Source organism: Saccharopolyspora hattusasensis (assembly GCF_050972075.1).
GTDB classification, from domain to species: Bacteria; Actinomycetota; Actinomycetes; order Mycobacteriales; family Pseudonocardiaceae; genus Saccharopolyspora; species Saccharopolyspora hattusasensis.
Window position 1 is genome coordinate 4,550,541 of sequence record NZ_JBPCDC010000001.1, and the last position, 57,671, is coordinate 4,608,211.

General features: G+C 69.7%; 44 protein-coding genes, 1 tRNA gene and 2 pseudogenes (1 of these 47 only partly in view). 34 read left to right on the top strand and 13 right to left on the bottom strand.

The genetic code is table 11. From position 1 onward, the window contains the following. The first annotated feature begins 47 nt into the window (after positions 1 to 47). Positions 48 to 1,820 carry an IS1182 family transposase gene (locus ACRXBZ_RS21505; protein ID WP_433877452.1) on the top strand — a complete coding sequence of 591 codons (1,773 nt, stop codon included), beginning with the start codon at positions 48 to 50 and terminating at the stop codon, positions 1,818 to 1,820. Between the two features lie 72 nt (positions 1,821 to 1,892). Here ACRXBZ_RS21505 and murQ read toward each other — a convergent pair whose 3' ends face one another. The 4 genes from murQ to ACRXBZ_RS21525 all read right to left on the bottom strand — a co-directional run bounded on the left by murQ (position 1,893) and on the right by ACRXBZ_RS21525 (position 5,271). Next, positions 1,893 to 2,804 (bottom strand): N-acetylmuramic acid 6-phosphate etherase, encoded by a 912-nt coding sequence (gene murQ / locus ACRXBZ_RS21510; RefSeq protein ID WP_433880617.1) that lies wholly within the window; start codon positions 2,802 to 2,804, stop codon positions 1,893 to 1,895. A gap of 58 nt (positions 2,805 to 2,862) precedes the next feature. Next, on the bottom strand, positions 2,863 to 3,783 hold the full coding sequence (locus ACRXBZ_RS21515) for a MurR/RpiR family transcriptional regulator (protein WP_168586188.1): 921 nt from the start codon (positions 3,781 to 3,783) through the stop codon (positions 2,863 to 2,865). A 593-nt stretch (positions 3,784 to 4,376) separates the two neighbouring features. Continuing rightward, a complete protein-coding gene (locus tag ACRXBZ_RS21520; RefSeq protein ID WP_433880618.1) occupies positions 4,377 to 4,769 on the bottom strand; it encodes a PPOX class F420-dependent oxidoreductase in 393 nt (130 codons plus the stop codon). Positions 4,770 to 4,869: 100 nt separating this feature from the next. Then, on the bottom strand, positions 4,870 to 5,271 hold the full coding sequence (locus ACRXBZ_RS21525; RefSeq protein WP_433880619.1) for a MarR family winged helix-turn-helix transcriptional regulator: 402 nt from the start codon (positions 5,269 to 5,271) through the stop codon (positions 4,870 to 4,872). Between the two features lie 77 nt (positions 5,272 to 5,348). Here ACRXBZ_RS21525 and ACRXBZ_RS21530 point away from each other — a divergent pair, with 77 nt between their 5' ends. Continuing rightward, positions 5,349 to 6,200, top strand: a complete 852-nt coding sequence (locus ACRXBZ_RS21530; RefSeq protein ID WP_433880620.1) for an MBL fold metallo-hydrolase — start codon at positions 5,349 to 5,351, stop codon at positions 6,198 to 6,200. A 138-nt stretch (positions 6,201 to 6,338) separates the two neighbouring features. Here ACRXBZ_RS21530 and ACRXBZ_RS21535 read toward each other — a convergent pair whose 3' ends face one another. From ACRXBZ_RS21535 to ACRXBZ_RS21550, 4 genes are all read right to left on the bottom strand, one after another. Continuing rightward, positions 6,339 to 8,075 (bottom strand): serine hydrolase domain-containing protein, encoded by a 1,737-nt coding sequence (locus ACRXBZ_RS21535; protein ID WP_433880621.1) that lies wholly within the window; start codon positions 8,073 to 8,075, stop codon positions 6,339 to 6,341. A 10-nt stretch (positions 8,076 to 8,085) separates the two neighbouring features. Then, positions 8,086 to 9,336 (bottom strand): exo-beta-N-acetylmuramidase NamZ family protein, encoded by a 1,251-nt coding sequence (locus tag ACRXBZ_RS21540; protein WP_433880622.1) that lies wholly within the window; start codon positions 9,334 to 9,336, stop codon positions 8,086 to 8,088. A 72-nt stretch (positions 9,337 to 9,408) separates the two neighbouring features. Beyond that, positions 9,409 to 11,184, bottom strand: coding sequence for a glycoside hydrolase family 3 protein (locus tag ACRXBZ_RS21545; protein WP_433880623.1), 1,776 nt, complete (start codon positions 11,182 to 11,184; stop codon positions 9,409 to 9,411). Positions 11,185 to 11,790: 606 nt separating this feature from the next. Continuing rightward, positions 11,791 to 12,630 carry an HAD-IB family hydrolase gene (locus ACRXBZ_RS21550; RefSeq protein ID WP_433883937.1) on the bottom strand — a complete coding sequence of 280 codons (840 nt, stop codon included), beginning with the start codon at positions 12,628 to 12,630 and terminating at the stop codon, positions 11,791 to 11,793. Between the two features lie 696 nt (positions 12,631 to 13,326). Here ACRXBZ_RS21550 and ssd point away from each other — a divergent pair. The 8 genes from ssd to ACRXBZ_RS21590 all read left to right on the top strand — a co-directional run bounded on the left by ssd (position 13,327) and on the right by ACRXBZ_RS21590 (position 19,309). After that, the gene (ssd, locus tag ACRXBZ_RS21555; RefSeq protein WP_433880624.1) at positions 13,327 to 14,403 is read left to right on the top strand and encodes a septum site-determining protein Ssd; all 1,077 of its coding nucleotides are present in this window, start codon (positions 13,327 to 13,329) and stop codon (positions 14,401 to 14,403) included. 262 nt (positions 14,404 to 14,665) lie between these two features. Further along, entirely contained in the window at positions 14,666 to 15,835 is a 1,170-nt protein-coding gene (locus tag ACRXBZ_RS21560) for a TadA family conjugal transfer-associated ATPase (RefSeq protein WP_433883938.1), read from the top strand. Further along, the gene (locus ACRXBZ_RS21565) at positions 15,829 to 16,629 is read left to right on the top strand and encodes a type II secretion system F family protein (protein ID WP_433880625.1); all 801 of its coding nucleotides are present in this window, start codon (positions 15,829 to 15,831) and stop codon (positions 16,627 to 16,629) included. The genes ACRXBZ_RS21560 and ACRXBZ_RS21565 overlap by 7 nt, the downstream gene beginning before the upstream one ends. Next, positions 16,626 to 17,327, top strand: a complete 702-nt coding sequence (locus tag ACRXBZ_RS21570; protein ID WP_433880626.1) for a type II secretion system F family protein — start codon at positions 16,626 to 16,628, stop codon at positions 17,325 to 17,327. The genes ACRXBZ_RS21565 and ACRXBZ_RS21570 overlap by 4 nt, the downstream gene beginning before the upstream one ends. 37 nt (positions 17,328 to 17,364) lie before the next feature. Next, positions 17,365 to 17,574: a DUF4244 domain-containing protein gene (locus ACRXBZ_RS21575; RefSeq protein WP_433880627.1), complete on the top strand. Its 210-nt coding sequence runs from the start codon at positions 17,365 to 17,367 to the stop codon at positions 17,572 to 17,574. Beyond that, the gene (locus ACRXBZ_RS21580; RefSeq protein WP_433880628.1) at positions 17,574 to 17,975 is read left to right on the top strand and encodes a TadE family type IV pilus minor pilin; all 402 of its coding nucleotides are present in this window, start codon (positions 17,574 to 17,576) and stop codon (positions 17,973 to 17,975) included. The genes ACRXBZ_RS21575 and ACRXBZ_RS21580 overlap by 1 nt, the downstream gene beginning before the upstream one ends. Further along, the gene (locus ACRXBZ_RS21585) at positions 17,972 to 18,319 is read left to right on the top strand and encodes an Rv3654c family TadE-like protein (protein ID WP_433880629.1); all 348 of its coding nucleotides are present in this window, start codon (positions 17,972 to 17,974) and stop codon (positions 18,317 to 18,319) included. Before ACRXBZ_RS21580 ends, ACRXBZ_RS21585 begins: the two co-directional genes overlap by 4 nt. A gap of 195 nt (positions 18,320 to 18,514) precedes the next feature. Continuing rightward, complete coding sequence (locus ACRXBZ_RS21590) at positions 18,515 to 19,309, top strand: bifunctional DNA primase/polymerase (RefSeq protein ID WP_433880630.1); 795 nt, start codon at positions 18,515 to 18,517, stop codon at positions 19,307 to 19,309. A gap of 99 nt (positions 19,310 to 19,408) precedes the next feature. Here the strand turns inward: ACRXBZ_RS21590 and ACRXBZ_RS21595 are convergent, their stop codons facing one another. After that, on the bottom strand, positions 19,409 to 21,790 hold the full coding sequence (locus tag ACRXBZ_RS21595; RefSeq protein WP_433880631.1) for a DEAD/DEAH box helicase: 2,382 nt from the start codon (positions 21,788 to 21,790) through the stop codon (positions 19,409 to 19,411). 511 nt (positions 21,791 to 22,301) lie between these two features. Between ACRXBZ_RS21595 and ACRXBZ_RS21600 the strand changes: the two genes are divergently transcribed. The 7 genes from ACRXBZ_RS21600 (at position 22,302) to ACRXBZ_RS21630 (ending at position 32,294) form a co-directional block, all read left to right on the top strand. Next, positions 22,302 to 24,608: a sodium-translocating pyrophosphatase gene (locus ACRXBZ_RS21600; protein ID WP_433883939.1), complete on the top strand. Its 2,307-nt coding sequence runs from the start codon at positions 22,302 to 22,304 to the stop codon at positions 24,606 to 24,608. A 161-nt stretch (positions 24,609 to 24,769) separates the two neighbouring features. Then, entirely contained in the window at positions 24,770 to 25,360 is a 591-nt protein-coding gene (locus ACRXBZ_RS21605) for a hypothetical protein (RefSeq protein WP_433880632.1), read from the top strand. 204 nt (positions 25,361 to 25,564) lie between these two features. Then, complete coding sequence (locus tag ACRXBZ_RS21610; RefSeq protein WP_210435555.1) at positions 25,565 to 26,158, top strand: hypothetical protein; 594 nt, start codon at positions 25,565 to 25,567, stop codon at positions 26,156 to 26,158. A 212-nt stretch (positions 26,159 to 26,370) separates the two neighbouring features. Beyond that, positions 26,371 to 29,271: a type I DNA topoisomerase gene (gene topA / locus ACRXBZ_RS21615; protein ID WP_433880633.1), complete on the top strand. Its 2,901-nt coding sequence runs from the start codon at positions 26,371 to 26,373 to the stop codon at positions 29,269 to 29,271. A gap of 156 nt (positions 29,272 to 29,427) precedes the next feature. Further along, positions 29,428 to 30,651, top strand: coding sequence for a DNA polymerase III subunit delta' (locus tag ACRXBZ_RS21620; RefSeq protein WP_433880634.1), 1,224 nt, complete (start codon positions 29,428 to 29,430; stop codon positions 30,649 to 30,651). Positions 30,652 to 31,267: 616 nt separating this feature from the next. After that, a tRNA-Thr gene (locus ACRXBZ_RS21625) sits at positions 31,268 to 31,341 on the top strand. A gap of 629 nt (positions 31,342 to 31,970) precedes the next feature. Next, entirely contained in the window at positions 31,971 to 32,294 is a 324-nt protein-coding gene (locus ACRXBZ_RS21630; protein ID WP_433880635.1) for a hypothetical protein, read from the top strand. Between the two features lie 25 nt (positions 32,295 to 32,319). Here the strand turns inward: ACRXBZ_RS21630 and ACRXBZ_RS21635 are convergent, their stop codons facing one another. Then, the gene (locus ACRXBZ_RS21635; RefSeq protein ID WP_433880636.1) at positions 32,320 to 33,177 is read right to left on the bottom strand and encodes a helix-turn-helix transcriptional regulator; all 858 of its coding nucleotides are present in this window, start codon (positions 33,175 to 33,177) and stop codon (positions 32,320 to 32,322) included. A 101-nt stretch (positions 33,178 to 33,278) separates the two neighbouring features. On the opposite strand from ACRXBZ_RS21635, the gene ACRXBZ_RS21640 reads away from it, so the two are divergent. The 4 genes from ACRXBZ_RS21640 to ACRXBZ_RS21655 all read left to right on the top strand — a co-directional run bounded on the left by ACRXBZ_RS21640 (position 33,279) and on the right by ACRXBZ_RS21655 (position 37,063). Further along, entirely contained in the window at positions 33,279 to 33,821 is a 543-nt protein-coding gene (locus tag ACRXBZ_RS21640; protein ID WP_168586208.1) for a YceI family protein, read from the top strand. Positions 33,822 to 34,456: 635 nt separating this feature from the next. After that, positions 34,457 to 35,044 carry a M23 family metallopeptidase gene (locus tag ACRXBZ_RS21645; protein ID WP_433880637.1) on the top strand — a complete coding sequence of 196 codons (588 nt, stop codon included), beginning with the start codon at positions 34,457 to 34,459 and terminating at the stop codon, positions 35,042 to 35,044. Between the two features lie 301 nt (positions 35,045 to 35,345). Next, positions 35,346 to 36,158: an SLATT domain-containing protein gene (locus ACRXBZ_RS21650; protein WP_433880638.1), complete on the top strand. Its 813-nt coding sequence runs from the start codon at positions 35,346 to 35,348 to the stop codon at positions 36,156 to 36,158. A 164-nt stretch (positions 36,159 to 36,322) separates the two neighbouring features. Continuing rightward, positions 36,323 to 37,063, top strand: a complete 741-nt coding sequence (locus tag ACRXBZ_RS21655; protein WP_433880639.1) for a hypothetical protein — start codon at positions 36,323 to 36,325, stop codon at positions 37,061 to 37,063. Positions 37,064 to 37,750: 687 nt separating this feature from the next. Here the strand turns inward: ACRXBZ_RS21655 and ACRXBZ_RS21660 are convergent. Continuing rightward, positions 37,751 to 40,363, bottom strand: a complete 2,613-nt coding sequence (locus ACRXBZ_RS21660; RefSeq protein WP_433880640.1) for a PEP/pyruvate-binding domain-containing protein — start codon at positions 40,361 to 40,363, stop codon at positions 37,751 to 37,753. Between the two features lie 156 nt (positions 40,364 to 40,519). On the opposite strand from ACRXBZ_RS21660, the gene ACRXBZ_RS21665 reads away from it, so the two are divergent. Next, complete coding sequence (locus ACRXBZ_RS21665; RefSeq protein ID WP_433880641.1) at positions 40,520 to 40,780, top strand: hypothetical protein; 261 nt, start codon at positions 40,520 to 40,522, stop codon at positions 40,778 to 40,780. Between the two features lie 171 nt (positions 40,781 to 40,951). Further along, positions 40,952 to 42,571 carry an MDR family MFS transporter gene (locus ACRXBZ_RS21670; RefSeq protein ID WP_433880642.1) on the top strand — a complete coding sequence of 540 codons (1,620 nt, stop codon included), beginning with the start codon at positions 40,952 to 40,954 and terminating at the stop codon, positions 42,569 to 42,571. A 184-nt stretch (positions 42,572 to 42,755) separates the two neighbouring features. Here the strand turns inward: ACRXBZ_RS21670 and ACRXBZ_RS21675 are convergent, their stop codons facing one another. Beyond that, positions 42,756 to 43,244 carry an inorganic diphosphatase gene (locus tag ACRXBZ_RS21675; RefSeq protein ID WP_168586214.1) on the bottom strand — a complete coding sequence of 163 codons (489 nt, stop codon included), beginning with the start codon at positions 43,242 to 43,244 and terminating at the stop codon, positions 42,756 to 42,758. 146 nt (positions 43,245 to 43,390) lie between these two features. On the opposite strand from ACRXBZ_RS21675, the gene dacB reads away from it, so the two are divergent. From dacB to folK, 10 genes and pseudogenes are all read left to right on the top strand, one after another. Then, positions 43,391 to 47,326 carry a D-alanyl-D-alanine carboxypeptidase/D-alanyl-D-alanine endopeptidase gene (gene dacB, locus ACRXBZ_RS21680; RefSeq protein WP_433880643.1) on the top strand — a complete coding sequence of 1,312 codons (3,936 nt, stop codon included), beginning with the start codon at positions 43,391 to 43,393 and terminating at the stop codon, positions 47,324 to 47,326. 166 nt (positions 47,327 to 47,492) lie between these two features. Next, positions 47,493 to 48,617 carry a zinc-dependent metalloprotease gene (locus tag ACRXBZ_RS21685; RefSeq protein WP_433880644.1) on the top strand — a complete coding sequence of 375 codons (1,125 nt, stop codon included), beginning with the start codon at positions 47,493 to 47,495 and terminating at the stop codon, positions 48,615 to 48,617. Positions 48,618 to 48,763: 146 nt separating this feature from the next. After that, positions 48,764 to 49,771: a tRNA lysidine(34) synthetase TilS gene (tilS, locus tag ACRXBZ_RS21690; RefSeq protein ID WP_433880645.1), complete on the top strand. Its 1,008-nt coding sequence runs from the start codon at positions 48,764 to 48,766 to the stop codon at positions 49,769 to 49,771. 89 nt (positions 49,772 to 49,860) lie between these two features. After that, positions 49,861 to 50,415: a hypoxanthine phosphoribosyltransferase gene (gene hpt, locus ACRXBZ_RS21695; protein ID WP_190824265.1), complete on the top strand. Its 555-nt coding sequence runs from the start codon at positions 49,861 to 49,863 to the stop codon at positions 50,413 to 50,415. Between the two features lie 226 nt (positions 50,416 to 50,641). Further along, complete coding sequence (gene ftsH, locus ACRXBZ_RS21700) at positions 50,642 to 53,005, top strand: ATP-dependent zinc metalloprotease FtsH (protein WP_433880646.1); 2,364 nt, start codon at positions 50,642 to 50,644, stop codon at positions 53,003 to 53,005. A gap of 79 nt (positions 53,006 to 53,084) precedes the next feature. Beyond that, positions 53,085 to 53,360: pseudogene (locus tag ACRXBZ_RS21705) on the top strand (GTP cyclohydrolase I); the annotation flags it as partial. 969 nt (positions 53,361 to 54,329) lie between these two features. Then, positions 54,330 to 54,671, top strand: a pseudogene (gene folE / locus ACRXBZ_RS21710) (GTP cyclohydrolase I); the annotation flags it as partial. Next, complete coding sequence (gene folP, locus ACRXBZ_RS21715) at positions 54,668 to 55,519, top strand: dihydropteroate synthase (RefSeq protein WP_433880647.1); 852 nt, start codon at positions 54,668 to 54,670, stop codon at positions 55,517 to 55,519. The pseudogene folE and the gene folP, both read left to right, overlap by 4 nt. Continuing rightward, positions 55,512 to 55,901, top strand: a complete 390-nt coding sequence (gene folB, locus ACRXBZ_RS21720; RefSeq protein WP_433880648.1) for a dihydroneopterin aldolase — start codon at positions 55,512 to 55,514, stop codon at positions 55,899 to 55,901. The genes folP and folB overlap by 8 nt, the downstream gene beginning before the upstream one ends. Positions 55,902 to 56,031: 130 nt before the next feature. Next, complete coding sequence (gene folK, locus ACRXBZ_RS21725) at positions 56,032 to 56,526, top strand: 2-amino-4-hydroxy-6-hydroxymethyldihydropteridine diphosphokinase (RefSeq protein ID WP_168586220.1); 495 nt, start codon at positions 56,032 to 56,034, stop codon at positions 56,524 to 56,526. A gap of 98 nt (positions 56,527 to 56,624) precedes the next feature. Here the strand turns inward: folK and ACRXBZ_RS21730 are convergent, their stop codons facing one another. Next, positions 56,625 to 57,560: a MerR family transcriptional regulator gene (locus ACRXBZ_RS21730; RefSeq protein ID WP_433880649.1), complete on the bottom strand. Its 936-nt coding sequence runs from the start codon at positions 57,558 to 57,560 to the stop codon at positions 56,625 to 56,627. Positions 57,561 to 57,651: 91 nt separating this feature from the next. Here ACRXBZ_RS21730 and ACRXBZ_RS21735 point away from each other — a divergent pair, with 91 nt between their 5' ends. Further along, a protein-coding gene (locus ACRXBZ_RS21735) for a DUF3180 domain-containing protein (RefSeq protein ID WP_433880650.1) crosses the window boundary here: on the top strand, positions 57,652 to 57,671 show its 5' portion. It continues 469 nt past the right edge of the window; the window shows 20 of its 489 coding nt (coding positions 1–20); the start codon lies at positions 57,652 to 57,654; its stop codon lies off the right edge, out of view.

Below are 57,671 nucleotides of genomic sequence, written 5' to 3' on the forward strand. Positions count from 1 at the left end.
GGGTGTGTTGGGTAGGCCCGGGATGATGATCTTGCGGCAGTCTTGTGGTGTCTGGCCGCAGGATGGAGATCGTGGTGTCGGTGCAGCCGCAGCCCTGGCCGGAGCCGGTCCCGGAGATCGCCGCGGCGATCCGGGCGATGTACAGCGGGCGACGTGAGGTGCCGTTGGCTGTGCAGGTCCGTGATCAGCTCGGTGAGCTGTTCGCGGACGCTGAGTTCGCCACGGCGTTCGGGGCTCGTGGCAAGCCCGGCTGGTCGCCGGGCATGCTCGCCATGATCACGGTGCTGCAGAAGGCGGAGGATCTGACCGACCGACAGGCCGCCGACGCGGTGCGCACCAACCTCGCCTGGAAATACGCGCTGGGGCTGGAGTTGACCGACCCCGGTTTCGACCACACGGTGCTCAGCGAGTTCCGTGCCCGCGTTGTCCAGCACCGGCTGGAGGAGAAGGCCCTGGACCTGCTGCTGGCGGTGTTGCGGGACAAGGGCTTGGTCACCGCTGGTGGCAAGCAACGCACGGACTCCACGCATGTGATCGCCGCGGTGCGGGACCTCAACCGGCTGGAGTTGGCGGGTGAGGCGGTGCGGGCTTGTCTGGAAGCCCTGTCCGCCGCGGCCCCGCATTGGGTGGCCGAGGTGCTCGACGTTCCGGGCTGGAGCCGGCGTTACCAGCAGCGGATCGACACCTGGCGCTTGCCGGCCTCGCAGACCAAGAAGGACGAACTCGCCCTGTCCTACGGCAAAGACGGCTTCACGTTACTGGCAGCCGTCTACGCGCCCGCCTCGCCGACGTGGCTGCGTGAACTCCCGGCCGTGGAGATCCTGCGCGTGGTGCTGGTCCAGAACTACACGCGCACCGTGGCCAGGAATGGACGAGAGGTGATCAAGCGGCGGGGGAATGACATCGATAAGGATGGTGGTCTCCCGCCCGGCTGTCGGCGCTTGACCTCACCCTACGACACCGACGCCCGTTGGGGCGTCAAGCGGGATATGTTCTGGAACGGCTTCAAGGTCCACATCAGTGAGACCTGTGCGGCTCCCGCCCCGACGGAACCCGCCGAGGATGCCGGCTGTCGCTGTCCTGCCGCGCAGAAGCCGAATCTGATCACGAACGTCGCCACGACCGACGCCACCGTCTCTGACAGCACGATGCTCGAACCGATCCATCAGGCTCTGCGGAAACGGGATCTGCTGCCCGACGAGCACTACCTTGATTCCGGTTACCCGTCCGCCGAACTGATCGTGGGGTCCCTGGAGAACTTCGGCATCGCGCTGATCACCCCTGTGCTGCTGGACCGCTCCCGCCAGGCCAAGGCCCACGAGGGATTCGCCGCGTCGGACTTCGCCGTCGACTGGCAGGCCCAACGGGTGACCTGCCCGGCTGGACAACTCAGCTCGTCGTGGACTCCTTGTGTCCAAGACGGGGTCCCCAAGACGGTGGTCACGTTCTCCAAGACGGTCTGTGGCTCCTGCCCACATCGGGCGCAGTGCACCACCGCGAAAAGCGGACGCCGACAGATCTCCTTACATCCCAGGGAGATGACCGAGGCACTGCGACGGGCCCGCGCCGAGCAGGAGACCCAGGACTGGCAGAAGGACTACGCCCTCCGCGCGGGCGTCGAAGGCACGATCCGCCAGGCCACGGCCGTCACCGGACTACGCCGTGCCCGCTACCGAGGCCTGGCCAAGACCCACCTCGACCACGTCTACTCAGCCGCCGCACTGAACCTGATCAGACTCGACGCTTGGTGGAACGGCCACCCGCTCGACCGGACCCGCACCAGCCACCTCTCCCGCCTCGAACTCAGCCTGGCAGCCTGAACCAATTAACCACCAGGATCCGATAGCCCCGGAAAACACTCACGGACCCCGACCGCAAGCGCGCGGTGCCGGTCAGCCTTCGACGGCTCGGAGCGCGTCGCGGACGTGGCCGTCGGAGACCGCCAGCGCCGCCGTCGCTCGCTCGATGTCGACGCCGGTGAGCAGGTGCACCAGCGCGATCTTGAGGTCGCCGTCCGCCGCTGTAAGCGCTGCCGCACACACCTCTTCGGAAGCCCCGGTCGCTTCCTGCAGGATGCTGATCGTGCGGCCGCGCAGCTTCGCGTTGGTGGCGAGCATGCTGACCATCAGGTTCGAGTAGGTCCGGCCCATCCGGATCATCACCGCGGTGGAGAACGAGGTGAGCACCAGCTTCTGCGCGGTGCCCGCCTTCATCCGCGTCGACCCGCTGATCGGCTCCGGCCCGGTGTCCACCGCGATCACCACGTCGGCGGGCACTTTCCCGACGTTCGGGTTCGACGTCACCAGCGCGGTCCGCGCCCCGAGCTCCTGCGCGGCCTCCAACGCGCCGAGCACGTACGGCGTCCGCCCGGACGCCGCCAGCCCCAGGACGAAGTCGAGCCCGCTCGCGCCCTCGCGGATTGCGGCGGCACCGGATTCGACATCGTCCTCGGCGTTCTCCACGGCGTGCCGGAAGGCGTCGGGGCCGCCGGCCTGGTGCGCGATGACCCAGTTCGGCGGCACATTGAAGGTCGGGATCAGTTCGGCGGCGTCCAGCACCGCGAGCCGCCCGGAGGTACCCGCGCCGACGTAGTGCACCCGGCCGCCCGCGCGCAGCGCCGCGACGGCCATGTCCACCGCGCGGGCCAGCTCGGGCAGCACCCGGCCGACCGCAACCGGCACCGTCCGGTCCTCGCCGTTGAGGACGTGCAGGACGTCCAGGGTCGGCAGCAGGTCGATGTCCCTGGTTCTGGGGTTGTTTCGTTCGGTGGGAGCGTCGACGCGGACCGCGCGATCCCGGCTCATCGCGCCTCCTGCGGCCATTGCGGGAACACCCGGTCGGGGTGCGGGTGGGGGGCGCGCATCACGTCTCCTTCTGCCGCCGCCGGTCCGGCCGGCTGCCGAGGCGGTGGCCGGCCACCGCTTCGTAGGTGGCTTCCAGCGCTGCCTTCGCCTGGTCCAGGTGGCGTTGCGCGACGCCGATGAACAGGCAGTCGATCACGGTCAGCTGCCCGATGCGGCTGGCCATGGCGCCGGAGCGGTAGGTGGTCTCGCGCACCGCAGTGGTCAGCACGTGGTCGGCGACCTCGGTGATGGGCGAGCGGGCGAAGTTGGTCAGGGCGGCGGTGGTGGCTCCGCGCCGCCGCGCCTCGCGGAGCGCCTCGACCGTCTCGGTGGTGGCGCCGGTGTGCGAGATGCCGACGGCGACATCGCCTTCCCGCAGCACTGCCGCCGAGGTCAGCGCGTTGTGCGTGTCGGCCCAGGCGAAGCAGGTCAGGCCGATACGGTGCAGCTTCTGCTGCAGGTCGAGCGCGACGAAGGCGCTGGCGCCGACGCCATAGACGTCGATGCGGCGGGCCGTGGCGACGTCGTCGACGAGCCGCCCCAGGATCGCGGCGTCCAGCTGATCCGCGGTCTCCTCGACCGCCTTGGCGTCGGCGTAACCGACCTTCTCGATGATCTGCCCGAGGTCGTCGTCCGGGGCGATGTCGCTGCCCAGCTCGCGGTCCCGGGTGGAGGTACGCGCCGTGTCGGCGGCGAGCGCGATGCGCAGGTCCGGGTAGCCGCCGACGCCGATCGCCTTGCAGAACCGGGTGACAGTGGTTTCGCTGGTGCCCGCGGCCTCGGCGACCTCGGTGATGCTGCGCCGGGCGATCGAAGCCGGGTCGGCGAGCACGATGTTGGCCACGCGCTGTTCGGCTCGGGCGAGGCCGGGCAGCAGGGAGCGAATCTTGACGAGCGGGCTTGACTCGCCCGATTCGCGGAACGTGTCGTCAGTGGCCATGTGGGAAACTTACTAACCGCTGCTTGCGCAGGTCAATGGGCCTCTTCTGGGTTTCCGCTCGGAGGACGCGGCAAACTCATACCCAGGTTGCATCCGAACCCAACTACTCCGAAAGGGGTAATTGCAGGTCCGTGCGGTGACGATGCGATTCACACCCGGTGTCATACGCCCAGAAACACCTGCCGTCCTTGATCGAAACATTTCTGCCCAAGCGATCCGCAGAAGGGCAGGCGGTGCGGGAGACGCTGGAGGACTACACCCTCCGGTTCGCCCCGCCCAGCTATCATCGGTAGAAGCCCGGAGTGGTGGCGACGACCGCGCTGGGCGGCATCGCCTACCTGATCACGACGCGGATCGTGGTGCCGCTGGTCATCTATGGCATGGACGGCGCTGAGCAAGCTCTAGAGGTGTGGACGACGCCGCTGATGGCGGTCGTCGGGCGGGGCCGCTACTTACCTGCGGCGCCACCGACCGCACCGGCACCCAGGTCCTCCCCGCGACGTCAACGAGGTGAAAGACACCTCCCGCCGAGTGGCTTGGCCGCCGAGTGGCTTGGCAGGAGGTGCCCTTCGCGCATCGCCGGATCGCGGCGGTCACTGCCTCGTCGAGTGCTCCGGTTCGACGTAGACCACCACGCGCTCCTCGCCGGGCTGGGGCCACGGGTACTCGTTCTCGTCGAGGTACTTCTTCGCCATCTTGTTGAGGAACGCGTTGCCCGGGTCGTCCTCGATCTTGGTCACCTTGCCGCGCACCTCCACGTACCGGTAGGGCTCGTCCGGGTCGTGCACGGAGACGGAGATGCGCGGCTCCCGCTTGAGGTTCCGGTACTTCTGCCGCGTCTTGGTCTGGCTGAACTTCAGGTACTGGCCGTCCCAGTCGATCCACACCGGGCTCGACTGGGGTTCGCCGTGCGGCCCGATGGTGGCCACGTGGCCGAAGGCACGCTTGTTCAGAATGTCCTGGCGGTCCTGCGGAATCGCCGACACTTCGACTCCCCTCCAACGGTTGCGGCTAGCGGTTCGACACTGCCCGCCCACGACCCGCCACGCGACTCGAACGGTTCCCGAACGGAGCGGCCGGTCGGGATCAGCCGTCGGCGAGGGCTCTCTGGAGCAGGCCGTGCAGGGCTTGCTGTTCCGCTTGGGTGAGTCCGGCCAGCGGGGTGTTCACCGATAAGCGCTCGATGATCTGCGCGCGCTGCCGCTCGCCTTCGGCGGTCAGGGCGAGTCGTTTGGCGCGGCGGTCGCGCGGGTGCGGCTGCCGGATGACCAGGCCGTTCTTCTCCAGCCGGTCCACCACGAAGGTCACGTTCGATGTCGCGCAGTGCATCCGGTCGGCGAGTTCGCGCATGGTCAGCGGTTCGCTCAGCTCGCGCAGCGCGATCGCCTGGGGCGCGGTGAGGTTGGTGTCGGCGACGCAGCCGCGCACGTGTTCGTCGATGTTGTGCGCGAGCTCGCTGATCAGGCTGCAGAGTTCGCGCGCGGCCATCGGCTCGTCCATGTGGCGAGTCTAGCAAGTTAGAAATGTTGAAATTTTAATAGTTCAAGTTGTAAATTTAAATGGTCATGAACGATGCACAGCGCTGGAACTCGGTGGCCGGAATTCGCTCGATCGAACTCGGTGACCTGCGGGTCAGCTACGTCCCGGACGGCGTCGTGGGACTCAAGCCGCGCGGCTGGTTCCCGGAGACGACCGACGACGACTGGCGCGAAAACGCGCAGCACCTCGACGAGGCCGGGCAGCTGGTGGCCAGCATCGGCGGTCTGCTGGTCGAGCGCGGTTCGCGGGCGATGCTGATCGACGCGGGCTACGGCCCGTCGGGCTCCCCGGACGATCCGGAGAACCCGGCTATCGGCGCCATCCACGGCCGCGACCTGCCGGAAAACCTCGCGAAGCTCAGCCGCAGGCCCGACGAGATCGAAGCCATCGCGATCACCCACCTGCACACCGACCACATCGGGTGGGCGCTCCAGGACGACTTCCAGGCGGCGCGAGTGCTGCTGTCGGAGCGCGAGTGGGAGCAGCGCGACCAGCACGCCGCGGACGTCACGGACGAGATGCTGCACCGGCTGGAGAAGCGGGTGGAGACCGTTTGTGATGGACAGGAGATCTTCCCGGGTGTGCGGGTGCGGCACTCGTTCGGCCACACGCCGGGGCACGCCTCGTACACGATCTCCTCGGGAGGTCAGCGCCTGATCGTCATCGGCGACGCGCTGCACAGCGCGGCGCAGGTCGACAACCCGACCTGGCCGGTGCGGGCGGACGTCGACCGAGACGAGGCGTTCAGGTCCCGCCTGGACCTGCTGCGCGAACTCGGCGAGCCGAACACGATCGGCTTCGCCATCCACTTCGCCGACGTCCAGTTCGGCCGCGTGTCAACGGAACCCACCGGCACCACCTGGACCCCGCTCCCATGATCGGGTTTCACCGCAATTTCAATGGAAATCGGACCTTCGATTTCCATTGAAATTGCGGACCTCCGGCGTGTCGGGTGCACGACACGCCGGAGGTTGTGGACAACTTCCGCAATTTCCATTGAAATTGCGGATTCCGCATCAGCGGTCGGTGGAAAGCCAGCTATCGGGGTGGAGGCGGTTCGCTTCGAGCTCGCCGTCCAACAAGGTCGCGTCGCGGTCGGCCACGAGGATGCCGTCCACGTTCACGCCCCGGCCGGAGTACTTGCCGTCGGGGGCGTAGCGCCACCGCAGGTGCACCTGCTGGCCGGCGTCCGCGTCGACCGTGCCGCGCACCTTCCACCAGCTCCGGCGTCCCGCCCCGGCCAACGAGCTCTGCGGCCCGTCGGGAGCACCAGGGCCGGACGCGCGGACGGTCACCGGCTGCCACCCAGCACCGTCCACACTGGCCTCGACGAGCAGCGGGTCCGTCCCGTCGCTGTCCTGCTGGGTATCCACGAATGCGAAGAACGACACCTGCGTCGGGCCGCTGACCGGTCCCAGCGCGTCCGTCGTCAACGTCCCACCGCGCTCGGAGAACCACGATTCCGAACCCAGCGCCGGATCCACGGCGAGCGACCGCGCCATGCCCTGCGCCAGCGCCTGCCGGGCGGGGTTGTTCGACCCCCAGTCCCGCGACGGGTGCACCCGGTTGGTGAGCAGCACCGCCACCGACCGGGACGCCGGGTCGATCACCAGCGACGTGCCGGTGAAGCCGGTGTGGCCCGCGGTGCGCGGCCCGCTGAGCCCGGCCATGTACCAGCGCTGGTCGAGCTCGAAGCCCAAACCGTGGGCGTTGCCGGGGAAAGCGCTGTTGAAATTGGTCAGCATCTGCTCGACGCTGTCCTCGGACAGGATGCGGTTGCCGCGGTAGGTGCCGCCGTTTAGCAGCGCCTGCGCCAGCGTCGCGAGGTCGTCGGCGGTGGAGAACACTCCGGCGTGGCCGGAGACCCCGCCCAGCGACCACGCGTTCTCGTCGTGGACCTGGCCGCGCACCAGGCCGCGCGGCGGCTCGGCCTGGTACTCCGTCGCCGCGATGCGGTGCAGCTCCGAGGCTGGCGGGTTGTAGCCGGTGTTGGCCATGCCCAGCGGCCCGGTGATCCGGTCCGTCACCACCTGGTCCAGCGGGGCACCCGCGACGCGCGCGACCAGCAAGCCGAGGGTGATCATGTTCGGGTCGGAGTAGGTGTAGTGGGTGCCGGGCGGGAACTCCGGCGTCAGCTGCATGATCGACGGAATCCGCTGGTCCGCGGGCAGTTTCCAGAGCGTTACCTCGGCCTGCACCCCGGAGGTGTGGGTGAGTAGCTGCCGGACGGTGACCGACTGCTTGCCGTTGACGCCGAACTCCGGCAGGTACTCGGCGACCGGCGAGTCCAGGTTCACCTCGCCGTCGTCGATCAGCTGCAGCACCGCGATCGAGGTGAACAGCTTGGTGATCGAGGCGATGTCGAAGATCGTGTCGGGCCGCATCGGTTCGCGCTGGTCGGCGGGCAGTTCGGTGCCCTTGCCGTCGGAGTAGCGCAGCTCGTCGCCCGCCGCTTCGCGGCGCACCACGACGCCGTCGTGCGCCAGCAGGCTGACCGCGCCCGCGTACATCGGGTGTTCGAGGTCGGGCGTCTTGTTCGTCCAGGCCGCGATCTGCCGCAATGCCGCATCGATGGGTCCGGGATCGAGCCCCACTCCTTCGGGGGTGCCGTCCTGCAACACGGTGCCGGCGCGGGCGAATCCCTCCTGCGGGCGGTCGAAGTGGCCGTCCGCACGGCCGGGCGCTGCCGTGGCAGACCCGGCCAGCGCGGTGACCGATAGCAGCGCCACCGCCGCCAGAATGGTCTTGCCCATCGCGTCTCCCTCAGCGGTAAAGCAGGTACGGCTCGCGTTGTCGTTGGAAGTCAGCCACGTCGCTCTGCCAGGCGCCGACGATCTCGTGCGCGTCGGCCCCCGCATCGACCATCGTGCGCAGCCGGTCCGAACCGGACAACTTGTCGATCATGTTGTCCGGCCGCCAGCCGAAGACCTGCGGGTACAGCCGGCGAGCGGTGACGATCATCGCGACCGAGGCGCCGATCGCGTCGATCTCGCCGTTGCGGTACACCTGCACGCCGCCGCAGGTCTCGTTGGCGTGCTTGGAGAAGGTCGGCACGAAGTAGGTTTCGCGGAACCGGAGTCCCGGTAGCCCGGCGGCGTTGAGCTCCTCCGCCCACCGCCAGTCGATGCCGGGCGCGCCGATGATCTCGAACGGCCTCGTGGTGCCCCGGCCCTCGGACAGCAGGGTCCCCTCGAACAGCCCGGTCCCGGGGTACACCGCCGCGGTGTCCGGGGTCGGCATGTTCGGGCTGGGCGGCACCCACGGCAGCCCGGCGTCCGCACCGCGCCCGCGCCAGCCCTCGACGCGGATCACGTCCAGCCGGTCCAGCGGGCCCGGCAGGTACTCGCGGTCGAACAGCTGCGCCAGTTCGCCGACGGTCATGCCGTGCTGCTGCACGATCGGCAGCAGCCCGACGCCGGAGGCGAACCGCGGGTCCAGCCGCGGCCCGGCCACCCGGGCGCCGATCGGATTTGGCCGGTCCAGCACCAGGAACGCCGCGCCGACCTGGTGCGCCGCCTGCATCGCGGTGTACATCGTCCAGATGTAGGTGTAAAAGCGGGCGCCCACATCGGCGATGTCGAACACGACCTGCTCGACGCCCGCCTTGCGGAACATCTCGGCAAGCTTCGCGGCGTCGGCCCCGTACGCGTCGTACACCGGCAGCCCGGTGCGCGGGTCGCGGTAGTCGCCCTCCGAGCCGCCGGCCTGGGACGTGCCGCGGAACCCGTGCTCCGGCCCGAAGACCGCGGCGACGTCCACCTCGCCGCTGGCGTGCATGGCGTCCACGACGTGCCCCAACGACGCCAGCACGCCGGTCGGGTTCGTCACCACCCCGATCCGGCGGCCGGCGACGTCCTGCCAGTCCCGCGCGGCTAGGACGTCCGCGCCGGTCTCGACCGCGGAGCCGAGTTCGGTGGCCGGCGGGGCGGCGCACGCGGAGCTCGCCGCGAGGCCGACCGCGGGCACGGACAGCGCCGCCGCGGTCAGGAAGCCCCGTCGATTCACACCACCCATGCGTGTCCTTTCCGTGTCCACCATGCTCCGCCCCGGGTTCCCGGGCTGGCGATTTCGCGCGAAATCGCCCATTTACCAGCTCAGTCCGTGGCCGAACGGGTACTTGTCGACGCCGGGCTGGTTCGGGTCGGGCACCGGGACCGGCAGCTTGCCGACCGGGGCGATCTCGCCGAAGAGCACCCGCGCCAGCGATTCCATCGCCACCGCCTTGTCCGAGTAGGTGGCGATCCAGGCGGGCAGCTCTACATGCGCCCCGTCGTACGGGTCGCGCACGGCGACCGCGACGACCGGCTTCCCGGTCTGCTGAAGGGCGCGGACCAGGTCGAGCTGGGCCTTGTTGTCCGGGTTCCAAGCGGCGTTGGTCAGCACCACCGCTATGTCGTTGCGCTTTGCCTCTTCGACGGCCTGGTTGATCTGCTCCGGGGTCGGCTTCAAGCCCGTCGCCAACGCCGTCGGCCGCGGGCCGCGCGCCTTGATCCGCTCCGCCAGCGCGGCGGTCGCCTTGTCCCCGGCGCCGGTCACGAACATCGTCGCCGGCGCTTTCAGCGGCAGCATCCCTTCGTTGCGCAGCACGGTCGTGGTGCGGTCGGTGATGGCCTGCGCCTCGAAGACATGCTTCCGCGTCCCGACGATCTCGTACACTTTGGACACATCGACGAACGGATTGTCCAGCACGCCGCGGGCGGACTTCAGCGCCAGGATGCGCTTCACGCTCTCATCGATGCGCTGCTCGGTGAGCTGACCGGTGCGAACTGCGTTGACCACGCCGTCGATGGCGATCTGCACGTTGAACGGCATCAGCATCACGTCGGCGCCGGCCTTGAGCGCCAGCACCGGGATCTCGGCGTCGGGGTGCTTCTCCCGCACGCCGTCCATCTTCAGCGAGTCGGTGACGATCACGCCCTGGTAGCCGAGCTCGTTGCGCAGCATCCCGGTGAGCACGTTCGGCGCGAGCGTCGACGGCTCACCGGAGTCGTCGAGCTTGGGCACCACGATGTGCGCGCTCATCACCATGTCGGTCCCGGCGCCGATCGCTTCCCGGAACGGTGGCGCGTCCAGCTGCTCCCACTGCTGCCGGTCGTGCTCGATCACCGGCAGCGAGGTGTGGCTGTCCTCGTTGGTGTCGCCGTGCCCGGGGAAGTGCTTGACCGCGGCCGACACCGTTTCGCCCGGCTTGGCCGAGTCCTCGTAGCCGCGGACCTGTGCGGCGGTGAGCTGGGCGGCGAGCGTCGGGTCGGAGGAGAACGACCGCACCCCGATCACCGGGTTCGCCGGGTTGACGTTGACGTCGGCGCTCGGCGCGAAGTTCTGGTTCAGCCCCATCGCCCGCAGTTCCTGCCCGGTGATCGCGGCCGAGCGGCCGGCGTCGTCGGGGTTGCGGCCGGCGCCGAGCGCCATGCTGCCCGGCAACTGGGTGGCGGGCTCCGGGATGCGGGTGATCTGCCCCTGCTCCTGGTCGGTGGAGATCAGCAGCGGCACCTTCGCGCCCGAGGTGACCGCGGCGTTCTGCAGGCCGTTGGACAGCTCGGCGATCTGCTTGGGGTCGTAGAGGCTGTCGGTCCAGGCGAAGTGGATGATGCCGCCGAGGTGGTACTTCTGCACCACCTGCGCCGGGGTGTCGACGCCGAACTCCTCCTGGTTCTTCGGGTGCGGAGTGTCCGCGGTGCGGCCGTAGGCGTAGGTGATGAACAGCTGCCCGGCCTTCTCCTCCAGCGTCAATTGCTTGAGCAGCTCGTCAGGTGACAGCCGTTGCGCCGGAGCGACAGCGCCGCCGGTCGCGGAAAGTGCTGTGGCGCCGATGGCGATGGCGCTCAGCGCGACAACGGCGCGGCGCGCTCGGGTCTTCACGTTGGCCTCCCTGCGGGCGGAGGATTTCGCCGGACGGAAAGTGTTCACCACGGAATCGGTCGATTTCGCAAGTTACCCACGTAACTCGCGCCGGTCAACGCTGTGCACCGGCGTGGGCACGGTCAGTCCCGCAAAGAGGTTTTGGCCTGGGCAATCCCGCCTGCGGTATCGGGCAGATCGGGTGGGAGAACACCGGCGCACACGGTGGAAAGCCGTGCGGGGGCACGACCCCCGGCATACGGCGGCGGCCCGTCGATTAGATCGACGGGCCGCCGCCTCTGCGCGAGGACTCGGGTTACCAAGCGTGCACTTGTATCGTAACTTCCGGGCTAGGCGTCCGGCGTCCCGGTACGCAACCCCGTGGAACGACCAGCCTTGTGTGCGGCAACGCGTGGGTGCTCCGGGCTCGCGCGCGGAGTCTGATCAGGGTGGATGCTACTTCTCCTCCGTAACATCCCTGGCCAACCAGCGTCCGCACTTCCATTTGTAGTCGGTGGCGTGCGTCACTGCAAGGGTTCGCGGGTGCGCCGTAGGTATTGGTTCCGCCGGTGATGATCATCGGGGGTTCCGCGATGTGGAGCCGAAAACGTGCGGCCGGGTGCGCCGTCAGCGGCGGCGGCGCCAGGCCCGCAAGCCCCACCACGCGGCTCCGGCCGCCGCCACCGCGCCCATGCCGACGCCGGCTGCGGTCACCGCGGCGCGGGACGGCGTGGGGATCCGGGCGCGCAGCGACACAGGGTGCTCGAAGGACAATGACGGCCAGCCGCGCTGGACGGCCTCCTTGCGCAGCCCGCGGTCGGGGTTGACGACGGTGGGGTGCCCGACGCTCTCCAGCAGCGGCAAGTCGGTGATCGAGTCCGAGTAGGCGTGGGATTCGGACAGGTCGTAGCCGTACTTCTCGGCGAGTTCCCTGGCGGTGATCGCCTTGTTCTCCGCGGAGCAGTAGAACTCGACCTCGCCGGTGTAGCGGCCGTCGACCACGACCATCCGGGTGCCGGACGAGTGCGTGGCGCCGAGCAGCTTGGCGATGGGGGCGACGACCTCCTCGCCCGAGGCCGACAGCACGACGATGTCGTGACCCTGCTCCTGGTGTTCGGCGATGAGCTGGGTGGCTTCCTTGTAGACCAGCGGGTCGACGATGTCGTGCAGGGTTTCGTCGACGATCGCGTTGACCTGCTCGACGTCCCAGCCGGTGCACAGCGAGGTGATGTGCGCGCGCATCCGGTCCATCTGGTCGGCGTCGGCGCCGGCCAGCATGAACACGAACTGGGCGTAGGCGCTCTTCAGCACGGCCCGCCGGTTGATCAGCCCTTCTTGGAAGAAGGGTCGGCTGAAGGCGAGCGTGCTCGACTTGGCGATGACGGTCTTGTCCAGGTCGAAGAACGCGGCCACCCGCCGTCCGGTGGGGGCCGATGGGTTCGCGGGCTCTGTCACGCCGCACAGCATACGAGCCGGGCGGAGCGGGCTGCGGGCGCGCATTGCCGGAGCTTTTCCCATTCCTGCTTTCGCCTTCGATCTCCGTTGTCGCGCTTTGCACGAGTGGTTTGGCAGTTTGTCCCCTTGCGGGAGTTGTTGCGCGGTCCCGGTGCCGGGATTTCCGGACTCATCGGCGGGCATCCCGCGGGCGCGCGCCGGTTGCGTCGGTGTGCGCCAAAAACTCACGCTGCGTATGGTGCTGCGTGTTGCTCTCGTCTAGTGGGAGCTAATTCTTGACTCGAATGCCGGTTACCGTCCGGTTCAGTTAACCCCGAGAGCAAGAACGTTCCCTCTAATGGACGGGGGACGTCGCGGGGGATCTACGGGCTAGAGTGAGGGTAGTCCGGTGCTACCCGGACAGGTTCAGCTCGACCCCCCGGAGCTGAACTGTTGACGACCCCCGCCCCTCCCCCCTTGGCGGGGGTCGTCCCCTTTCCGGCGGAGCCGGTGCGGGCGAATCCGGCCGGAGCGAATGTGAATTCTTTCCATTTTTTGTCAGGCGGGTATCGCACTTCCGGGGGGTGCGAGTTATCCACAGGTGCTGGACTTGTCCACAGATTTGGAAAAACCGGTTGGCAGTCGTCGAAGATCCGGCCACCTTGGTTATCGACCGCACCAATTCCGCGCTCATCCCACTCGCTCCATTCGATTGCCGGAGGCATCGCCATGACTACTGCACGTCCGCTGCTCGTCACGCGGGATTCCGCGCTGGCAGAAGAGGTTTCGCGACTGGCCGCTGCCACCGGCGGCGAGCTGGAGCACACCCCGGATCCGGCGGCCGCCGGCTGGGGGATCGCGCCCCTGGTGCTGCTCGACCCGGCCGCGATCGGTGCGGCCGACGGTCTGCCGCGAAGACGCGGTGTCGCCGTGCTGTGCCGGGACCCGACCTCTGATCTTTGGCGCGCCGCGTTCGAGATCGGTGCCGAGCACGTCCTGCAACTACCCGCCGACGAGGCGAACCTCATCGAGCTGCTGTCCGATGCGGGCGACGTGCCGACGCAGGGCGGTCGGGTGCTCGCGGTGTTGGGCGGTTGCGGCGGTGCCGGTGCCTCGGTGCTGGCCACAGCGGTGGCGGTGGTCGCGGCGCGCGGCGGCGAACGGTCGTTGCTGGTCGACTGCGATCCGCTCGGTGGCGGCGTGGACCTCGCCGTCGGAGCCGAAGGGACCGACGGCCTGCGCTGGTCGGGGTTGGCCGTCAACGCCGGTCGGCTCGCGGCGAGCGCGTTGCACGAGGCGTTGCCGAAGCGCCGCATCGGAGCCGGCGCGATCACAGTGCTGTCCTGTGACCGTGACGGGCCGTCGAGCGGGTTGACCCCGGAGGCGGTGCGAGCGGTGCTCGGCGCGGGCCGGCGGGCGGGCGACACCGTCGTCTGCGACCTGCCGCGCACCCTCCCGGCAGCGGCGGTGGCCGGGCTGCGCCAGGCAGACCTGGCGGTGGTCGTCGTCCCTGCCGAAGTGCGCGCCTGCGCGGCGGCGGCCCGTGCGGTGGCGAGCATCCGTGAACACGCGGCCGGCCCGGTCCGGCTGGTGGTGCGAGGTCCGGCACCGGGCGGACTGCGCACGGCCGACGTAGCGCGAGCGGTGGACGCGGAAGTCCTGTCGGTCATGCGGCCACAGCCGAGCCTGCCCGCCGTCCTGGACCGCGGCGGCTTAGCCGCGATCCGCCGGGGGCCGGTTGCGCGAGCCGCGCAGGAAGTCCTGGCCGCGCTCAGCGGCGCGGAAATGTCCACTGTGGCTTGTTGAGTTCTTGATCGAGGCCCGTGTGTCGGCGGGTCTTCGGAGGTGCCTGCAGCTTCGGTGCTGGCGCGGCGACGGTCTCGTCGCGACTGCACCGAGCTCGAGCGCGGGCTTGGAAGGTTCGCACCAGCCGGTCGGCCGGTGCGGGAAGCAGCTCTATTCGGTGCTCCACCAGAACGGAAGTGGGTCAGTCATGTCCATTAGTCGTGTCCTGGAAATCGATCAGATCGCCGGCGCGGCACCAGCGGAGTCCACTGTGGCCGATGCGATCGATGGCGAATTGCTGGAGCGGGTGCGCAACCGCCTGGTCGGCAGCGGTGCCACGCTGACCTCGGCAGCCGTCGCGTCTGCGGTGCGGGAGGAGTCCGGCGGGCTGGTCGCCGACGCCGACGTCCTAGCCGCGCTTCGCCTGGTGCAGCAGGAATTCCGCGGTGCCGGAGTGCTGGAGCCGCTGCTGCGCGATCCGGCGGTTTCCGACGTGCTCGTCACCGCGCCGGACAAGGTCTGGGTGGACCGGGGCGACGGGCTTGCGCGGGCGGCGGTGCGCTTCGCCGACGAGGATGCGGTGCGCCGTCTCGCACAGCGGCTCGCCGTTGCCAGCGGCCGTCGGCTGGACGACGCCCAGCCGTGGGTCGACGCCTGGTTGTCGCAGGAGAGCGCGTCCGGGCCGGTGCGGTTGCATGCCGTGCTGCCGCCGGTCGCGGGCGAGGGCACCTGCATCTCGCTGCGCGTGCTGCGCCCTGCCGCGCACGACCTCGATGCGCTGCGGAGCTCCGGAGCCTTCGATGGGCCGACCGCAGCGGTGCTGCGCGAGATCGTGGCCGCCAGGCTGGCGTTCCTGGTGGTAGGAGGTACCGCCAGCGGCAAGACGACGCTGCTGGCGGCGATGCTGGGGGAGGTCGCGGAGTCCGAGCGCATCGTGTGCGTCGAGGAGGCCGCCGAGCTCTACCCGCGGCATCCGCACGTGGTCCGGTTGCTCACCCGCCCGGCGAACGTCGAAGGCGCGGGGGAGATCCAGGTCCGGGACCTCGTCCGGCAGGCGCTGCGCATGCGGCCGGACCGGCTCATCGTCGGCGAGGTGCGCGGCGGCGAGGTCCGCCAGCTGCTCGCCGCGCTGAACACCGGGCACGACGGGGGCGGCGGCACGCTGCACGCCAACTCGCCGCAAGAGGTCCCGGCCCGGATGGAGGCACTTGCCGCCCTCGGCGGACTGCCGCGCGCCGCACTGCACAGCCAGCTGGCCGCGGCCGTGCAGGTGGTGCTGCACGTTCGGCGGAGCGCCCGGCGCGGCAGGCATCTTGCTGGTATCGGCGTGCTGCGCCGGGACCGCGACCTGGTCGAGGTGCTCCCGGCCTGGCAGGTCGAAAGCGGCTGGGGGCCGGGCAGGGATGCGCTGGCGGCGCTGCTGGAGGCGAGGGGAGGTGCCTTGCCGTGCTGATCCACGCGCTAATCGTGCTGGCCGCGGCCGTCCTGTGCTGGCCGGAGATCCTGGCGCGCGAACGGCTCCGCACCATGCCGGCCCACGTTCCTGGGCTCCCACTCCGTCGGGCGGCGCGGCTGCTCGCGATTCCGGCAGTCGCAGTGGCGGGCTGGAGTTTCGCTGGTCCCGTTGGATCGTGCGCGGGAACTGCCCTGTCGTTGCTCGGAGTGAAGTACTGGCGATCGCAGCGGGACTGGCGCCAGCGGCTGAAGCAGGCCGACGAGCTGACCGCCGGACTTCGGCTGTTGGTGGCGCAGCTGCGCGCGGGTGCCCACCCGGCCGCCGCGGCCGAGGGAGCGGCGGCGGAGTCGGGCCCGGCGGTTGGTCAGGTGTTCCAGGACATGGCCACCACGGTTCGGCTCGGCGGCGAAGTCGCGAAGGTTCTCGAAGCGCACGACGGGGCGGCCGAACTGCGTGAGCCACTGGGTCGGATGGCGAGGGCCTGGGCGCTCGCGGAGCGGCACGGCGTCGCATTGGCAGACTTGCTCGATGCGGTGCGCGGCGACGTCGAACGGCGCGCGGCGTTCCGCCGGGACGTCGAAGCGAAGATGGCTGGTCCGCGGTCGACCGCTGCTGTGCTCGCCGGGCTGCCGCTCTTCGGGCTGCTGTTCGGCGAGGCGGTCGGGGCAGGACCGATCACCGTGCTGACCGGCGGATTGCTCGGGCAACTGCTCCTGCTGGTCGGGGTGGCCTTGCTGTGCGCCGGGGTCGGCTGGACGTTGCGCCTGACCAGGGCGGTGGTGCAGCCGTGATCGAGCTGCTGCTCGCGGCGGTGGCACTGCTGGTCGTCCCGGCGAGTTCGGCGCGGGCGCGGCTGCGAGCGCTCGGCCCGCGATCGCCGGGGCGGAGCCGGACAACACCGTCCATTGTGGCCTGGATGCTCCCGCTGGCGGTCGGGGCCGGTGCGGTGCAGGTGGTGGGTCCGGTCGGCGGGATCTTGATCGGCGTGGCCGCCGCCTTCGCCGTGCGTCGGTGGTCCGCGGCTGCCGAGCGGCGACGCGACCGAACGGACCCGCTGGCGCTGGCGGCGGGCTGGGACCTGCTGGCCGCCGGCATGCGAGCAGGGCTGCCGGTGCCGGTGATCGTGCGGGCCGTGGCCGACGAGCTCACCGGCCCGGCCTGCCGAACGCTGCGCGAGGTCGCCGATCACCTCGCGCTGGGTTCGGACGCCGCAACCGGCTGGGAACCGGCCTTGCGGAACCCGGACACCGCGGAGCTCGCACGTGCGGCCCGGCGGACCGCCCGGACCGGCAGCGCGCTGGCGGACGTTGCTGGCGAGATCGCAAGCCACGCGCGAGCCACGGTCGCCGAGCAGGCCCAAGCACGCGCCCAGCGGGCAACGGTGTGGATCTCGGCACCGCTGGGCCTGTGCTTCCTGCCCGCGTTCCTGTGCCTCGGGGTGCTCCCCGTGGCGGTCGGCATGGTGCACCGCCTCGCGGCACCCTTGTGAATCCATTGTGGACAAATATTGGAAGGGGTCGATCGAAATGAGTACCCGAACGAACCGGTGGGCGGCAACGCGCCGGCTCCGCACGCTGCTGCACGGCGACGGAGGCATGAGCACTGCCGAATACGCGGTGGGGACTGTCGCCGCGGTGGCGTTCGCTTCGCTGCTCTACAGCGTCGTGACCGGTGATTCGGTCAAGGACGCACTGGCTGGGCTCATCGCCCGCGGGCTGGAAGGCGGCGGTGTCTGATGGCGGAGGTGGTTCCGGCGCCGGTCGTTGCGCCCGGCGCCGGAACGACCGGCCGCGATGCCGGGGCGGTGACGGTCGAGGCGGCGCTGGGCATCTGCTCGGTGATCGCGGTGTTCGCGTTGATCTTGACCGGAGCCGGCGCGCTGATCGGCCATCTCCGCTGCACCGACGCGGCGGTCGAGGCCGCGCGGCTGGTGGCGCGCGGCGACCGGCCCCGCGCGGACGAGGCGGTCGGCCGCATCGCCCCGGCCGGCGCGTCGCTGTCGGTGCTGGTCGAGGGCGACCAGGTCAGCATCGAGGTGAGCGCGCCGCTGCCCGGTGGGTTCCTGCCCGGCCAGTCGCTGCGCGCACGCGCGGTGGCGGTGCTGGAACCGGGGGTCGAAGGGCTGGTGGCGCGATGAATGGCGATCGGGGCACGGCAACCGTGCTTTCGGCAGTGCTCTCGATGGCCTTGCTCGCCCTGCTGTGGTTCGTCCTGCAGTTGGGCGCGGTAACCATCGCCCGTCACCGGGCCGAAGGAGCGGCGGACCTCGCGGCGCTGGCCGCGGCGGCGTACGCGCCGCACGGACAGCAGCTTGCATGCGAACGGGCGAACCAGGTCGCGAGTGGGATGCGGGTCGAGATAGCTGAATGCACGATGGACGGATGGGATGCCCTCGTGGCAGTGCGAACCGATCTTCCCGCGTTCGTTCCGGGCGGGCGGAAAGCCAGCGCACGGGCCCGTGCCGGGCCGACCGACGACTGATCGGCCCGGCTGCGATGAGCGGTCGGCGAACGGTCGAGCCGCTCCGAAATCACCATTGGGAGCGGTCATTCCGGTGTCGCTCACCAGGATGATCTATCGGTGCTCGTGTTCGGCTGGGAGCGTTCGTCGCGGCTGAGCTACCGGTCGTCGACTGGGGGGTGTACTCGGCGGGGTCCGATGACGTTGATTAGTTGTGTGAGCGCAAGACCCAAGGTTTACGACAACGAGGTCGAGAACCAGGCGGCTGCCGAAGGTGATTCCGGAGGCGACCCCGAGCCGCCGGTCCGGCGCCCACTGTGGAACGAGGAGGCGGAGCAAATGCAACGGTCGGCGGACAGGTGGCCCAACGCCTTCCGCGGCGTCCCGGCCCACCCGGCCGGGTTGACCAGCAACCGGATCGAACTTCGCGTGCAGGCGATCGGATTCGCCTCGCGCGGTTGGCCGGTGCTGCCCGGAACTTATCCCGAAGAAGATGTCTGGATCGGCCGGCGCGGACGGCAGGAGAACGGCCTGGTGCCGGTCTACCGCGACTGGCAGGACCGGCTCGGCACCAACCCCGACGAGGTCACGTCCTGGTGGGCGGAGCGGCCGTACGGCCTGCTGATCGCCACCGGCGCCACGGTGGACGCCATCGAGGTCGACGCGGACCTCGGCCGCCGGGCCGCTTCGGTGCTGCGCGAACTCGGCTTCCCCGTGCCGATCGTCGCCACCCCGAACGGCCGCTGGTACTTCCTGATGTCCAGCGGCGGCGAGCTCTACCCCGAACTGGCCGAGCAAGATGAAATTTGCTTGCACGGCAACGGAAGTTGGGTGCCCATGCCCCCGACGGCCTACCCGGGCGGTGCGGTGCACTGGCGGGTCAAGCCCGAGGTGTGCGCCTGGCAGCTGCCCGGCTCCGACTTCGTGCAGGAGGCGTTCTGCACGAGTCTTGAACTCCTTGACAACAGCAATCCGGAGAACGTGGCGGAACTCCTCGCAGCGGGCAGGTGACCCCCTGCCGACCGCGCAGGCGCCGAACGGATCGGCATCCGCGCCCAGGGCCCCCAGTACGACCGGACACGCCTCTGAGCACGCACCAGCCCTTCGTGCTCAGCTCTCTTGTGGACGGTCGCCGTGGAGCCCAGCTGATCCAGCGGCGCTTCCCCCGAGCGCGGTCGAAACCGCGTCGAGAACAGCTACCGCCCCCGCCTTGTCCAGCGGTTCGTTGCCGTTCCCGCACTTCGGCGACTGGACGCAGGACGGGCACCCAGCCGGGCAGTCGCAGGAAGCGATCGCTTCCCGCGTCGCGGCCAGCCATGGGACCAATGCGGCATAACCGCGATCGGCGAATCCGGCCCCTCCCGGATGACCGTCGTGCACGAACACCGTTGCCTCCCCGGTGTCGGCATGCAAAGCGGTGGAAACCCCGCCGATGTCCCATCGATCGCAGGTCGCGAACAGCGGCAGCAGACCGATCGCCGCGTGCTCGGCGGCATGCAGCGCGCCGGGGACGAGCGCCGGATCCAGCCCGGCGCCCCCCGGCGTGCTGCCCACCAACAGCTCGTCGCCGACCGTGTACCAGACCGCCCGGGTCAGCAGGGTCTGCGCGGGGAGGTCCAGCGGAACCTGGTCCAGCACCTCGCCGGAGGGCCGTTTCCGCAGGTAGCCGACGACCTGCGAGGTGACCTCCACCTCGCCGAGGCAAACCGTGACGCCGCGTCCGGTGTCGTGTCGCTCGATCGTCCGCAGCACCGAGATGTCCACGACGTTGCGCGGTGAGGTCGTCCAATCCGGGCTCTCCTGGTGCACCAGGGCGATTCCGGTCTCCAGGTCCAGCTCGTCCACCACGAAGGACTCGCCGCGGTGCAGGTACATCGCGCCGGGGTGCACAGTCCCGCAGGCCGAGTCCGGATCCACGGTGCCGAGCATCCGCCCGGATTCGCCCTCCACGACGGCGATCGGGTGCCCACCGGCGCCCCGCAGTTCGACGTTCCGATGTGGACGCTCGCGGGAGGTCCAGAACCAGCCGTGCGGGCGCTTGCGCAGCACCCCGTCCGCGGTGAGCGCTTCCACGGCCCGGCGGGCGGGCTCGCCGCCGAAAACGTCGAAGGAGTCCTCGCCGAGCGGCAGCTCGGCGGCGGCGCAGGCCAGGTGCGGTTCGAGCACGTACGGGTTGGTCGGATCGAGCACCGTCGCCTCGACCGGCCGGTCGAGAACGGCGGGCGGGTGGTGCACCAGGTAGGTGTCCAGCGGATCGTCCCGCGCGACGAAGACCACCAGGGCGCCCTCGCCGTCCCGCCCGGCTCGTCCGGCCTGCTGCCAGAAGGACGCGAGGGTGCCGGGATATCCGGCGACCACGACGGCGTCGAGGCCGGAGATGTCGATGCCGAGCTCCAGCGCGTTGGTGGTGGCCACCGCGCGGAGCTCGCCCGACAGCAGGGAGCGCTCCAGCTCGCGGCGGTCCTCGGGCAGGTACCCGCCGCGGTAGGCGGCGACCTTCTGGGCCAACGATTCGTCCACATCGGACAGCGCACGCTGCGCGGACAGCGCAGCCAGCTCCACCCCGCGCCGGGACCGGATGAACGCCAACGTCCGGGCGTCCTCGATGACCAGCTCGGTCATGATGCGCGCAGCCTCGGTGCCGGCCGCCCGGCGCACCGGAGCGCCGTTCTCGCCGATGATCTCGCCGAGCAGCGGCGGTTCCCAGAACGCGATCGTCCGGGCCCCGCGCGGCGATCCGTCGTCGGTCACGGCGCGGCAGGAGACGCCGGTCAGGCGCGCGGCCAGCGATGCCGGGTCGGACACGGTCGCCGAGGCGAGCACGAAACCCGGATCCGCGCCGTAGTGCTGCGCGACGCGGCGCAGGCGGCGCAGCAGCAGCGCGACGTGCGAGCCGAACACTCCGCGGTAGGTGTGGCACTCGTCGACCACGATGTGGCTAAGGCGCCGGAAGAACCGCGCCCACCGGCCATGACCGGGCAGCACGCCGTAATGCAGCATGTCCGGGTTGGTGAAGATCCACCGACCGTGCGCGCGCACCCAGTCCCGCTCCACCTGCGGGGTGTCGCCGTCGTAGCTCGCCGCCCGGACCTCCCGCATGCCGAGCTCGTCGATCGTGCGCAGCTGGTCGGCGCCGAGCGCTTTGGTGGGGGCAAGGTAGAGCGCGGTCGCCCGGTCGTCGTTGAGCAGCTTGGACAGCACCGGCAGCTGGTAGACCAGCGACTTGCCGGACGCGGTGCCGGTCGCGACCACCACGTTCTCGCCCGCCCAGACGGCTTCGGCTCCTTCGGCCTGGTGCACCCACGGCTCCCGCGCACCGCGGTCACGGAGCGCGTCCACCAGCCGCGGCGGGGCCCACTTCGGCCAGTCGGCGGTCCGTGCCGGGCGGGCCGGCAGGTGCTCGACGTGACGCACCGGTGTTTCTTCGGCCGGTATGCCGACTACGGCGCGGTCGAGCAACCGCCGCCCCTTGTCCTCGTCCGCTGCGCGCACAGAAGCGAGCCTTGCACAGTGCCGATCGCGTCCTCTGCACGCGTTCCCGGTCCCCGCATCCGTGTCGGTATCGCTCGATCGGATGGTTCTTTCTGCAGTTTCGGGCCGCGACGCTGGCTGCGGCCGCGACACAGTGGACCGTCGGAGTCGTGTCCTCTACCTTATCTCACCCGATTGGGCCAAATCGAACTTTGCCCAATTGGGTGATCAAGTACCCATCTGAATCGATTATTTAGTAACGGAACCCCATGTCGGGACGAGTTGCGTATCACACCGTGAGGTAAGCCACTCGTGGCCTGAATAGACTCCCGAGCCACGACGTCGCCACGGACGGCCAGCGATAGATCACCGGCCGTACCGGGCGGGGCCGCCTACCGCGCATCGAATCCCGGTTGAGCTTTCCGGGTTCCGGTGCTGAACCGAGCACAACCCAGGAGGACGGATGTCCCTGCTCACCCCGGTCCAGCACGGCTGGGCCCAGGGCGCTGCACCACCGAGCTCGCATACCCGGATGGACCTCGCCCAGCAAGCCACCGGTATCGAACTCGGCGGCACCGACTACGTCGTCGTCGGCGTGGTCATGGTGATCGCCCTGGCCGCCCTGGCCTTCGGCTACGTCCTGATCAAGGAGGTGCTGTCCGCCGGCCAAGGAACGGCCAGGATGCAGGACATCGCCAAGGGCGTCCAGGAAGGCGCGTCGGCCTACCTGAACCGGCAGTTCCGCACACTGGCGATCTTCGCGGTGATCGTGTTCCTGGTGCTGTTCGCGCTGCCCGCGGAGAGCACCGGCGAGATGATCGGCCGATCGATCTTCTTCCTGTTCGGCGCCGCTTTCTCGGCCACCATCGGCTACCTCGGCATGTGGCTGTCCACCCGTGCGAACGTCCGCGTCGCGGCGGCAGCCCGCGAGGCGGGTGAGGGGCGCGAGAAGGCGATGCGGGTCGCGTTCCGCACCGGCGGCGTGGTCGGCATGATCACCGTCGGCCTCGGCCTGTTCGGCGCCGCGCTGGTGGTGCTGGTCTACGCCGGCGGCGCCCCGCGCGTGCTGGAGGGCTTCGGCTTCGGCGCCGCCCTGCTGGCGATGTTCATGCGAGTCGGCGGCGGCATCTTCACCAAGGCCGCCGACGTGGGTGCCGACCTGGTCGGCAAGGTCGAGCAGAACATCCCGGAGGACGACCCGCGCAACGCCGCCACGATCGCCGACAACGTCGGGGACAACGTCGGCGACTGCGCCGGTATGGCGGCCGACCTGTTCGAGTCCTACGCGGTCACCCTGGTCGCCTCGCTGATCCTGGGCACCGCCGCGTTCGGCCTGCACGGCCTGCTGTTCCCGCTGATCGTGCCCGCCCTGGGTGTGATCACGGCGGTGATCGGCGTCTACATCACCAAGGCCCGCGCCGGCGAGAGCGCGCTGACCGCGATCAACCGGTCCTTCTACATCTCGGCCGGCATCTCCGCGGTGCTCTGCGCGATCGCCGCGATGCTGTATCTGCCCAGTACGTTCGCCGAGCTCACCGGCGTCTCCGAGGGCATCCGGGCCACCAACGGCAGCCCGGCGCTGATCGCGCTGGTCGCGGTGATCATCGGCATCCTGCTCGCGGTGGTCATCCTCAAGCTCACCGGCTACTTCACCGCCACCGAGCACCGGCCGGTGCGCGACGTCGGCAAGTCGTCGCTGACCGGCGCGGCCACCGTGATCCTCTCCGGCCTCTCGGTGGGCTTCGAGTCCGCCGTGTACACCGCGCTGATCATCGGCGCGGCGGTGTTCGGCGCGTTCCTGCTGTCCGGGTCGCTGCCGGTGGCGCTGTTCGCCATCGCGCTGGCCGGCTGCGGTCTGTTGACCACCGTCGGCGTGATCGTCGCGATGGACACCTTCGGCCCGGTCAGCGACAACGCCCAGGGCATCGCCGAGATGTCCGGCGACGTCGAGGGCGAGGGCGCGAAGATCCTCACCGAGTTGGACGCCGTCGGCAACACCACCAAGGCGATCACCAAGGGCATCGCGATCGCGACGGCGGTGCTTGCCGCGACCGCGCTGTTCGGGTCCTACACGGACGCGATCGGCGTCGCGCTGGCCGATGTGGCCGGTCACCTCAGCGCCTCCGAGTTCTTCGTCTACGCGCCGAACGTGCTGGTGGGCGTGATCATCGGGGCGTCCGTGGTGTTCCTTTTCTCGGGCCTGGCGATCAACGCGGTGTCCCGCGCGGCCGGCGCCGTGGTCTACGAGGTGCGGCGGCAGTTCCGGGACAAGCCCGGGATCATGGACGGCTCGGAACGCCCCGAGTACGGCAAGGTCGTCGACATCTGCACCCGTGACTCGCTGCGCGAGCTGGCCACCCCTGGTCTGCTCGCTGTGCTGGCGCCGATCGCGGTCGGCTTCGGCCTGGGCGTCGGCCCGCTGGCGGGCTATCTCGCCGGTGCCATTGCCACCGGCACCCTGATGGCCATCTTCCTGGCCAACTCCGGTGGTGCCTGGGACAACGCGAAGAAGCTGGTCGAGGACGGCTACCACGGCGGCAAGGGCTCCGAGGCCCACTCCGCGACGGTCATCGGCGACACCGTCGGCGACCCGTTCAAGGACACCGCCGGTCCGGCGATCAACCCGCTGCTGAAGGTGATGAACCTGGTGTCGGTGCTGATCGCGCCGGCCGTGGTGACGTTCAGCGTGGGCGCGGGCGCGAACCAGGCGGTAGGGATCGGCATCGCGATCGTCGCGACCGCGGTGATCATCACCGCGGTCGTGGTCTCCAAGCGCCGCTCCACGGCGATCGCGGAGTCATCCCCGTCCGACGACAAGGCGGTCAACGGCGCGCCCTGACGTCGCGCCGATCGAGAAGGGCGCTGCCCCGCGGGGGCGGCGCCCTTTCCATGAGCTGGGGTTTCGGCGGGTAGCCGACCCCGGCTTCCGGCGTGCGGCGGCCGGTGGGGGAGAGTCGGGCGGCACGCCGAAGGCAACTCCGAACATTGCGAGGAGTGCGCATGAAGATCCGTTCGACGTCCATCGCGGTGCTGGCGGCCGTTCCGCTGGCGCTCGCCGGGTGCGCGGCAGGCCCCGCCCCGGCGCCGCCCCCGAAGGCCGCCGCCCCGAGCCCGGAGGGGGTTGCGTGGGTGGGCCGGATGTGCGGTCTGGTGGGCGGCTTCTCCGCTTCCCAGAAGCAGCTCCCGCCCGTGGACAAGACGAACACGGCCACGCTCAAGAAAACGGTGATCGAACGAATCGACTCGGCGGTGGGTTCCGCCGATGGCACCATCCAGGGCCTGAAGGGCCTGGGCCCGTCGCCGATCGCGGGCGCGGACCAGGTCAACGAGGGTTTCCAGCAGGGCTTCACGCAGGTCCGCGATCTCCTGCAGGGGGCGGGCGACAAGGCGAAGCAGATCGACCCGACCAACGAACAGCGGTTCCAGGAGGGCATGACCGGCCTGCAGCAGGAGCTGCAGAAGGGCCAGCAGCTGAACCTCCAGGACAAGCTGGAGCAGCTGGACCACAACGACGAGCTCAAGACCGCCGCCGAGCAGGCGCCGGATTGCAAGCAGTTCTTCGCCCAGCGCCAGCAGCAACCCCCAGGCTGAGACCGGCCGCTGGGCTGGTTGGGTGCAGCGAACGGCCTGTTCACCTCGACTCGTGAAGCGAACGGGCCGTTCGCTCCAACTCGCAACCCCGCTGCCGAGCCAGTTCGGCGGTGAACAAACCCGCTGACAGTTTCAATTCAAACTGCGGTAGAGCCTCACGCATACGGATGGATGTGCTGGCCAAAGTCGAACTACCGTTCTAGCATGCGGGCCGTGGACCAGCTGTCCTTCTACTCGGCCGAGGCGCGGCAGCCAGACGTCGCCGACCTCGCGGGCATGCTGTGCGGCCCCGGGCAGGCGGTCGGCTTCGGCCGCGGCACCGCGGCCCGGCTGTCCGTGGTGGTCGACGCCGAATGGCGCGCCCGCTCCCTGGTCGCGGCCTGCGCCGAACGCGGCGTGGAAGCCGAGCTCGGCCGCTCCGACGAGGGCCGACCGCTGATCCGCACCGCTTTCCGTTCGGACCTCACCGGCCTCGCCGCGCGCTGGCTGCGCGGCGCCGTGAAATCCGTCCCGCCGGACTTCGTCCCGGACGGCGCTGCCCTCCGGATCTGGGCGCTGACCGCCGGCTACGGCGAGCCCACCGGCTACCGCCTCGGGCTCGATCCGCACGCGCCCGACACGCACGCGCCGCTGGCCGCGGCGCTGCTCGGCTGCGGCCTCCCGGCCAAGCCGGTCGGCCCGCGTGCCGGTGGCCCTGCGCTGCGCGTCGCCGGTCGTCGCCGGTTGGCCCGCCTCGCCGAGCTCGTCGGCCCAACTCCCGATGGTGCGATCGAGCGAACGTGGCCCCTGGTGTCCTGACCGGGTTGACGCACATCACGCCAGGTCACGCAACGGAACACTGGAGTCACCCGATACGTTCGTACAAGAAGATGTTGACGAGTCTTAGCGTGTTATGTGCAACCCTGTGCCTTCCCTGCGCGCTGCGAACTAGCGCACAAGGGGCACACTGAGGAACTTGTCGGGTAGCACCGGGTGCAGCGGAAGTCTCCGGAAGAAGAGAGCAGGTAAGCGTGGCTGGGTCGACACGGACGAAGAAGGCCGGCGGGACCGGCCGGGCTTCGGGGTCCCCCAACGGGGCTGGCTCCGCGAGCCGGCGCTTGGTGATCGTCGAGTCGCCGGCGAAAGCCAAGAAGATCGCCTCCTACCTGGGCTCGAACTTCATCGTCGAGTCTTCTCGCGGGCACATCCGGGACCTGCCGAAGAACGCCAAGGACGTGCCCGAGAAGTACAAGGGGCAGGCGTGGGCCCGGCTGGGCGTCGACGTCGACAACGACTTCGAGCCGCTGTACCTGGTGAGCTCGGACAAGAAGTCGACGGTCACCGAGCTGAAGGACGCGCTCAAGCAGGTCGACGAGCTCTACCTCGCGACGGACGGTGACCGCGAGGGCGAGGCGATCGCCTGGCACCTGCTGGAGACGCTGAAGCCGAAGGTGCCGGTTCGCCGGATGGTGTTCCACGAGATCACCGAGTCGGCGATCCAGGCGGCCGCCGCCAACCCGCGCGACCTGGACCACGACCTGGTGGACGCGCAGGAGACCCGCCGCATCCTGGACCGGCTGTACGGCTACGAGGTCAGCCCGGTGCTGTGGAAGAAGGTCATGCCGAAGCTATCGGCGGGCCGCGTGCAGTCGGTGGCGACCCGGATCGTGGTCGAGCGGGAGCGCGAGCGGATCAGGTTCGTCCCGGCCGAGTACTGGGACATCTCCGCGACGATGGATGCCGGCCCGGACGCCTCGCCGCGGCGCTTCGGCGCACGCCTGGTGAACGTGGACGGCGCGAAGTTGGCCACCGGCCGCGACTTCGGCCCGGACGGGCGGCTCAAGAACCCCGACACGCGGGTGCTGACCAAGCAGGAGGCCCGCAGCCTCGCCGCCGCGCTCACCGATGCGCAGCTGCACGTGTCCAGCGTCGAGGAGAAGCCGTACACGCGGAAGCCGTACGCGCCGTTCATGACCTCCACGCTGCAGCAGGAAGCCAGCCGAAAGCTGCGTTTCTCGGCCGACCGGACGATGCGCACGGCGCAGCGGTTGTACGAGAACGGTTACATCACGTACATGCGGACCGACTCGACGACGCTGTCCGAGACGGCGATCACGGCGGCGCGCAACCAGGCCCGCGACCTGTACGGCGAGCAGTACCTGCCACCGCAGCCGCGCCAGTACAACCGCAAGGTCAAGAACGCCCAGGAGGCGCACGAGGCGATCCGCCCGGCGGGCGAGAGCTTCCGCACCCCGGGCGAGGTCGCGGCCGAGCTGCGTAACGACGTTGACGGCTACAAGCTCTACGAGCTGATCTGGCAGCGGACCATCGCCTCCCAGATGGCCGACGCGAAGGGCACCACGCTGTCGGTGCGCATCACCGGCACCGCCTCCAGCGGCGAGGAGTGCACCTTCGCCGCATCCGGCCGCACGATCACCTTCGCCGGATTCCTGAAGGCCTACGTCGAGGCGGTCGACTCGGAGGCCGGTGGGGTCGCCGACGACGCGGAGTCGCGGCTGCCACAGCTGGTGCAGGACCAGTCGGTCACCGCGCCGGAGCTGTCGCCGGACGGGCACACCACCAACCCGCCGCCGCGCTTCACCGAAGCCAGCCTGGTCAAGACGCTGGAAGAGCTGGGCATCGGCCGCCCGTCGACCTACGCGTCGATCATCAGCACCGTGCAGGAGCGCGGCTACGTGTGGAAGAAGGGCTCCGCCCTGGTCCCGTCGTGGATCGCCTTCGCCGTGGTCGGCCTGCTGGAGAAGCACTTCGGCCGGCTGGTGGACTACGACTTCACGGCCGCGCTGGAGGACGAACTGGACCGCATCGCCGAGGGGCGCCAGCAGCGCACCCGATGGCTGTCCGGGTTCTACTTCGGCGGCGACATCGGCCCGGAGGACTCGATCGGCCGGGCCGGCGGGCTGAAGAAGCTGGTCGGTTCCGGGGTCGAGGAGATCGACCCGCGTGAGATCAACTCCATCCCGATGTTCAACGACGACGAGGACCGCACCGTCTACGTGCGGGTCGGCCGCTACGGCCCTTACCTGGAGCGGATGCTGGGCGACGGCTCGTCGCAGCGCGCGAACCTGCCGGACGACCTGCCGCCGGACGAGCTCACCGTGGAGATCGCGGAGAAGCTGTTCGCGACCCCGATGGAGGGCCGCAGCCTCGGCACCGACCCGGAGTCGGGGAACGAGGTGGTCGCGAAGGAAGGCCGGTTCGGGCCGTACGTCACCGAGATCCTGCCCGAGGGCAGCAAGGGCAAGCCCCGCACTGGCAGCCTGTTCAAGCACATGTCGCTGGACACCGTGAGGCTCGACGACGCGCTGAAGCTGCTGTCGCTGCCGCGCGTGGTGGGCAAGGACCCGGAGTCCGGCAACGAGATCACGGCGCAGAACGGCCGCTACGGCCCGTACCTGAAGAAGGGCACGGACTCGCGCTCGCTGGAGACCGAGGACCAGATCTTCTCGATCACGCTGGAGGAGGCGCTCAAGATCTACGAGCAGCCGAAGCAGCGGGGTCGGCGGGCGGCCGCGGCGCCGCTGCGGGAGCTCGGCGAGGCGCCGGACACCGGCAAGCCGCTGGTGATCAAGGATGGCCGGTTCGGTCCGTACGTCACGGACGGCGAGACCAACGCGTCGCTGCGCAAGGGCGATGACGTCGAGTCATTGACCATGGACCGCGCGGTGGAACTGCTCGCGGAGCGGCGCGCCAAGGCCCCGGCGAAGAAGAAGGCGCCAGCCAAGAAGACCACCGCGACGAAGAGCACGGCGACGAAGAGCACGGCGACGAAGAGCACGGCGACGAAGAGCACGGCGACGAAGAGCACGGCGACGAAGAGTACGGCGACGAAGAGTACGGCGACGAAGAGCACGGCGACGAAGAGCACGGCGGCCAAGAAGCGGGCGAGTTCCTCTTCGAAGTCGGCGTGATCCCGCCATTCAGCTGATCCCGGGGCCGTGAGTCCTTTGGGTTGCCATCGGCATAGGCCGCCCAAAGACTCACGGCCCCGTTGGCGAACTGGCGGCGAGGCCGGTCGGTGCCGCCCCGTACAGTCTGGGTGTCCGCGAAGTACTGGAGGCGACGTGATGCAGACCGACGCTCCGGGGCAGCCGAAGACCGGCGTGTGGGCGGAGGTCGTCGGACAGCCCGACGCGGTGCAGACGTTGTTCGCCGCAGTGCGCGCCGCCCACCTCCAGGCGCGGGGTGAGCCGGTCCCGCCGGGATCGATGACGCACGCGTGGCTGTTCACCGGGCCGCCCGGATCGGGCCGCTCTACCGCCGCCCGGGCCTTCGCCGCGGCACTGCAGTGCTCGGACCACGAGCAGCCGGGCTGCGGGCACTGCTCGGCGTGCCGGACGGTGCTGCACGGCACCCACGCGGACGTTCGGCTGGTGGTGCCGGAAGGCCTGTCGATCTCGGTCGCGGAGATGCGGGCGCTCGTGCAGGCCGCGGCGCGGCGGCCGACCACCGGCCAGTGGCGCATCGTGCTGATCGAAGACTCCGACCGGCTCACGGAAGGCGCCGCGAACGCCCTGCTCAAGGCGGTGGAGGAGCCGCCGCCGAGGACCGTGTTCCTGCTGTGCGCGCCGTCTGACCACCCGGAGGACGTGTCCGTCACGATCCGCTCCCGCTGCCGCGTCGTGCAGTTGCGCACGCCGTTGTCCGGCGCGATCGCCGAGGTGCTGCACGAGCGCGATGGAGTGGACGCGGAGCTCGCGCAGTGGGCGGCTTCGGTGTGTGGCGGCCACATCGGCCGGGCGCGGCGGCTGGCGACCGACGAGGAGGTGCGGGAGCGGCGCGAGTCGGTGTTGCGCATTCCGCTGGGGCTGCGCCGGTTCTCGGACGTTTTCACGGCGGCCACCGGGCTGGTGAAGTTGGCCGAGACGGAAGCGGTCACCGCGAACGAGGACCGCAACGAGGCCGAGAAGGAAGAGCTGAAGACCGCGATGGGCGCGGGCGGCACGGGCAAGGGCACGGCGGCGGCCACCCGCGGCGCGAACGCGGCGCTGAAGGAACTGGAGAAGCGCCAGAAGTCGCGCGCCACGCGCTCCCAGCGGGACGCGCTGGACCTGGCGTTGGTCGACCTGGCGGCTTTCTACCGGGACGTGCTGGTAACCCGCGCGGGCTCGACCGCCCCGCTGAACCACCCGGACTTCGAACGTTCGGTGGCGAAGGCGGCGGCGGAGTGGACGTCGGAGTCGGCGCTGCGCCGCCTCGACGCGGTCCTGGAGTGCCGCGAAGCCCTGACGCAGAACGTGAAGCCCATCATCGCGGTGGAAGCAATGCTAGCCGTCCTCTACACCGGATGACTCCACAGTGGACACTGATGTGTTCAGGCCGGTGAGGGTCCTTGAGTCTTTTGGGCGCTGTAGAGCCTGTTCGGAAACTCGTTTCGCGTAGTGGTGCGCCGTCGCTGGCTGGTGTGGAGCGAACGGCCTGTCCGCTTCGATAGGTGAAGTGAACGGTCCGTTCGCTCCATCCGCTCCACGCCGGCCTTGCACTGCAGTGGTCGACGCGGATCTCCTGTGAAGTCCCGGCGAACAACCGGACGCTGGCGACCTGGAACGTCGAGGTCGACTGCACGGCTTTGCCGGTCCGCCCGGGAGCGGAAGCGAGCTGCACGTTGGAATGCGCGTGGACGGCGTCCGGCACATGCAGCAGCGAGCCCGACGGTGGGGCACGCGCTGAAGCGGCGGACTGCCCGCATCCGAGAACCTCCCGGTCACGTGTTAAGCATCACTGTTGATCCAACGAGTCGAAGGTGACGAGGTGGCGAAGGAAGTCGTCGCAGTGCGCCGGCCGAAGGTGGGGTCTTCCCGGAGTCAATCCCGGCCACCAGCGAAGACAAGCGCCGATCGGGCCAGCGCCAAGCAGTGGGGCCGTGAACGACGGCGAGGCCCGGCCCGCTACACTTGCTCATGCAACGCCGCCTTAGCTCAGTCGGCTAGAGCGACGCACTCGTAATGCGTAGGTCAAGGGTTCGATTCCCTTAGGCGGCTCGCTGGAAAGACCGCAGGATCACCCAGGTGACCTGCGGTTTTTCTTTTTGCCCGAGGTGAGGTGGCGTGACGCAGCTTCCCTGCGAACGGTCTCTGCGTGCCCGATGCGTGCCGATCGGTACCGGTGCGCGTCCGTGGAACCAGCCGGACTGCTGCCTCGGCCGCCTCGCGGGCAACCTGCGGAAGCACGCTCGATGCCGCCGAGCGGTGCGCTCCGGCCGCGGCGGGTCGGGCGGCATCAGGGTGAGGGCGCCGATCAAGATGAGGAAGGACAGCGCGACCGGCGCTCGGCCGGCAGCTCCGCGACGACATCGAGCCGCACCACCGCGCGATCGACGCGGTGCCCGGGCCGTCGTGAGCGCGCGGAGCATCAACGGCTTGCTGCACGTCGGGCGTCTCCTACGGCGGTGTATCGGTGAGCACCCAGAACTGGCTGCTCTGCTCACGGCCGTAGCCGGGCGCACCGCCCGCTTGACGGAGTTGGTTTCGCCGGCCAGGGCCCGTGAGTGGTTTAGGGCGTTCTAGCACCCGGAAGCGCTCACGGGCCCCCACCTGCGGGAACGCCGCCCTGGTTGCATGACAGCCGGTCATGCCATGCGCAAGTGTTGGCTGACGGATCGGGGTGGTTGATGGATAGTGAGGACTTGCTGGCGTTCCTCGGCGTCGTGGGCCATGCGCAGCGCCGGCGCGTCATCGCCGAGCTCGCCGACGGGCGGTTGTACGTCAGCGAGCTCCACCGCCACGCTCTACCTGGCCGCCGACGTGATCTTCTCGTCGCTGGCTACCGGCACGATCACCCGTCGTGCTGGTCGCGTGGCCAGATGGTGCTGGAAGACACCGCCGGGCAGACCGTCCGTCTCCCCGACTACCAGGGCAAGCCTTCGCGGCGATCCCCGGAGCCCTCACCCTGTCCCCGCGCGACTGGGAAGACTCGTGAGCGGCGCTGCCGGTAAGAACCGGAACGGCCACTCACGACGGTCAGCCGGAGACTGCTCGCAGACCGCCGGGGTGGCGCCCGTCGAGGCGGTCCAGCGCTGCCGCGGTCGAGTCGTCGGCGGGCAGGTAGATGATCAGGCGCTGGTCGTCGGTTCCCGACACCTCCAGGACCTCGAAACCCAGCCGCAGCTCGCCGACCTCGGGATGCACCCAGCGCTCCACTCCGGTGCGCTCCGGAACGACCTGCTGTGCCTCGAACCGGCTGGTGAACGGGGCTCCGGCGGCGGCGCTCAGCTCCTCGACGAGGCCCGCGGAATGCGGGTCGTCGCAGTGGAAACCGAGCTTGAGGAAGTTGACCTGGGCGTCGGCGATGCGTGCCCACTCGGGGTGCGCAGTGCGCGCGCGGTCGTCGGTGAACACGAAGCGCACCAGGTTGGGCCGCTCGGCGTCCAGGACCCCGACCGGGCCCGCCAGTCGCTGGTAGCCGTCCGTGCGGGCGAGGACGTCGCCGATCCGGTTGACCACCAGCGCCGGACTCGGTTCGAGCCGCTGGAGGATCGCCTGCACACCTTCGCGAACCGTCCGCACCGGCGGCTCGGCGACCCGCGGGCACAGCGCGCTCGGCTTGTTCGTGCCCAGGATCAGCCACAACTGCGCGCGCTCCTCGGAGGACAGCCGCAGAGCGTCGACGAGGGCACCCAGCACCTCGGAGGACGGGTGGCGGTCCCGGCCCTGCTCCAGCCGGGTGAGGTATTCGACGCTGATCCCGGCGAGCATCGCCAGCTCCGTGCGCCGCAGCCCGGGCGTGCGCCGTCGCGGTCCGGTGGGCAGCCCCACCTCGGCGGGCGTGATGGCTTCCCGACGGGCGCGCAGGAAGGCCCCGAATTCGTTGTCGCGCACGACAGGAACCTACCTGCTGGGGACGCGCTTGTGGGTGGCCCTGCGAGGGCCAGCCTCAGCGCGGTCTCCCTCCGGTGCGGCGAAACCGCGAGGTTGGTGCCATGACCACTGAAACGACCGCACTCCAGCTGACCGCCGGCCGCTGGGCCCTCGACCCGTTCCACTCCTCGGTCGGCTTCTCGATCCGGCACCTGGGAGTGTCGAAGGTGCGGGGCCGCTTCGCCGAGGTCGACGCCGAACTCGTGGTGGGCGAGACCCTCGACGACAGCACGATCACCGCCACCGTCGCCATCGCGTCCATCGACACCGGAAACGCCGACCGCGACGCGCACGTCCTCGCCCCGGACCTGCTCGACGCCGAGAAGCGCCCGACCATGACCTTCCGCTCGACCCGGCTGCGCGGCGAAGGCGAGGACTGGTCCCTCGAAGGCGAGCTGACCATCGGAGAGGTGACCAAGCCGATCACCTTCGAGGTCGAGTTCGGCGGGGTCGGGGACGTCTTCGACGGAAGCCGCCACGCCGGCTTCGAGGCGACGGGCGAGATCCGCCGAAGCGATTACGGCATCAACTTCGGCGCGGGTGAAGCCCTGCTCGGCAACGTGGTGAAGATCCAGCTCGACGTCCAGTTCGTCGAACCGAAGTGACGAGGTCGCGGGGCCGTGAGCCCTTTGGGTTGCTGTCTCAGCCTCTTGCTATAGCAGCCCGAAAGCGCTCACGGTCCCGTTGCCGCGTCAGACGTTCTTCAGGGCTTGGGCGAAGTCGGCGATCGGGCGCTCGATCCGGCGAGCGCGCCGCGCAGCCTTGCCGTCACCCTGAGAACCCTTCCGCCGGCTTGGAAGCACTCGATCGATGGCTGGTGAGGGCCATCCGTGACCTAGCAAGAGGGCACGGGTGCCCCTCGCTCTTGGTCTGATCGGGTGATTACCGGTCGAGTGGTGTGCGGATCAGGGAGGTGACATCGGCGGCTCGGCCGCGTCCGACACCCTCCGTGATGGCTGGAAAGGGCTTCGGGTTCGGCCCACGCGCGGTTCACTGGGAATCGTGACCACTGTGGACCGTGCGTGTCCGTGGCGGACCTCCCGACACCTGTGCGCGGGACGCGGCGAATTGTCGGCACATCATTCCATTGAGCCAATTCCGAAATGCATTCCCCGTGCGGTTCGGCTGCAATCTTGTCGAACCGCCCAGACGCCGGTTTCGGAATCCTCGGCGTCCGAACGCGGAATTCGGCCCGGCCGTCGCGCAAATAACCGCGGACGGCGGGAGGAATGGAAACGCGATGGCAATACGACATAATACGGTGATCGCCGGACTGGTCGGACTGGTCGTGGGCAGCGTGCTCGGTGCCGCTGGTGCCCTGGCCGCCCCGGCTGTGCAGGATGACCAGTCGAAACCCCCGGTGATCGGCCTGAGATTCGCCGCCGGCCTCGCCGCGAAGCTGCCCACGGAGCCCGATCCACCTGCTGCTCCAGTAGCTGACTGGGTGTCGCCGGCGGATGGCGAGATCAGCAGCGGCTTCGGTGAGCGCTGGGGCGAGATGCACAACGGTGTCGACATCGCCAACGACATCGGCACCCCGATCCGAGCGGCGTCGGAGGGCATCGTCATAGATTCCGGTCCGGCGAGCGGTTATGGCATGTGGATCAGAATTGCGCACCGCGAGGACGTCGTTTCGATTTACGGGCACATCGACGAGGACTTCGTCTCGGTCGGACAACAGGTTCGGGCCGGGCAGTTGATCGCGACGATGGGCGATCGCGGCGAATCAACCGGGCCACACTTGCACTTCCAGATCGAGGTGGCCGGGCGGCCGGTGGATCCAGAGAAGTTCTACCGCGACGCGAACGCCGAGTTGACGGATCGGTAAGCCTTTCGTGCGTTCTCGACGGCGTGTCGACGCCCGATTGGTGGACCCGGTTGACCCGTCCGCGGGCGGCGCTGCCAGAGTGGCAGACCCCGGTAACCGCCAAACGATGTCCGGCGTGCACCACTGGCTGTTATCACTGCCCGCTATCGAACTGTGAGCGGCGTGCGAACCCAGCAGCGATCACCCGGCGTATCCGGCGGTGGACCGATCGGCCGAGCAGATCATCACCCTCCCGGCCGATTGTCCTGGTGCTCCGGGAGCTACTTCGATCGCATTAACGCGCCTGGAAGGATTCGATGTGATGGAGCGAGTGGATGCGGCCGGGATCGTCGGCGGTGGAGTGCTTGCCGGGGATCGCCAGCCGCCGGACTGGGAACGCCGGATCGCCGAGCGGTCTGAGCAGCACTACCGCGCGCGGTTGGTGCAGCGGCTCCTGGTTGCCTGGGCGGTGCCGGGCAACCTGTTGCTGATCGGCTCCGCCGCGATGGCGTTGTCGTTATGGGTGTCCGCAATACCGGCGGGGGTGGTTTTCGCCCTGGCCGTGGCATCGATGGCCCTGTCGGCGAGGTTCGTCTACCAGCAGCACTTTAAGGTTCGCGCGGTGGGGTCAGAACTGCGCGCGCTCGAATGCGCATACCGCGAGAACATGCTGGATGAACTGGGGTCCGGGGATTTGCTGGGTGTGCACAAGCGCTACCGGGCGCAGCTGCCGGATCTCGTCGAGCGCTACCGGGGCGAGGCCCGGCGGGACCGCTCGAAGGACAACGTCCTGCAGGCGGTGGTCATCGGCGGCTCGATCATCGCCGCGACGGTGACGGCGGTATCGGTGTCCGTTGTGGACGTTCGGGGGGTCGCGGTGGCGTTGTGCCTGGTCGTCGCGGTGGCCGCGGCGTTCGCCGGGCACGCCAAATACCGGTACCGGGCGGTCGCGTGCCAGCAGGCCGCCGACGCGTTGGACCGCGAGTACGAGTCGGTGGAGCTGCGGGTCGGTCGGTACCGCCGGTTCGACAGTGAGCACGAGGCCTATGCGGAATTCGCCGACGCGGTCGAGTCGCTGCGAGCCGAACAGGTGCGCCGCTTGCCCTCAACCGCAGCGGACGGGATCGGTCAGTAATCACTCCCATGTCGCTCTTCACGAAAGCGTGGAGAAATAGGCGGATAACGATCACTGAATGTCTACATTTCCCACTTATGTGATCGCTGAATGGTGGTGAGTGATCCTTCCGTAATCTCCGGCGCGGCGCACAGGAATCGGCCTGTGCAGAGAGGAGCAATGCGATGAAGCGCACCCTTACCGCAGCGGCCGTTGTGTTGGTCGGCGGCGCTGGCGCGGTCGGCTTCGCCGCTACCGCGAACGCGGCCGAGACCCCGCAGCTGCCCGCTCAGCTGCCCACCGACAACAACCTCGCGCAGACCACGTACCACGTCGCGGGCACGCTGGCCTCCGCGCAGCAGACCGTGGGCGACGTCGTCCCGGTCGAGAAGCAGCTAACCGGGCGCAGCAACGCCGGTGGCCCGCTCGACGGCGTGCTTGGCGGCGTCGGCGTGCTCGGCGACAGCAACCCGGTCACGGGCCTGCTCGGCGGTGTGACCGGCAGCAAGAGCCTCGACACCGCCGCGCTGCCGGTGGGCGACGTCGTCCCCGCCTTGGCGGTCAGCCCGGTCGCCAGGCAGGGCGGCCCGGTCGACGAGCTGCCGGCTGGCCTGGGCTCGGTGCTGGACAGCACAAAGGCGGGCGTGCCGCAGGCCAAGCCCGCGCAGCTGCCGCCCACGCCGCAGGAGGTCAACCTGGTGGGCGAGACGGTGCACGGCGTGGTGGCCGGCTCCCCGGTCGGTTCGACGCTGCCGGCGGCGAGAAGCGGCAGCGCGCTCGGCGGCGTCGCTGGTCCGGCGAGCCCGCTGGACGGCGTGACCGATACCCTCCCGGTCGGCAAGGTCGCCCCGGACACGACACTGGACAAGGTCAACGACGTGGCCAGCCACGGCCCGCTCGGTGGCGCCAACCAGCTCGGCGGCTGAGCGGCCCGGCGGCCCTCCACGTCGAACAGAACGACGCCGGAAGCGACGGCCCGGCAACACGGTCGACCCGGCGCAGCTCACCCGCTGGAGCGGCGGGCTTCCTCCGCCGACGGCGCCCCCGAACGGACTCGATGGCCCCCGCCGGAACCGGCAGGGGCCATCACCGCGTAGGCTCCGGTTGCAGCTGATCAGCCGCCGTGAGTGCTTTTCGGTGCTGCAGTGATTGCTGCCACACTCGTTCTGCGTGGCGCTGCGGTTGGCGGCACCTCAAACGCCGCCTGGACTACGGGATCCCCGATTTGCGCATGACCAGATACGCGGCATCGGGGCTTCAAAGACAAGAGCCCGCCCTACCGCATCTTGGCCGGTCGCTTCCAAAGCGCCCGCTATGGCCCCAACAGCGCTCACGGGCGTTGACCAGCGGGAACGGGGCTGCAGGGAGAAAAGGAGCCGCTCGGGGGGATGGCTGGGTGACAATTTCGCGAGAAATTGACGTTCACCCAGGTGACGGTCAATTTCTCGCGAAATTGGCACCGCCTGCACGAACGCGCCGCGGCGATCACGAAGCGCGACGATGCCGCGTCACCCGGGGTGGTGGCGATTTCGCGCGAAATCGCCACCCGGCCCGCGTCCAGAAGTCGATTCCGCCGTTGCCGGTGGCGTGCCCGAGCCGGGCGATCGCCCGGCTCACCGGTCCAGTTCGACGGTGCCCGCGGAGCCGTGGACGGTTATCCGCTGGCCGTCGGTGATTCGGGTCGTGGCTTCCGGAACTCCCACCACGGCGGGGATTCCGTACTCCCGGGCCACCGTCGCTCCGTGCGAGTTCGGCCCGCCCATCTCCATCACCAGGCCGCCCGCGGTCAGGAACAGCGGCGTCCAGCCGGGATCCGTGGACGGCGTCACCAAGATCTCGCCTGGGGCGAGCCGCGCGCGGACCGGGTCGTGCACCACTCGCGCCGTCCCGGTCACGGTGCCCGCCGAAGCCGATGTCCCGATCAGCTGACCGTCGACCGCCGCCGTGGGCAGCGTCGCCTCGGGTTCGGTGCCGTCCGAGAGCAGCACGCGCGGCGGGTGCCGGCGCCGCAGTTCGCGTTCGTGGGTTTCTCGGCGCTGTGCCACCAGATTGCGGTGGTCGGCGCCTGAGACCGCCTCGGCGAGCTCGTCGTAGTCGAGGAAAAACACGTCCTCCGCGCGCTCCAGGCCACCGGTGCAGGCGAGTTCCCGGCCGACGGCCAGCAGGTGCTTACGGGCGTTCGCGATCGCGAGCACGATGCAGTACTTCGGCATTTCGCGGAGCCCGGCGAGCTGCCGCACCCTGTCCATCGTGAAGCCGACGACCCGAGCTCGCAGCGGGTTCTTGAGCCGGGACACGATCTCGGCGGCCATCCGCTCCGCGTCGGCCACCCCGCGCCGGTACTGCTCGTCTGCGTCGTGGCCGCTTTCGCCGGTCTGCACGTAGTTCGCGACGAGCCCGAGCACGTGCGCCGGGGCCTCGGACCAGCGCGGGATCCCGATGTCGATCTCCGCCACCGTCCGATGCCCGTAGCGCTCGAAGAACGCATCGAGTCCATTTTGGACTTCTACCGGCAGCTTCCGGGACTGGTAGCGCTCGGCGAGCTCGTCGATGGAGGATCCGGCGAACAGCCGGGCGGTTTCGGGGTCCCGGCGGGCGAGCTGCGCGATCCCCCAAAGCTCCAGGTCCATCTCGGTGGTGACGTTGTGCGGGATACCGCGCAGCACGATCTGCACTTCTTCGAAGCTGGCGGCCTTGCCCGCCAGCTTCGGGAGCAGTCGGCTGAGGACGAGGGCGGGCAGCATCCTCGGCGGGATCTGCGCGATTCGCGGGACCGCGATCTCCGCGACGCTCCGCCGCGCCGCGGCCAGCCGCTCCCGCGCGGACGACGGCTCGGGGCCGGCCAGCTCCGCCCGGATTTCCCGTGCCAAGCCGAAGATCCGCTCGCGAGCGCGCTTGGGGTCGCGCAGCGTGCGCACCGCCTCGATCGGCGCCTTGGTGCGCGCGAAGATCCCGGCGAGCCGGCGAAGCAGCGGCCACGGCACCTTCGGGCCCAGTGGCAGGCGCGGGTCGTCGAGCAGCGACTCGAAGACCTTTCCGGTGCGGGCTTCGGCCATCGCGAACACCTTGGGTGCCACGGCGCGGCCGATCTTGTTCCGGGTCATGCCGGTGATGTCGGCGAACAGCCAACCGTCGGCCTGCCGCCACAGCTTCGGTCGCGGTCCGTCGGTCGGGATGCCGAGGTTGCGCATGAGGTTGTTGAACATCAGCGCCAGCGTCGCGGCGCCCATCGGCGTGATCGGCCGGTAGACGCCCTGCGCGACGTTGATCGACAGATAGACGTGCAGGCCGTCGTGCGGTTCGGCGGGCAGCGGGAACAGCGTGGTGATCGGCCGCGACTGGGTCAGCCACGGGGTGCCGTCGCCGTCGATGGCCCACTCGATGTCCTGCGGCGCGCCGCAGTGCCGCGCCACTTCCGAACCCAGCGCGGCGAGCGCGCGGGCCTGATCGTCCGTTATCGAAGGCTGATCGCCCTGCTGCGCAACGGTTTCCGTGCCGCCGCCGGGTTTCGGGTGGACGCTGGTGGGCTTGTCCCCGAGCCGCCGCGCGGTGATCCGGCCGGACTCCACTGCGAAGTGGTCCGGGGTGACCGCGCCGGACACCACCGATTCGCCGAGTCCGGTGTTCGCGTCGATCACGGTCTCGGTTCGCCGCCCGGTGACCGGGTTCGCGGTGAACAGCACGCCGGCCGCCGTCGCGTCGACCATGCGCTGCACGACCACCGCCAGCCGCACCGCTCGGTGGTCGATGTCGTTGGCCGCCCGGTAGGCCACCGCCCGGTCCGTCCACAGTGAACTCCAGCAGCGGCGCACGGCGTCCAGTAGCGCAGCCTCGCCGATGACGTTCAGGTAGGTGTCTTGCTGGCCGGCGAAGCTGGCGTGCGGTAGGTCCTCGGCGGTCGCGGACGAACGCACCGCCACCGGGGCGTCCGGGCCGAGTTTGGCGTAGGCGGCGGTGATCGCGGCAGCCAGCTCGGCGGGGATTTCGGCGCCGGCGAGCCGGGAGCGGATCTCGGCTGCTGCCCCAGGCAACCGGTCGATCAGGTCGCCGGTGAGTTCGCGGCAGACCTCGTCGTAGGCGAGCGTGCTGATGCAGAAGCCGGGTGGCACCCGGAATCCCGCCGCCGACAGCTCACCCAGGTTGGCGGCCTTGCCGCCGGCCAGTTCGCCGTCGCTCGCGCGGATCTCGCCGAGGTCGAGCAAAACCTGGGTCTCCAACGTGCTCAAGGCCAACCTCCCCGCGCCGGTGCAAGCAAGGTAGCGCGGAATGGGCCAAAAAATCAACAGTCGTTGAATTTATGTTGGGCCATTGGGGTGGTCCCGGCGATCGCCGCATCACGTGCCGGGCGGAGCGCCATTCCTCTCCCGCGAGGAGGGAGCGGGATGCATTGGTGGATGGTGCCGTTGGCGACGTTGTCCGGCCTGGTCATGCTGGCCCCGGCGATCTGCAGGCACCTGCGCCGGCGGCGGGTGGTGGCGCGAGTGCGGGCCGAGCTGGCCTGGTTCTACCAACCGCGATCGCCGCGCGAGCGGTTCGCGCCGGGCAGCGGGAAACACGCCTCGACGACCCCGGTCGTCGTGCTGCGCCAGTCCGACGGCACTGTCTTGGCGATGCCCAGATCGTCGGGTGCGCGTCGGCGCTGACGTGGCCCAAGGCGCCGGAAACGAAGTTGCCTCGCATTTGGCCGCAGGTCATAGTTGTCCCGCCAACTAGTTGAGTGCTGCAAGCAAATTGCTGGGGATGTTCGTGCCGCAGCGCTCCCGCCGGACTCGCCCGCCGGCGCATCACGAGGAGCACCCCCTGAAGGGAAAACCATGTCGGAAACGGCTGTGCCACCTGCGCAGACCGCCGGATTCGCGCTGAGCCACCGGCAGATCCTGACCGTGCTCACCGGCCTGATGCTGGGCATGTTCCTGGGCGCGCTCGACCAGACGATCGTCGGCTCGGCGATCCGCGTCATCGCCGACCAGTTGCACGGGCAGACCGCGCAAGCCTGGGTCACCACCGCATACCTGATCACGGCGACCATCACCACGCCGCTGTACGGCAAGCTCTCCGACATCTACGGCCGCAGACCGCTGTACCTGACCGCGATCTCGCTGTTTCTGGTCGGTTCGCTGCTGTGCGGGCTGGCGAACTCGATCTACGAGCTCGCCGCGTTCCGCGCCATCCAGGGCCTCGGCGGCGGCGGCCTGATGTCGCTGGCGCTGACGATCATCGCCGACATGATCCCCGCCCGGCAGCGCAGCCGCTACCAGGGCTACTTCATGGCGGTCTTCGGCACCGCCAGCGTGATCGGGCCGGTGATCGGCGGCCTGTTCGCCGGCATGGACAGCTTCCTCGGCATCGACGGCTGGCGCTGGGTGTTCCTGGTGAACCTGCCGGTCGGGCTGGCGGCGCTGGCCGTCGTCGCGAAGGTGCTCAACGTAGCGACCGAACGCGTCCGGCACCGAATCGACTACCTGGGCGCGGCGGCGCTGGTCGTGCTGCTGGTGCCGCTGCTGACCGTCGCCGAGCAGGGCCGCCAGTGGGGTTGGCTGTCGTCCATCTCGTTGGCCATGTACGCCATCGGCGCGGTCGGGCTGCTGCTGTTCGTGTTCGTCGAGAGCCGGATGGGAGCCGAGGCGCTGCTGCCGCTGCGGATGTTCCGGTGGTCGTCGTTCCGGATGGGCAACCTGCTCAACTTCCTGGTCGGCATCGGCATGTTCGGCGGGCTGAGCTCGTTGCCGCTGTACCTGCAGATCGTCAAGGGCCTGAGCCCGACTGAGGCGGGGCTGATGCTGCTGCCGATGACGGCCGGGATCATGGTCGCGACCGGCGTCGTCGGCAAGCTGATCGCCAAGACCGGCCGGCTGAAGGTCTTCCCGATCGTCGGTGCCGCGTTCATGGCCACTTCGCTGTTCTTGTTCAGCCTGATCAGGGTGGACACCTCGCTGGTCCAGGTGGGGCTGACGGCGGTGGTGATGGGCTGCGGGCTGGGCATGCTGATGCAGACCCTGACGCTCGTGGTGCAGACCGGCGCCACCCCGCGCGACATGGGCGTGGCGACGGCGTCGGTGAACCTGTTCCGGCAGACCGGCGGCACAGTCGGCGCGGCAGCGTTCCTGTCGGTGCTCTTCAGCACGGTCGGCGGCCGGATCGCGGATGCTACGCGAGCGGCGTTCGCCACCCCGGAGTTCACCGCGGCGCTGCGCGACCCGGAGGTGCTGGCGAACCCGGTGAACCGGTCGTTCGTCGAAGCGCTGCAGCAAGGTGGCGGGGCCGGCCTCGACATCAATGACACGTCGTTCCTGTACGGCCTGGACCCGCGGCTGGCGCGGCCGATCCTGGAGGGCTTCGCCAGTTCGATGGACACGGTGTTCTTTGTCGGCGGCTGCGTGGTCCTGGTCGCCTTCGGCCTCACCTGGCTACTCCGCGACATCCGCCTGGACTGACTTGTCCACAGACTTGTCCACAGACTTGTCCAGTTATCCCCAGGCCTGTGGACAAGTTCACGAAGTGCCTGGTCAGGTCCTGTGAGTGGGGATGTCCAGAAGCGCTCACGGACCCGGTGCTACACAAGTGAAAAGGGCCCTCACCGCATCCAGCGCGGCGAGGGCCCTTTCTCGGGGCGGTGGTTCAGTGCCCCTGTTCCTTGGCCCGCTCGTACGAGCGCTTGATCTCCGCTTCGGCCTCGGTGCGGCCGACCCACGTCGCGCCCTCCACGCTCTTGCCCGGTTCCAGGTCCTTGTACACCTCGAAGAAGTGCTGGATCTCCAGCCTGTAGAACTCGGCGAGGTGGTGGATGTCGCGCAGGTGCTCCTGCCGCGGGTCGTCCGAGGGAACGCAGATGACCTTGTCGTCGCCGCCCTTCTCGTCGCGCATCCGGAACATGCCGATGGCACGCGACTTGATCAGGCAGCCGGGGAACGTCGGCTCCTGGACCAGGACCAGCGCGTCCAACGGGTCGCCGTCCTCGCCGAGGGTGTCCTCGATGAACCCGTAATCCGCCGGGTACTGGGTAGCGGTGAACAGCGTCCGGTCGAGACGGATTCGCCCCGTCTCGTGGTCCACCTCGTACTTGTTCCGGTTCCCCTTGGGGATCTCGATCGTGACGTCGAAGTCCACGCGGTTCCTCACTCGTCTTGCGTCGGATGCAGCCGCCCGCTCCCGCGTGCGACCACGTCTAGTGTGGACCACGGCAGCTCTCCGGCCCCCACCGCAGTGCGGGAGCTCGCAATCTGGCAGTCTGGCGAATCGTCGAGGAGGAGCACGTGCCCGAACCCCAGAACAGCGGGGGTGAGGTGTCCGAACCCGACGTCCATGCGTCAACATCGGATAGCGAGAGCCCGACCCGACCCGATGCGTCGTCCCCGGACGGCTCGCCGCCGGACCGGCCCGCCGGAGACCAAGCCGCGGAGACGTCGGAGGCCACCCCGCCCCGGACCGGAACCAGCCCGCCGACCGAGGCCGTGACCTCGTCGAACGCCGCGGAATCCGAGGCCGCGGAGGCGAGCGGCGCGCCCCGGGAGCCGGCGGCGCGGGCCGGTGCCGATGAGACCAAGGGCACAGCCGCCGCGGCCGAGCCGCCGGAGGCAGAGGCGGACTCGGCGGGTGAGACCGCGCGGTTGAAGACCGTTGCCGCCGAGGCCGGCGACGCCGTCGAGGACAAGGGGGCGGAGAAGGCCGACGCGGTCCAGGCGACCCAGCCGACTGCTGCCGGCGGTGTCGGCGCCGCGTCCGCGAAGAACGCTGTGGCCAGCACGTCGAAGCGCGTCGCGGGAAGCCTCGGCGAAGAACAGGCGAAGCCGACGTCCGCATCCGAGGCCGAGGCCGATGACCCGCCCGCCGATGACCGGTCCGGACAAGGGGCCGGCGCCGAGGACTCCGAAGAAGAGGTCGACGAAGCCGCCTCGAAGGCGGATTCTGGCGAGCAGACCGATGGCGAGGTCGACCCCGGCGACAAGTCCGAAGACAAGGCCGACAACGCCGGCAAGGAGGCCGACGGCGGCAAGGCCGGCGCAGTGGTCGACGGCGAGCCCGGCGAGAAGGCTGACGAGAACCTGGGCACTGCCGCCGATTCCGGAGTGGAGGCCAGCAGCGCGCACAGCGGCACGGTCGAGGCAGCCGGAGCTGCAGCTGCACCCGAACGCTCCGAGGACGGAGCGGCCGTCGAGTCCGACGCCGCTGACGGAGGTTCCGAAGCGACGGCGGTCCCCGGCGGGGACTCGGGAACGGAAACCGGGGCGGACGCCGGAACGGCGGCTGCGTCCGCAGAGACGACTACTGCCACCGAAAGTTCCGATGCGGCAGCGACTTCCGGCTCCGGCACCGAACGGGCCCCAAAAGAGGATTCCGGCGCCGAACCTGAAGCAGACACCGGCGCGGACGCCGAACCAGAATCGGATTCCGGCGCCGACGCGGAGTCCGCAACGGCAGTCGAGTCCACTGTTTCCGGCCCTAACGCAGGATCGGATTCCGGCGCGGATGCCGAATCTGGAACGGAAACCGACACGCACACCGGCTCCGACGCGGCTGCCGAAGCTGGAACCGCTGCCGAAACTGGAACCGCTGCTGGATCTGAGGCCGTAGCCGCCGCTGGGGCGACGCCCGAACAAGTTTCCGCTGATGAGGCCGACGGCACTAGTTCCGCGACAGACGCGGAAGACACCTCTGGAACTGGCGCGAAAGCAGCTGCCGGGCCTTCTGCCGGTGCTGGCGTCGAGCCAGCCGATGATGCCGAGGCCAGGACCGAAACGGCCGCTGACCCCGGACTGGCGGGCGCTGGGACCAAGCCGGGAGAAGCTCCGGATCCAGGAACGCGAACCGGCGACGGTCCTGATTCCACCGCGGAACCCGCTGAACCCGCTGAACCCGCTGAACCCGCTGTTGAGCCGAAGACCGCGGGTGCCGAGTCCGCAACGTCGGCCGAGCCTGCTGGGGCAGCCAATGCAGGGGCCGGGGACGAAACGAGCATCGCTGCAGAAGCCGGTACCGAGGCCAGTGCCGGGGCCGCGTCGAGCGAGGAACCCGCGGCTGGGACTTCGCCCGGGGCAGCAGCCGCAGCAGCCGCTGGTGCGGCGCCAGGGACGGCGCGCGGCGAAGAGGAGCCGGAGCGGGACGACTGGCCGACTGGTGACGTAGCGCCGGAGCAGGACGATCGGCCTGCCGCGGACGAGGAGCCGGAGGCGGATGACCGGCCGACCGGCGACCAGGAGCGCATCGTCGAGCCGCCGGTCACCGCCGTCGAGCTGACGCAGCAGTTCTCGCCGGTCACCGATGCGACCCCGCCGCCCAGCAACGTCGAGCAGACCCAGCGGATCAGGCGGATCGAGATCGCCGGGCCCGTCGAGCCGCCGCGCATCGACGAGACGCAGCAGATCCCATGGGTCGCCGCCCAGCCCATCGACTCGACGCAGCAGATCGCGAAGGTCCCGGCGGAGAGCGAGGCGGAGAAGACCACCCGGATCGACCTCAAGAGCCTCGAAGCGCTGCGCGCCGCGGACCCGGGGCCTGCGACGCAGCAGATCAAGCCCGTGCCGCCGGTCGCTCCCGCCGAGCAGACGCAGCAGTTCGCCCGGCCGGACTTCGACGGCCCGCCGCCGCGCCCCGCGTCCGCCGCGGATTTCGCGGGCCTGACGCCGCCCCGGGCGCAGCCGCAGCGCATCCCGCCGCAAGCCGCTTCGCCGGCGGATTTCGCCGGTCTCGCCGGGGCGAAGCCCGCTTCGCCAGCGGATTTCGCGGGCCTGACCGGATCGCGGGCGCAGCCGCAGCGCATCTCGCCGAGCGCCGCGCCCGTGCTGACATTGGGCGAAGAACCGCCGAAGGCAGAGCCGCCCCATCGCCGTCGCCGGGGGCTGATCGCGGTCGCCGTGATCGTCGTCGTGCTGCTCGGTGCTGGCATCGCGTTCGGCCCGACGCTGGTCGACGCCCTGATGAAAGCGCAGCTCGCCGATCCGCCCGCGCCGGTCCGGCTCAACCCGGCGATCAAGCCGCTCGACCAGAACGCGCCGCTGCCCACGAAGGCGGGCCTCGACGACGCTCTCGCCGGAGCGCTGGGCAACCCTGGTCTGGGCACCTTCGCCGGTGTGGTGCTGGACGCCCAGACCGGACGGGTGCTGCGGCAGCAGAACGCCGGTCAGGAGATGGTCCCGGCGTCCACCGGGAAGCTGCTGGCCATGAGCGCGGCACTGCTCGTCCTGGACCACGACCAGCGGCTCACCACCAAGGTGGTGCGCGGCAGCCAACCGGGCACCGTGGTGCTGGTCGGCGGTGGTGACCTGACGTTGTCTACGCTCCCCGCGAACAAGGAGTCGGTCTACCCGGGGGCCGCCCGGTTCGACGACCTGGTCGCCCAGGCCCGGGCCGCGGCCGGGGGCGACGTGACGTCTGTGCTGGTGGACACCAGCCGGTACACCGGACCAGGCCTCGCCCCGGGCTGGCTGCCGCAGGACGTGGCCGGCGGGATGATGGCGCCGATGGAGCCGGTGATGTTGGACGGGGGCCGGGATGACCCGACCAAGGACTACAGCCCCCGGACCTCGACCCCGGCGGTGGAGGCCGCGCAGCGGCTCGCGGCCGGGCTCGGCGCGACGCAGGTGTCGAAGGGCGTGGCGCCGCCGAACGCGCAGGTCCTCGCCCAGGTGCAGTCGCCGACCGTGCAGGAGATGGTCGACATCGCGATGCAGCACTCGGACAACTTGCTCGCCGAGGCGCTGGCGCGCGAGGTGGCCATCGCCACCGGCAACGACCCGTCATTCGCGGGCTCGGCCAAGGCAGTGCGCGACGTGCTGGCGCAGCACGGCTTCGATGTCACCGGCACGAGCATGGCCGACGGCAGCGGGTTGTCCCTGGACGACCGGACCACGCCCAAGCTGCTCTCCGCTCTGCTGGCCTCGGCGACCGCCCCGGCCAGCCCGGAGGGCGGGCTGGCACCGCAGTCGGCGAAGCTGCGCGGGCTGCTCACCGGGATGCCGATCGCCGGTGGCAGCGGCAGCCTGAGCGACCGCTACGGCGGGAGCCCCGGCGAGGGCTGGGTGCGGGCGAAGACCGGCACCCTGAACGGCGTCAACAGCCTGGCCGGCACGGTGGTGACGAAGGACGGCAGGCTGCTGGTGTTCGCGTTCATGTCCAACGGCACGAGCCCGGCGGTCGCCCGGCCCGCGCTGGACGGCGTGGCCGACGCCCTGCGAGGCTGCGGCTGCCGCTGACCGGGGCACGGCTGTTTCCGCAGGTCAGGCGCCGTGAGTGTTTTCGGGTGCTATAGCGCCCACAACCACTCACGGTCGTTGACCAGCGGAAACGGTGCGCGGCTGCGCAGGTGCGGCCTCGAAAGTGAGGTACCTGCGGGGCTGCAGGCGGGGTACGGTCGGTCGTGTGAACGCCCGACCTTCCACTCTGTCCCCGTCCCCAGACCGGGGCGCCACCGGCGAGCATCGGGCGCTGGACTGGAACATCGCCGTCGCCACCGCGGTCCGGCTGATGAAGCCGGGGCCGGATGTGCCCCGGTCGGAAGCCGAGCAGGCGGTGCGCTCGCTGCGGCGGTTCAGCGTCGAAGCCGAATCCCACGTCCGCGAGCTGACCGGCCTGGGCCAGCACCTGCCGATCGCCGAGGGGGACGTCGTCGACCGGCCCGCCTGGGTGCGCGGCGCGGCGGACGGCCTCGCCGAACTCACCGACGCCGCACTGTCCACAGCGGACTCACAGGTGCTGCGGGGAAACGACCTCTTCGGCGGCATCAGCGCGCGTGGCGCGGGGGTGCAGGCCGGGGTGGTGCTCGCCTACCTGGGCGGCAAGGTGCTCGGCCAGTTCGATCCGTACGGCGAATCCGGCGTCGCCGGGCAGCAAGGCCGGTTGCTGCTGGTGGCGCCGAACATCGTCGCGGCGCAGAAGTCCCTCGGAGTGCCCGGCGACGACTTCCGGATGTGGGTGTGCCTGCACGAGTCGACACACCGGCTGCAGTTCAACGCGGTGCCGTGGCTGCGCGAGCACTTCGCGGAGAGCCTGGGCACGCTGCTGGCGGAGATGGAGGGCACGACCGGTGAGCTGCTGACCCGGCTGCCCGCGGTGCTGCGGGAAGCCCGCTCGACCCGCTCCAGCAGCGACTCCAGCCCGGGCATGCTCGGGGTGATCGAGCTGCTGCAGACGCCGAGTCAGCGGGCCGCGCTGGACCGCATCATCGCCATCTCCACGCTGCTGGAAGGCCACGCCGACCACGTGATGGACGCGGTGGGTCCGCGGGTGGTGCCCAGCGTGGCCACCATCCGCCAGCGCTTCACGGAGCGCCGGAAGGGCGGCGGCCTCCTCGACCGAGTGCTGCGCAGCCTGCTCGGGGTGGACGCGAAGATCCGCCAGTACGCGCAGGGCGCGGCGTTCACCCGGCATGTCGTGGACGCCATCGGGATGGCCGGCTTCAACGCGATCTGGACGTCCCCGGACCACCTGCCGACCCGCGCCGAGATCGGCGACCCGGCAGCCTGGATCCGCCGGGTCCACGGCTGACCCGAGTCCACGGGGAGGACGCCCTCGATTTCAATGGAAATCGAGGGTCCAGGGTCCGATTTTCATTGAAATTGTGGAAGTTGTCCACAGACGTCGGCGTGTCGTGGTGCGACACGCCGACGATCCGCAGTTTCCATTGAAATTGCATGCGGGAGAATGGCGGCGTGCCGCCGCCCGATCCCGCCGTCAGCGCCGTTCGCGGCGCCCTCCGGCGCCTGCTCGGCTCCGCCGAGGCGGCGCCGTTCCGCGGCACTCCGCTGACGGTCGCGTGCTCCGGTGGCGCGGACTCGCTGGCGCTCGCCGCTGCCGCCTCGCACGTCGCTCGCCGCGAGGGCGTCGCGGTGCATGGGCTGGTCGTGGACCACGGGCTCCAGGTCGGCTCCGCCGACGTTGCCGCCCGCGCCGCCGAGCAGCTCCGCGGGCTGGGGTGCTCGGCCCGGGTGATCGAGGTCGAGGTCGGGCGCGGCGGTGGGCTGGAGGCTGCTGCCCGTCGCGCGCGCTACGCGGCGCTGCGCGCGCAGCGCCCGCCGGGTTCGTTGGTGCTGCTCGGACACACCCTCGATGACCAGGCCGAAACCGTGCTGCTCGGGCTCGGGCGGGGTTCCGGGGCTCGCTCGATCGCCGGGATGCGGCCGTTGGATCCGCCGTGGGCGCGCCCGTTCCTGGGCGTCCGCCGGGCCACGACCGAGGCCGCCTGCGCGGCGCTCGGCCTAAAGCCCTGGCTGGATCCGCACAACTCCGATGCGCGTTTCACGCGTGTGCGGTTGCGCACAGAAGTCCTTCCGCTGCTTGAAGATGCATTGCAGGGCGGGGTGCGGGAGGCGCTCGCGCGCACCGCTCGGCAGTTGCGCGAGGACGCCGACGCGCTGGACTCGCTGGCCGCCGAGGTGCGTGGTCGCGTCGAGGCCGGCGACGTGCTCGATGCCGTGGCATTGCAGGAAGTTCCGGGCGCGCTGCGGCGTCGGGTGCTGCGGGTGTGGTTGCTGGAGCGCGGGGTCCCGGAGATCACCGACGAACACCTGCGCGCGGCGGACGCGTTGGTGTCCGACTGGCGCGGTCAAGGCGGACCGGCCTTGCCAGGCGACTTTGTGCTGCGCCGGGCGCATGGCACGCTTTTGGTGGAAGCGGCGGGCCGCAAGCCGCCGAATGGTTGACGGGACGCCGAGGCTTTCGGTTCGGGCGGCTGGGTTGCCAGCGCCGGGAACCGGTGTCCCGTCGATTCGACAAGAGGGGAAGCCGGGCCGTGTACGACGGCGACATCGCTTCTGTGCTCATCACCGAGCAGCAGATCAACGACAAGGTCACCGAGCTGGCAAAGCAGGTAGACGAGGACTACCAGGACGCGGGTGGTGATCTGCTGCTGGTCGGCGTGCTCAAGGGCGCGGTCATGTTCATGACCGACTTCGCGCGGGCGCTGCCCCAGCCGGCCCAGCTGGAGTTCATGGCGGTCAGCTCCTACGGCTCGTCCACCTCTTCGTCCGGCGTGGTGCGCATCCTCAAGGACCTCGACCGGGACATCGCCAACCGGGACGTGCTGATCGTCGAGGACATCATCGACTCCGGGCTGACGCTGTCCTGGCTGTTGAAGAACCTGAGCTCGCGCAACCCCGCCTCGCTGGAGGTGTGCACCCTGCTGCGCAAGCCCGACGCGGTGCAGGTGGATGTCCCGGTGAAGTACGTGGGCTTCGACATCCCGAACGAGTTCGTGGTCGGGTACGGGCTGGACTACGCCGAGCGCTATCGTGATCTGCCTTACATCGGCACGCTCGATCCGAAGGTCTACACGTCCGGCGTGTGAGCCGGGAGCGGCCGGGCAGGCGTGTCCGGTTCGGCCCTCCCGGCCCAATGCGCCCCGGTGGCCGAGTACGCTGGGCGTCCTGCGTCAGCTCGGCATGGTCGTGCCCTCGCATCGGCCGGTACGCTGGTCTGAAGGGGTTGACGGCAATGACGAAGTGTGTCTACCAACAGCCGTTGCCCGAAGTGACAGTCAGGGAGGGTCGAGGCCGCCCGACGGCCGCAAGTGAATGGACCGAAAGCGCCTGCTCCGCAACCCGCTGCTGTGGATCCTGACAGCGTTTCTGCTGATCTACGCGTTCAGCGTGCTCTTTGACGAGACTCGCTCCTACCGCGAGGTCTCCACCTCGCAGGCCCTGGAACAGATCGCCCAGGGCAAGGTCAAGGAAGCGACCATCGAGGACAAGGAGCAGCGGGTTCGGCTGACCCTCAACCCCGGCCAAGGCTTCCAAGGCAGCGAACAGCTGATCGCGCAGTACCCGGCCGGTGCCACCGACCAGGTGGTCGCCGAGATCCGCAATGCGCACGTGCCGACGTGGAACACCAAGGTCACCCAGGACTCGTTCTGGGTGCAGATGCTGTTCTACCTCGTCCCGATCGGCCTGCTCGTGCTGCTGCTGATGTGGATGATGAACAACGTCCAGGGCGGCGGCAACCGCGTCCTGAACTTCGGCAAGTCCAAGGCCAAGCAGCTCACCAAGGACATGCCCAAGACGATGTTCTCGGACGTCGCGGGTGCCGACGAGGCCGTCGAGGAACTGCACGAGATCAAGGATTTCCTGCAGAACCCCGGCCGCTACCAGGCCCTCGGTGCCAAGATCCCGAAGGGCGTCCTGCTCTATGGCCCGCCCGGCACCGGTAAGACGCTGCTCGCCCGAGCCGTCGCCGGTGAGGCCGGCGTGCCGTTCTATTCGATCTCCGGTTCCGACTTCGTCGAGATGTTCGTCGGTGTCGGTGCCTCCCGCGTCCGCGACCTGTTCGAACAGGCCAAGCAGAACGCGCCGTGCATCATCTTCGTCGACGAGATCGACGCGGTCGGCCGCCAGCGCGGTGCCGGCCTCGGCGGTGGGCACGACGAGCGGGAGCAGACCCTCAACCAGCTGCTCGTCGAGATGGACGGCTTCGACTCGCGCGGCGGCATCATCCTGATCGCCGCGACGAACCGGCCGGACATCCTGGACCCGGCGCTGCTGCGCCCGGGCCGCTTCGACCGGCAGATCCCGGTGTCCGCGCCGGACCTGCGCGGTCGCCGCGCGATCCTGAACGTGCACTCCAAGGGCAAGCCGTTGGCGCAGGACGCCGACCTGGACAGCCTGGCCAAGCGCACCGTCGGGTTCTCCGGTGCCGACCTGGAGAACGTGGTCAACGAGGCTGCCCTGCTCACCGCGCGGGAGAACGGCCAGTTGATCACGGCCGCCGCGCTGGAGGAAGCGGTCGACCGCGTGATCGGCGGCCCGCGCCGGAAGAGCAAGATCATTTCGGAGCGGGACAAGAAGATCACCGCCTACCACGAGGGTGGGCACGCCCTGGCCGCCTGGGCGATGCCCGACCTCGAGCCGGTGTACAAGCTGACGATCTTGCCGCGCGGTCGCACCGGCGGGCACGCCCTCGTCGTCCCCGAGGACGACAAGGACATGATGACCCGCTCGGAGATGATCGCCCGCCTGGTGTTCGCGCTCGGTGGCCGCTCCGCCGAGGAGCTGGTCTTCCACGAGCCGACCACGGGTGCGTCCAGCGACATCGAGCAGGCCACCAAGATCGCCCGCGCGATGGTCACCGAGTACGGCATGACCGCCCGGCTGGGCGCGGTCAAGTACGGCAAGGAAGAGGGCGACCCCTTCCTTGGCCGCACCGCCGGTCAGCAGCCGAACTACTCGCTGGAGGTCGCGCACGAGATCGACGAGGAGGTGCGCCGGCTGATCGAGGCCGCGCACACCGAGGCCTGGGAGGTGCTCAACACCTACCGCGACGTGCTCGACGACCTCGTGCTGGAGCTCATCGACAAGGAGACGCTGGTCCGCAAGGACCTGGAGCGCATCTTCTCCCGAGTGCAGAAGCGCCCCCGGATCACCGCGTTCAACGACTTCGCCGGTCGCACGCCGTCGGACAAGCCGCCGGTCAAGACCCCCGGCGAGCTGGCCAAGGAGCGCGGTGAGCCGTGGCCCCCGGTCAAGGAGGAGCCGACGCCGTCTCCGGCGGGTGCAGCGGGCAACCAGAACGGTGCTCCGCCGCACCACGAGCAGCCGACCCCGGCCGGTGCCGGTGCGGGTGCGCACCAGGGCACGGTGCAGTTCCAGAACCCGAGCCAGGAGCAGCAGTCGGGCCAGCACGGCCAGGCGCCGCAGGCGGTTCCGCCGAACTACGGCGCGCCGCCCGGGTGGACCCCGGCGACCAACCCGTCCGGTTCGAGCTACCCCGGTGGGGGCGGCGGCCAGTACAACTGGACTCCGTCCTGGGAGCGCGGGCAGCAGGCTCCGGCCGAGCACCCGGCACCGCAGCAGGGCGAGCCGAAGGCGGAGGAAGCCCCGCGGCCCAACCCCGAGACGAGCCAGGACTCGGCTCAGGACAACGGCAGCGGCAACTCCAGCCGCTGACCACTCCGGTGCACTCGGTGCCTCCGGGCGCCTCAGCCGGTGGAGGAAAGACAAATTGACCAGCACGGTCGACGAGCCGATCGGGGCGGGGGGCGACTCCCGTCCCGACGGCTCTTTCCACATTCCCCAGTTCGACCAGGCCCGCGCCGAGGCGGCCGTCCGGGAGCTGCTGCTCGCGGCCGGTGAGGACCCGGACCGGGAGGGCCTGCGGGACACCCCGGCCCGCGTCGCCCGCGCCTACCGCGAGCTGTTCGCGGGGCTGTACACGAACCCCGACGAGGTCCTGGACAAGACCTTCGACGAGGCACACGAGGAACTCGTCCTGGTTCGCGACATCCCGGTGTACTCCCAGTGCGTGCCGAGCAAGCAGACCGTCAACCTGGTTGATGGTGCGAAGCCCGCTCGGGATGTCCGGATCGGGGATCGTTTCTGGACCCTCGTCGACGGCAAGGTAGAGCAGACCGAGGTCGTCGAGGTCAGTTCGCACCAGAAGCGCGAACTCGTCGAGGTCGTCACAGAGCAGGGCCGATTCCAGGTCACTCCTGACCACCCGCTGGCAACGCCGCAGGGATGGCAGGAAGCCAAGGATGTGGCCGGTACTTACATCGAGTGGACGCCGCAGCAGAAGCTGTGTCGCCAGCGCTGGCAACCGAACATCGGTTACGAATTCGGTTACGCGCTGGGAGCCCTTTGCTCGGACGGCACGGTCGGCGACCGGTACGTGTCGTTGGTGGTGAACGATCGCGACTTCGCGAAGAAGTTCGCCTACGCGCTCGACCAGGCCTTCGGCGTCGATGCCGAGATCGAGGAAATCGAGCGGCCGTCCGGTCACCTGCAACGCCAGGTCGAAGGCTTCCGCGTGCGAGTCGTTTCTTCCTACCTGGCGGACCTGGTGCGCCAGTACGTCGGAGGGGACGCGCACCATCAGCGGCAGCGGTTCCCGCGAGTCGTGATGTCGAACGAGATCGCGTTCCGCGGTTTCCTGGATGCCTATGCCGACGGGGACGGGTTCCGGTCCAAGACCAGTCGAGGTCGGACGATCGCGAGCATGAACGCTGGCTTCCTGGAAGACGTTGCCCAGGTGATCGGCGCACGGTTCACGTCGAAGATTCCCGCGATCACCCGGCTGTGGATCGCCGATGACTGGTTCTTGCGACACGGCTTCAGCCAGGAATCGCATCGGACCGACCTGATCGAGTCGCAGTGGGTCAAGGTCGTGTCGGTCCGGCACCTGGAGGCAACCGGTGCGAAGCCGTACACGGTTTATAGTTATAAATGCGATCCGCATCCGACGTTTCTAATTAATGGACATTTGACTCATAATTGTGAGCATCATCTTTTGCCATTTCATGGAGTTGCTCACGTTGGATATATTCCTAATGAACTGGGCCGGGTGACCGGGCTGTCCAAGCTGGCCAGGCTCGTCGATCTCTACGCCAAGCGCCCGCAGGTTCAGGAGCGGTTGACCTCGCAGGTCGCCGATGCGTTGGTGCGCCGGTTGGAGCCTCGCGGGGTGATCGTGGTGATCGACGCCGAGCACCTGTGCATGGGCATGCGCGGGGTTCGCAAGGCCGGTTCGACGACCACGACCTCCGCGGTGCGCGGTCAGTTCCGCAGCTCGGCTTCCTCGCGCTCCGAGGCGTTGTCGCTGATCAGGGGTCGATGATGCATTCGCTGTTGCCGCACCCGCCGCGCTGCGCGGTGATGGGCGTGCTCAACGTGACCCCGGATTCGTTCTCCGACGGCGGGCGCTACCTGGACCGGGCCGCGGCCGTCGCGCACGGCATCGAGATGCGCCGGCTGGGCGCGGACATCATCGACGTGGGCGGTGAGTCGACCCGGCCCGGCTCGGAACGCGTCGACGCCGCCACCGAGATCGAGCGCGTGCTGCCGGTTGTGCGCGAGCTGGTCGCCGCCGGTGTTCCGGTGAGCGTGGACACCACCCGCGCCAAGGTCGCGGCGGTGACCGCAGAGGCCGGCGCGGTGATGATCAACGACATCTCGGGCGGCCTGGCCGACCCGGACATGGTGCACGTCGCGGCGGACACCGGGCTGCCGTGGGTGCTGATGCACTGGCGTGGCCACAGCAAGGACATGAACAGCCTCGCGGTGTACCAGGACGTCGTCGCGGAGGTGCGCGATGAGCTGCTGCAGCAGGTCGACACGGCGCTGACCGCCGGCGTGGCCGAGGACGCGATCGTGCTGGACCCGGGGCTCGGGTTCGCCAAGAGCGGGTCGCACGACTGGCAGCTGCTGCAGCGGCTCGACGTCTTCGTGGACCTGGGTTTCCCGGTGCTGGTCGGGGCCTCGCGCAAGCGGTTCCTCGGGCGGCTGCTGGCCGACGCCGACGGCAAGCCCCGACCGCCCGCCGGGCGGGAGACGGCGACGGCCGTGGTGTCGGCGCTGGCGGCGGATCGCGGGGCCTGGGGCGTGCGGGTGCATGACGTCCGGCAATCCTTGGACGCGGTCGCGGTGACCGCCGCGTGGCGCAATGGAGGAGAACTCGGTGGCTGACCGGATCACGTTGACCGGCCTGAAGGTGCGCGGCAACCACGGCGTCTTCGACCACGAGAAGCGCGACGGGCAGGAATTCTTCGTCGACATCACGGTTTGGATCGACCTCGGGGACGCCGCCACGAGCGACGACCTGGCGAAGACGCTGCACTACGGCGAGCTGGCCGAGCGGGCCGCGGCGATCGTCGCCGGGCCGCCGAAGGACCTGATCGAGGCGGTGGCCGGCGAGATCGCGGACGACATCATGTCCGACGAGCGGGTGCACGCCGCAGAGGTCACCATCCACAAGCCGAGCGCGCCGATCCCGCTGACCTTCGCGGACGTGGCGGTGACCATCCGCCGCTCCCGCCGCGGCGGTCGCGGCAACGTCGTCCCGGCGTGAGCCGTGCCGGCGTGAGCCGTGCCGTCGGGTTTCCGCAGGTCAGGTGCCGTGAGTACTTTTGGGTGCTATAGCGCCGAAAAGCACTCACGGGTCTTTTTCAGCAAAGGGTGCGCGATATCGGGAGGCTGCGATGAGCAGGGCGGTGCTTTCGCTCGGGTCGAACCTCGGGGACAGGCTGGCGTACCTCCGGCTCGCCGTCGAAGGCGTCTCGGACGTGCTGGTCGCGGCGTCCCCGGTGTACGAGACTGCGCCGTGGGGGGTCACCGACCAGCCGGACTTCCTCAACGCGGTGCTCATCGTGGAATCACCGGAGCTCGACGAGTGGGGCTGGTTGCGCCGGGGCCAGGCGCTGGAGCAGCAGGCGGAACGCCGCCGCGAACAGCGTTGGGGCCCTAGGACTTTGGACGTCGATGTGGTCACTGTGGACGGTGTCCGCAGCGAGGACCCCGAGCTGCTGCTGCCGCACCCCGGCACGCCGAGCCGCGCCACCGTGCTGATCCCGTGGCTGGCGATCGACCCGAACGCCGAACTGCCCGGCCACGGCCGCGTCGCGGACCTCCTGGAAGCCTTGCCCCGCAACGAGGTCGACGACGTCCACCTCCGCGCGGACCTGGCGCTTCGCTGATCGTCCACTGAGGAATTTCTGGTGGCGCGCGATTTGCGCGTCACCCGGGCAGGGCGTGATTTCGCGAGAAATTGCGCCCGGCCCGGGTGATGCGCCGCTTAATCGTTCGACACGCGGAGGGCGGCGGCCAGCCATCGGGCGGTGGCCGCCGTGACCGGGTGCTTCGGCCAGTTGTTGATGGTCGCCAGCAGTTCCCAGTAGCGCGACATCCGCTCGTCGGTGCGGTTCTCGTAGTCCTCCGCGAGCTCGCGGCGGGACTCCGCGGTGTCGGCCCGGCCCCACAGCACCATCATCCGCGTGGCCAGGGCCTGCGCCTCGGCGCCCTCCGGTGGCGTCCCCGACTCGACGAGCACCCGCGCCTCGTCGGTGACCGCCCACCATTTCTGCGCTTCTTCCTGGTCCGCCACCAGCGTTTCGCCGGCGTCGCGGCGGTCGGAGTGCTCCTGATACAGCGCCCGGACGGCGCACCGGAAGTCGGGTTCCCGCACCAGTTCGGCCAGCTCGATCCAGGCCTCCAGCTGCTCGGCCGTCGGGTCGGCGGGCAGGTTCGGTTTGGCCTGGCGCAGCCATTCCGTGAATCCCGGGGTGATGTTGAGGTCGTCCCCGCTGACCTCGTCCCAGAACTCATCGATCAGCCGGTTGCGCTCCTCGTCGGACATCTGCGCCAGCTTGTGCATGAGTCGTACCTCCTCGGTCGATCGGTCGAGCTTCACGACCGCCCGCAGCACCGCACGCCGGGTCTGCAGCACGCGGATCTGCTCCTCCAGCAGCTCCAGGTGCGTCTTGGCCAGCTTCGAGAGCGTGGTCTCGTTGGCGAGGAACCGTTGCACCTCGTCCAGCCCGGCGCCCAGCTCGCGCAGGGTGCGCACCAGTTCCAGCCGGCTGATGGCCGTCACGTCGTAGCGTCGGTAGCCGGCTGCGGTTCGGTCGGTGGGCGGCACCACGCCGCTGTCGGAGTAGAACCGGATCGTCTTAACGCTCAGCCCGGTTCGCCGGGCCAGCTCGCCGATCGTGTAGAGCACGGTGTCGTCCACGAGATTCACCTTCGACCCTCCAGTCGGTGGAGACTCAAGGGCATTTTCGCCCGCGGATGGTCCGGGTGGGGTGAGGTGCCATGCTGGGACCGTGGCACCACGACACGCAGA

What these genes read in the sequence shown, in the direction of transcription:
- folP (WP_433880647.1), top strand. Translation starts at nt 54,668, where the DNA reads ATGATGCATTCGCTGTTGCCGCACCCGCCGCGCTGCGCGGTGATGGGC.
- ACRXBZ_RS21630 (WP_433880635.1), top strand. Translation starts at nt 31,971, where the DNA reads ATGGATAGTGAGGACTTGCTGGCGTTCCTCGGCGTCGTGGGCCATGCG.
- ACRXBZ_RS21525 (WP_433880619.1), bottom strand. Translation starts at nt 5,271, where the DNA reads ATGGCCGCGCGCGAACTCTGCAGCCTGATCAGCGAGCTCGCGCACAAC.
- ACRXBZ_RS21540 (WP_433880622.1), bottom strand. Translation starts at nt 9,336, where the DNA reads ATGGGTGGTGTGAATCGACGGGGCTTCCTGACCGCGGCGGCGCTGTCC.
- ACRXBZ_RS21575 (WP_433880627.1), top strand. Translation starts at nt 17,365, where the DNA reads ATGAGTACCCGAACGAACCGGTGGGCGGCAACGCGCCGGCTCCGCACG.
- ACRXBZ_RS21550 (WP_433883937.1), bottom strand. Translation starts at nt 12,630, where the DNA reads ATGCTGTGCGGCGTGACAGAGCCCGCGAACCCATCGGCCCCCACCGGA.
- ACRXBZ_RS21515 (WP_168586188.1), bottom strand. Translation starts at nt 3,783, where the DNA reads ATGGCCACTGACGACACGTTCCGCGAATCGGGCGAGTCAAGCCCGCTC.
- murQ (WP_433880617.1), bottom strand. Translation starts at nt 2,804, where the DNA reads ATGAGCCGGGATCGCGCGGTCCGCGTCGACGCTCCCACCGAACGAAAC.
- ACRXBZ_RS21605 (WP_433880632.1), top strand. Translation starts at nt 24,770, where the DNA reads ATGAAGATCCGTTCGACGTCCATCGCGGTGCTGGCGGCCGTTCCGCTG.
- tilS (WP_433880645.1), top strand. Translation starts at nt 48,764, where the DNA reads ATGCGGGAGAATGGCGGCGTGCCGCCGCCCGATCCCGCCGTCAGCGCC.
- ACRXBZ_RS21620 (WP_433880634.1), top strand. Translation starts at nt 29,428, where the DNA reads ATGCAGACCGACGCTCCGGGGCAGCCGAAGACCGGCGTGTGGGCGGAG.
- ssd (WP_433880624.1), top strand. Translation starts at nt 13,327, where the DNA reads ATGACTACTGCACGTCCGCTGCTCGTCACGCGGGATTCCGCGCTGGCA.
- ACRXBZ_RS21640 (WP_168586208.1), top strand. Translation starts at nt 33,279, where the DNA reads ATGACCACTGAAACGACCGCACTCCAGCTGACCGCCGGCCGCTGGGCC.
- ACRXBZ_RS21650 (WP_433880638.1), top strand. Translation starts at nt 35,346, where the DNA reads ATGGAGCGAGTGGATGCGGCCGGGATCGTCGGCGGTGGAGTGCTTGCC.
- ACRXBZ_RS21580 (WP_433880628.1), top strand. Translation starts at nt 17,574, where the DNA reads ATGGCGGAGGTGGTTCCGGCGCCGGTCGTTGCGCCCGGCGCCGGAACG.
- ACRXBZ_RS21585 (WP_433880629.1), top strand. Translation starts at nt 17,972, where the DNA reads ATGAATGGCGATCGGGGCACGGCAACCGTGCTTTCGGCAGTGCTCTCG.
- ACRXBZ_RS21655 (WP_433880639.1), top strand. Translation starts at nt 36,323, where the DNA reads ATGAAGCGCACCCTTACCGCAGCGGCCGTTGTGTTGGTCGGCGGCGCT.
- ACRXBZ_RS21610 (WP_210435555.1), top strand. Translation starts at nt 25,565, where the DNA reads ATGCGGGCCGTGGACCAGCTGTCCTTCTACTCGGCCGAGGCGCGGCAG.
- ftsH (WP_433880646.1), top strand. Translation starts at nt 50,642, where the DNA reads ATGGACCGAAAGCGCCTGCTCCGCAACCCGCTGCTGTGGATCCTGACA.
- ACRXBZ_RS21600 (WP_433883939.1), top strand. Translation starts at nt 22,302, where the DNA reads ATGGACCTCGCCCAGCAAGCCACCGGTATCGAACTCGGCGGCACCGAC.
- ACRXBZ_RS21530 (WP_433880620.1), top strand. Translation starts at nt 5,349, where the DNA reads ATGAACGATGCACAGCGCTGGAACTCGGTGGCCGGAATTCGCTCGATC.
- ACRXBZ_RS21665 (WP_433880641.1), top strand. Translation starts at nt 40,520, where the DNA reads ATGCATTGGTGGATGGTGCCGTTGGCGACGTTGTCCGGCCTGGTCATG.
- ACRXBZ_RS21645 (WP_433880637.1), top strand. Translation starts at nt 34,457, where the DNA reads ATGGCAATACGACATAATACGGTGATCGCCGGACTGGTCGGACTGGTC.
- ACRXBZ_RS21535 (WP_433880621.1), bottom strand. Translation starts at nt 8,075, where the DNA reads ATGGGCAAGACCATTCTGGCGGCGGTGGCGCTGCTATCGGTCACCGCG.
- ACRXBZ_RS21670 (WP_433880642.1), top strand. Translation starts at nt 40,952, where the DNA reads ATGTCGGAAACGGCTGTGCCACCTGCGCAGACCGCCGGATTCGCGCTG.
- folK (WP_168586220.1), top strand. Translation starts at nt 56,032, where the DNA reads ATGAGCAGGGCGGTGCTTTCGCTCGGGTCGAACCTCGGGGACAGGCTG.